53 protein-coding genes and 1 riboswitch (2 of these 54 running past the window's edge) are annotated in these 57,671 nt (G+C 47.6%); of the genes, 9 read left to right on the top strand and 44 right to left on the bottom strand.

What is annotated here, in order from left to right:
* The 5 genes from tuf to rpsO form a co-directional block, all read right to left on the bottom strand.
* Positions 1–42: the 5' end (the start) of an elongation factor Tu gene (gene tuf / locus OCU21_RS01800; RefSeq protein ID WP_261805785.1), read on the bottom strand. The gene continues 1,149 nt to the left of window position 1, outside the view; 42 of the gene's 1,191 nt are visible here — the first part of the coding sequence; it begins with the start codon at positions 40–42; its stop codon lies beyond the left edge, outside the window.
* Positions 43–312: 270 nt separating this feature from the next.
* Positions 313–1,251 carry a hypothetical protein gene (locus OCU21_RS01795; protein WP_261805784.1) on the bottom strand — a complete coding sequence of 313 codons (939 nt, stop codon included), beginning with the start codon at positions 1,249–1,251 and terminating at the stop codon, positions 313–315.
* 59 nt (positions 1,252–1,310) lie between these two features.
* Positions 1,311–2,990, bottom strand: a complete 1,680-nt coding sequence (locus OCU21_RS01790; RefSeq protein ID WP_261805783.1) for a ribonuclease J — start codon at positions 2,988–2,990, stop codon at positions 1,311–1,313.
* A gap of 20 nt (positions 2,991–3,010) precedes the next feature.
* The gene (pnp, locus tag OCU21_RS01785; protein ID WP_261805782.1) at positions 3,011–5,119 is read right to left on the bottom strand and encodes a polyribonucleotide nucleotidyltransferase; all 2,109 of its coding nucleotides are present in this window, start codon (positions 5,117–5,119) and stop codon (positions 3,011–3,013) included.
* A gap of 72 nt (positions 5,120–5,191) precedes the next feature.
* Positions 5,192–5,461 (bottom strand): 30S ribosomal protein S15, encoded by a 270-nt coding sequence (rpsO, locus tag OCU21_RS01780; RefSeq protein WP_125601727.1) that lies wholly within the window; start codon positions 5,459–5,461, stop codon positions 5,192–5,194.
* A 255-nt stretch (positions 5,462–5,716) separates the two neighbouring features.
* Here rpsO and rpsT point away from each other — a divergent pair, with 255 nt between their 5' ends.
* Complete coding sequence (gene rpsT, locus OCU21_RS01775) at positions 5,717–5,974, top strand: 30S ribosomal protein S20 (RefSeq protein ID WP_261805781.1); 258 nt, start codon at positions 5,717–5,719, stop codon at positions 5,972–5,974.
* A gap of 118 nt (positions 5,975–6,092) precedes the next feature.
* On the opposite strand, the gene holA is transcribed toward rpsT, so the two are convergent.
* The 16 genes from holA to mgtA form a co-directional block, all read right to left on the bottom strand.
* Positions 6,093–7,133 carry a DNA polymerase III subunit delta gene (gene holA / locus OCU21_RS01770; RefSeq protein ID WP_261805780.1) on the bottom strand — a complete coding sequence of 347 codons (1,041 nt, stop codon included), beginning with the start codon at positions 7,131–7,133 and terminating at the stop codon, positions 6,093–6,095.
* The gene (locus OCU21_RS01765; RefSeq protein ID WP_261805779.1) at positions 7,105–9,423 is read right to left on the bottom strand and encodes a DNA internalization-related competence protein ComEC/Rec2; all 2,319 of its coding nucleotides are present in this window, start codon (positions 9,421–9,423) and stop codon (positions 7,105–7,107) included. Before OCU21_RS01765 ends, holA begins: the two co-directional genes overlap by 29 nt.
* A 14-nt stretch (positions 9,424–9,437) precedes the next feature.
* A complete protein-coding gene (locus OCU21_RS01760) occupies positions 9,438–10,151 on the bottom strand; it encodes a helix-hairpin-helix domain-containing protein (RefSeq protein ID WP_261805778.1) in 714 nt (237 codons plus the stop codon).
* Positions 10,152–10,329: 178 nt separating this feature from the next.
* On the bottom strand, positions 10,330–11,367 hold the full coding sequence (locus OCU21_RS01755) for a SepM family pheromone-processing serine protease (protein WP_261805777.1): 1,038 nt from the start codon (positions 11,365–11,367) through the stop codon (positions 10,330–10,332).
* Positions 11,368–11,417: 50 nt separating this feature from the next.
* Positions 11,418–11,921: a pantetheine-phosphate adenylyltransferase gene (gene coaD, locus OCU21_RS01750; protein WP_261805776.1), complete on the bottom strand. Its 504-nt coding sequence runs from the start codon at positions 11,919–11,921 to the stop codon at positions 11,418–11,420.
* 6 nt (positions 11,922–11,927) lie between these two features.
* Positions 11,928–12,485, bottom strand: a complete 558-nt coding sequence (gene rsmD / locus OCU21_RS01745) for a 16S rRNA (guanine(966)-N(2))-methyltransferase RsmD (protein WP_261805775.1) — start codon at positions 12,483–12,485, stop codon at positions 11,928–11,930.
* Positions 12,486–12,487: 2 nt separating this feature from the next.
* Positions 12,488–12,763, bottom strand: coding sequence for a YlbG family protein (locus OCU21_RS01740; RefSeq protein WP_261805774.1), 276 nt, complete (start codon positions 12,761–12,763; stop codon positions 12,488–12,490).
* Positions 12,756–13,952, bottom strand: coding sequence for an FtsW/RodA/SpoVE family cell cycle protein (locus tag OCU21_RS01735; protein WP_261805773.1), 1,197 nt, complete (start codon positions 13,950–13,952; stop codon positions 12,756–12,758). Before OCU21_RS01735 ends, OCU21_RS01740 begins: the two co-directional genes overlap by 8 nt.
* A 218-nt stretch (positions 13,953–14,170) precedes the next feature.
* A complete protein-coding gene (gene typA / locus OCU21_RS01730; RefSeq protein ID WP_261805772.1) occupies positions 14,171–16,018 on the bottom strand; it encodes a translational GTPase TypA in 1,848 nt (615 codons plus the stop codon).
* 110 nt (positions 16,019–16,128) lie between these two features.
* Entirely contained in the window at positions 16,129–16,902 is a 774-nt protein-coding gene (locus tag OCU21_RS01725; RefSeq protein ID WP_261805771.1) for an inositol monophosphatase family protein, read from the bottom strand.
* A gap of 9 nt (positions 16,903–16,911) precedes the next feature.
* Positions 16,912–17,193, bottom strand: coding sequence for a UPF0223 family protein (locus OCU21_RS01720; RefSeq protein ID WP_261805770.1), 282 nt, complete (start codon positions 17,191–17,193; stop codon positions 16,912–16,914).
* A gap of 174 nt (positions 17,194–17,367) precedes the next feature.
* Positions 17,368–18,774: a dihydrolipoyl dehydrogenase gene (gene lpdA, locus OCU21_RS01715; RefSeq protein WP_261805769.1), complete on the bottom strand. Its 1,407-nt coding sequence runs from the start codon at positions 18,772–18,774 to the stop codon at positions 17,368–17,370.
* A gap of 6 nt (positions 18,775–18,780) precedes the next feature.
* Positions 18,781–20,394, bottom strand: coding sequence for a dihydrolipoyllysine-residue acetyltransferase (locus OCU21_RS01710; protein WP_261805768.1), 1,614 nt, complete (start codon positions 20,392–20,394; stop codon positions 18,781–18,783).
* A 23-nt stretch (positions 20,395–20,417) separates the two neighbouring features.
* On the bottom strand, positions 20,418–21,395 hold the full coding sequence (locus tag OCU21_RS01705) for an alpha-ketoacid dehydrogenase subunit beta (RefSeq protein WP_261805767.1): 978 nt from the start codon (positions 21,393–21,395) through the stop codon (positions 20,418–20,420).
* A 1-nt stretch (position 21,396) separates the two neighbouring features.
* The gene (pdhA, locus tag OCU21_RS01700; protein WP_261805766.1) at positions 21,397–22,500 is read right to left on the bottom strand and encodes a pyruvate dehydrogenase (acetyl-transferring) E1 component subunit alpha; all 1,104 of its coding nucleotides are present in this window, start codon (positions 22,498–22,500) and stop codon (positions 21,397–21,399) included.
* 246 nt (positions 22,501–22,746) lie between these two features.
* Positions 22,747–25,374 (bottom strand): magnesium-translocating P-type ATPase, encoded by a 2,628-nt coding sequence (gene mgtA, locus OCU21_RS01695; RefSeq protein ID WP_261805765.1) that lies wholly within the window; start codon positions 25,372–25,374, stop codon positions 22,747–22,749.
* A 154-nt stretch (positions 25,375–25,528) separates the two neighbouring features.
* Positions 25,529–25,687, bottom strand: a riboswitch (M-box (ykoK) riboswitch).
* A 467-nt stretch (positions 25,688–26,154) separates the two neighbouring features.
* Between mgtA and def the strand changes: the two genes are divergently transcribed.
* Positions 26,155–26,718 carry a peptide deformylase gene (gene def, locus OCU21_RS01690; RefSeq protein ID WP_261805764.1) on the top strand — a complete coding sequence of 188 codons (564 nt, stop codon included), beginning with the start codon at positions 26,155–26,157 and terminating at the stop codon, positions 26,716–26,718.
* Between the two features lie 47 nt (positions 26,719–26,765).
* Here the strand turns inward: def and OCU21_RS01685 are convergent, their stop codons facing one another.
* Positions 26,766–27,257: a hypothetical protein gene (locus tag OCU21_RS01685; RefSeq protein WP_261805763.1), complete on the bottom strand. Its 492-nt coding sequence runs from the start codon at positions 27,255–27,257 to the stop codon at positions 26,766–26,768.
* 256 nt (positions 27,258–27,513) lie between these two features.
* On the opposite strand from OCU21_RS01685, the gene OCU21_RS01680 reads away from it, so the two are divergent.
* The 5 genes from OCU21_RS01680 to OCU21_RS01660 all read left to right on the top strand — a co-directional run bounded on the left by OCU21_RS01680 (position 27,514) and on the right by OCU21_RS01660 (position 31,326).
* Complete coding sequence (locus tag OCU21_RS01680) at positions 27,514–27,729, top strand: DNA-directed RNA polymerase subunit epsilon (RefSeq protein ID WP_261805762.1); 216 nt, start codon at positions 27,514–27,516, stop codon at positions 27,727–27,729.
* Positions 27,729–29,420, top strand: coding sequence for a ribonuclease J1 (gene rnjA / locus OCU21_RS01675; RefSeq protein ID WP_261805761.1), 1,692 nt, complete (start codon positions 27,729–27,731; stop codon positions 29,418–29,420). The genes OCU21_RS01680 and rnjA overlap by 1 nt, the downstream gene beginning before the upstream one ends.
* A 155-nt stretch (positions 29,421–29,575) precedes the next feature.
* The gene (locus OCU21_RS01670; RefSeq protein WP_261805760.1) at positions 29,576–30,568 is read left to right on the top strand and encodes a diacylglycerol/lipid kinase family protein; all 993 of its coding nucleotides are present in this window, start codon (positions 29,576–29,578) and stop codon (positions 30,566–30,568) included.
* Between the two features lie 227 nt (positions 30,569–30,795).
* Positions 30,796–31,110, top strand: a complete 315-nt coding sequence (locus OCU21_RS01665) for a DUF6442 family protein (protein ID WP_261805759.1) — start codon at positions 30,796–30,798, stop codon at positions 31,108–31,110.
* Between the two features lie 3 nt (positions 31,111–31,113).
* Positions 31,114–31,326 carry a helix-turn-helix transcriptional regulator gene (locus tag OCU21_RS01660; protein WP_261805758.1) on the top strand — a complete coding sequence of 71 codons (213 nt, stop codon included), beginning with the start codon at positions 31,114–31,116 and terminating at the stop codon, positions 31,324–31,326.
* Between the two features lie 164 nt (positions 31,327–31,490).
* On the opposite strand, the gene recD2 is transcribed toward OCU21_RS01660, so the two are convergent.
* The 9 genes from recD2 to OCU21_RS01615 all read right to left on the bottom strand — a co-directional run bounded on the left by recD2 (position 31,491) and on the right by OCU21_RS01615 (position 40,875).
* The gene (recD2, locus tag OCU21_RS01655; protein ID WP_261805757.1) at positions 31,491–34,034 is read right to left on the bottom strand and encodes an SF1B family DNA helicase RecD2; all 2,544 of its coding nucleotides are present in this window, start codon (positions 34,032–34,034) and stop codon (positions 31,491–31,493) included.
* Between the two features lie 85 nt (positions 34,035–34,119).
* On the bottom strand, positions 34,120–34,776 hold the full coding sequence (locus OCU21_RS01650; protein ID WP_261805756.1) for a tetratricopeptide repeat protein: 657 nt from the start codon (positions 34,774–34,776) through the stop codon (positions 34,120–34,122).
* Positions 34,777–35,599: 823 nt separating this feature from the next.
* Entirely contained in the window at positions 35,600–36,271 is a 672-nt protein-coding gene (locus tag OCU21_RS01645; RefSeq protein WP_261805755.1) for a histidine phosphatase family protein, read from the bottom strand.
* A gap of 105 nt (positions 36,272–36,376) precedes the next feature.
* Positions 36,377–37,501, bottom strand: coding sequence for a tRNA 2-thiouridine(34) synthase MnmA (gene mnmA / locus OCU21_RS01640; protein ID WP_261805754.1), 1,125 nt, complete (start codon positions 37,499–37,501; stop codon positions 36,377–36,379).
* A gap of 19 nt (positions 37,502–37,520) precedes the next feature.
* Complete coding sequence (locus OCU21_RS01635; RefSeq protein ID WP_261805753.1) at positions 37,521–37,862, bottom strand: DUF1831 domain-containing protein; 342 nt, start codon at positions 37,860–37,862, stop codon at positions 37,521–37,523.
* A 75-nt stretch (positions 37,863–37,937) separates the two neighbouring features.
* Entirely contained in the window at positions 37,938–39,092 is a 1,155-nt protein-coding gene (locus tag OCU21_RS01630) for a cysteine desulfurase family protein (RefSeq protein ID WP_261805752.1), read from the bottom strand.
* A 70-nt stretch (positions 39,093–39,162) separates the two neighbouring features.
* Positions 39,163–39,864, bottom strand: coding sequence for a 5'-methylthioadenosine/adenosylhomocysteine nucleosidase (locus OCU21_RS01625; protein ID WP_261805751.1), 702 nt, complete (start codon positions 39,862–39,864; stop codon positions 39,163–39,165).
* Between the two features lie 170 nt (positions 39,865–40,034).
* A complete protein-coding gene (locus tag OCU21_RS01620; protein ID WP_261805750.1) occupies positions 40,035–40,328 on the bottom strand; it encodes a hypothetical protein in 294 nt (97 codons plus the stop codon).
* Positions 40,315–40,875: an NUDIX hydrolase gene (locus OCU21_RS01615; protein ID WP_261805749.1), complete on the bottom strand. Its 561-nt coding sequence runs from the start codon at positions 40,873–40,875 to the stop codon at positions 40,315–40,317. The genes OCU21_RS01620 and OCU21_RS01615 overlap by 14 nt, the downstream gene beginning before the upstream one ends.
* A 297-nt stretch (positions 40,876–41,172) precedes the next feature.
* On the opposite strand from OCU21_RS01615, the gene OCU21_RS01610 reads away from it, so the two are divergent.
* Both OCU21_RS01610 and OCU21_RS01605 read left to right on the top strand, forming a co-directional pair.
* On the top strand, positions 41,173–42,012 hold the full coding sequence (locus OCU21_RS01610) for a 5-bromo-4-chloroindolyl phosphate hydrolysis family protein (RefSeq protein ID WP_261805748.1): 840 nt from the start codon (positions 41,173–41,175) through the stop codon (positions 42,010–42,012).
* Positions 42,002–43,261 (top strand): toxic anion resistance protein, encoded by a 1,260-nt coding sequence (locus OCU21_RS01605; RefSeq protein ID WP_373875447.1) that lies wholly within the window; start codon positions 42,002–42,004, stop codon positions 43,259–43,261. Before OCU21_RS01610 ends, OCU21_RS01605 begins: the two co-directional genes overlap by 11 nt.
* Positions 43,262–43,384: 123 nt before the next feature.
* Here the strand turns inward: OCU21_RS01605 and OCU21_RS01600 are convergent, their stop codons facing one another.
* The 13 genes from OCU21_RS01600 to mraY all read right to left on the bottom strand — a co-directional run.
* Complete coding sequence (locus OCU21_RS01600; protein WP_261805746.1) at positions 43,385–44,821, bottom strand: MFS transporter; 1,437 nt, start codon at positions 44,819–44,821, stop codon at positions 43,385–43,387.
* 304 nt (positions 44,822–45,125) lie between these two features.
* Positions 45,126–47,924: an isoleucine--tRNA ligase gene (gene ileS / locus OCU21_RS01595; protein WP_261805745.1), complete on the bottom strand. Its 2,799-nt coding sequence runs from the start codon at positions 47,922–47,924 to the stop codon at positions 45,126–45,128.
* 225 nt (positions 47,925–48,149) lie between these two features.
* Complete coding sequence (locus OCU21_RS01590) at positions 48,150–49,085, bottom strand: DivIVA domain-containing protein (RefSeq protein WP_261805744.1); 936 nt, start codon at positions 49,083–49,085, stop codon at positions 48,150–48,152.
* A gap of 12 nt (positions 49,086–49,097) precedes the next feature.
* Positions 49,098–49,904, bottom strand: a complete 807-nt coding sequence (locus OCU21_RS01585) for a YlmH family RNA-binding protein (RefSeq protein WP_261805743.1) — start codon at positions 49,902–49,904, stop codon at positions 49,098–49,100.
* 59 nt (positions 49,905–49,963) lie between these two features.
* A complete protein-coding gene (locus OCU21_RS01580; protein WP_261805742.1) occupies positions 49,964–50,248 on the bottom strand; it encodes a YggT family protein in 285 nt (94 codons plus the stop codon).
* A 4-nt stretch (positions 50,249–50,252) separates the two neighbouring features.
* Positions 50,253–50,711 (bottom strand): cell division protein SepF, encoded by a 459-nt coding sequence (locus tag OCU21_RS01575; protein ID WP_261805741.1) that lies wholly within the window; start codon positions 50,709–50,711, stop codon positions 50,253–50,255.
* A gap of 20 nt (positions 50,712–50,731) precedes the next feature.
* Complete coding sequence (ftsZ, locus tag OCU21_RS01570; protein WP_261805740.1) at positions 50,732–51,973, bottom strand: cell division protein FtsZ; 1,242 nt, start codon at positions 51,971–51,973, stop codon at positions 50,732–50,734.
* Positions 51,974–52,059: 86 nt separating this feature from the next.
* The gene (ftsA, locus tag OCU21_RS01565) at positions 52,060–53,394 is read right to left on the bottom strand and encodes a cell division protein FtsA (RefSeq protein WP_261805739.1); all 1,335 of its coding nucleotides are present in this window, start codon (positions 53,392–53,394) and stop codon (positions 52,060–52,062) included.
* A 120-nt stretch (positions 53,395–53,514) separates the two neighbouring features.
* On the bottom strand, positions 53,515–53,652 hold the full coding sequence (locus OCU21_RS01560) for a hypothetical protein (RefSeq protein WP_261805738.1): 138 nt from the start codon (positions 53,650–53,652) through the stop codon (positions 53,515–53,517).
* 13 nt (positions 53,653–53,665) lie between these two features.
* On the bottom strand, positions 53,666–54,520 hold the full coding sequence (locus tag OCU21_RS01555) for a cell division protein FtsQ/DivIB (RefSeq protein WP_261805737.1): 855 nt from the start codon (positions 54,518–54,520) through the stop codon (positions 53,666–53,668).
* 50 nt (positions 54,521–54,570) lie between these two features.
* A complete protein-coding gene (gene murG / locus OCU21_RS01550) occupies positions 54,571–55,674 on the bottom strand; it encodes an undecaprenyldiphospho-muramoylpentapeptide beta-N-acetylglucosaminyltransferase (protein ID WP_261805736.1) in 1,104 nt (367 codons plus the stop codon).
* Positions 55,671–57,056 (bottom strand): UDP-N-acetylmuramoyl-L-alanine--D-glutamate ligase, encoded by a 1,386-nt coding sequence (murD, locus tag OCU21_RS01545; protein WP_261805735.1) that lies wholly within the window; start codon positions 57,054–57,056, stop codon positions 55,671–55,673. Before murD ends, murG begins: the two co-directional genes overlap by 4 nt.
* Before the next feature lie 72 nt (positions 57,057–57,128).
* Positions 57,129–57,671, bottom strand: partial view of a phospho-N-acetylmuramoyl-pentapeptide-transferase gene (gene mraY, locus OCU21_RS01540; RefSeq protein ID WP_261805734.1) — the 3' portion only. The gene runs 423 nt beyond the window's last position; the window shows 543 of its 966 coding nt (coding positions 424–966); the start codon falls outside the window, past its right edge — the gene reads right to left on this strand; it ends in the stop codon at positions 57,129–57,131.

Raw genomic sequence — 57,671 nt, 5'->3', positions numbered from 1 at the left:
TACATGGGGCTTAGTTCGTTCGTAATGCTCTTTTTCTGCCATTATTAAATGAACCTCCTGTAAAATTGCAAGAAGAATCGGCGTATCAATTGCGCCGAAAATTCTCTATGTTTAATTATACTACTTCAGCCGCGGAAATACCATGCTGCTAAAGGAATATCCTTTAATGATTATACGGAGAGTTGAGCGAATTGTAAATACCTAAAACTCGCAAAATACGAAAATTTCGAATTAAATCTTACTTAAAGGACGAAATGAGCCAACTCCGCATAAAAACGAGGCCAAAAACCTCGTTGGAACTAAGATACCAGACTATTGTAAACTGCGCAATAATTTGCGCTCTTCTTGTTGCCAAAAGTTCAAGCGCGCGCCCACCGTGGGGTCGACCTCAGCTGGTGCCGTGCCAGTCAAGATCAATTGTTGCCAGTCAGTCAGCGGTCGTAACTCCTCACTGCTAAAGGGAGTGGTCAGCATTAAATAAGTGAGCAAATTGCTTTGGGCCAAGGCCCGTTCTGAATCCGGCAAACCACCTTGAGCAACTGCTTGACCGATCCCCTCCTTCAATGCTAGATAGGGATCACGCTGCTCAAAATCACGCAGGACTTGACTAGAAAACTGACGCACCTTACCTTGCCAAGCAATCGTTAAGTCATGAGCGGCACTCATTGCGGCTGCTTCAAGCAACAACTGAAAGCGGATCACAGGTGATAACAACTCATTCAATAAGAGTGTTTGACTCAACCGATAAAAGCTTTGTGGCGGCACAGTGGCCAAGTCCACAAAAAAGTCCGCCACCGCACCATTGAGTTGAGTCACCGTTAGTTGAGCCAGCCGCTGTTGCCAGTGCGCAAACTCAGCAGACGTCAATTGTAAGGGGGCCACCTGCGCGACCCAATCTTGCCAAGTCGCGCGCTCTGCTACCGACATTTCGATCTGATTTTGATCAAGATCATACCCTGATTGATCTAAAGTCAGATAAAGACCCGCCGACCATAAGGCTTGCCAATAATCAGGCAGTCGTCCGGCTTGCGCAAAAGCGCGGACCGTCTCCGGCGCGCGCAATAATTGACGCAAGGCCGGTTTACTATCTGCCGCTTGCGCCGTTTCCAAATAGGCTTGAATGATCGTAAAATCAGGCTCGATCGCCAATGCTTGATTGAGGTATCGTAAAGCGCGTTCATAATCTGTTTGTTCGGCCGCTTGTGCCGCCAGTTTTAACAAACTTTGCACTGATTCTGGGTATTGACTCACTTTATCCCCTCCATGCCGACTTGCCCTAAATCAAAAAAGGGCCTTCGCCCTTTTTTAAATCAACGATGTCGATTCTGATTGACTTCCATGATCACTGGTAAAATCACTGGATGCCGCTTGGTTTGATCAAATAGATATTTACTCAGATCTTCGCGAACGTCTTGTTTTAGATTATTCCAATCAAATTCCTTATGGGCAAGATTATTCTCGATCGCCTTCACGATGATCGAAGAACTCTCCGCCATTAGGTCCCGATTGGCTTTGACATAAACGAACCCTCGTGAGGTCAATTTGGGCTTAGCGACGATTTTCTTCTTACGCCGATCGATCGTAACGACTGCGATAAAAATCCCATCATCCGCCAGCAAACGCCGATCGCGCAAAACGATATTACCGATATCGCCCACGCCCTTACCATCGATCATCGTGTCACCAGCGTTGACTGCCGCACCAAGATGAAATTCGCCTTGATCATATTTGAGGACATCACCACTTTTAGTGATAAAGATATGATCAAGCGCTAATCCTGTCTCCTCGGCGATATGGGTATGCGCCTCTAACAAACGATATTCGCCTTGAACGGGCATTAGATTATCAGGATGCAATAAATTGATCATCAATTGCAGATCCGCCTTATTAGCATGACCAGAAGAATGCAGATCATCACTGATTGCCTTGACTGTGCCACCAGCGCGGTAGATCAAATCCCGTGTTTTTGCGACTGTTGTTTCCATCGCGTGCGAAGGTGTGGTGGTGATGAAGACCAGATCACCATCTTTGATATGCAAAGTACGATGATTATTGGTCGCCATGCGTTCTAGCGACTTCAAAGGTTCGCCCATCCGACCAGTCTCCAAAATGATCGTCTGCTCTGGTCGCAAATTCTTGAGGTCCTTCAACTGTGCCAAGAGCTCTGGTTCAGGTAAGGTCAAGTATTTAAGATTTAACGCTGTTTTCACGATTTTTTCCAGATCTTGACCGGTCAAGATCACACGGCGCCCGGTTTTAGCCGCGGCGTCAAAAATCTGTTGCATCCGCTCGATATTGCTAGCAACGGAAGCGACGATGATCCGACCCGGGTGATATTTGAATGTTTCGGTGATGTAACTGGCAATATCTCGTTGACTACTGTTCACATATGGTGATTCGGCGTTTGCGGAATCACTGAGCAACATGATCGTATGGTCACGACCGATATCAGCTAAACGGCCATAATCAGTCTGAAACATCGGTTTGGCCGCTTGATCGAACTTAAAGTCACCAGTATAAACGATATGACCAGCTTCGGTTTTAAGGTCGACACCTAAAGATCCAGGGATCGAATGCGTCGTTTTGAAGAATGAAACGGTCGCATGATCAAAATCGATCGCCGTTTTCTCATCGATCACATGAAAATCTTTGAATTTCTTGGTTTTCTTTTCGCCAGCCACCGTGATCTTCGCCAAAGCGATCGTCAATTCTGAACCAAAAACTGGCACAGGATGATCTGCCAAGAAATAAGGCAAAGCGCCGATCGCATCAGCGTGTCCGTGGGTCAAAAAGATCCCAACTACTTTATCGATGTTCTCAGTCAAATAACTATAATCAGGAATGACCACGTCGATCCCTAATAATTCATTTTCCGGATACATCAAACCGCAATCAAAAATATAGATCTCATTTTCGACTTCAACGGCGTACATATTCTTTCCGTTTTCGCGAACACCGCCAAACGGAATCACTTTTAAATTCTGTAACATTATTGCTCCTTACTTGTTCTTTATTCAGCTTCAGTAGCGAGCAATGCCTTACGAGAAGCATTGATCCGCCCTTTACCATCGATACTAACAACTTTGACTAATAATTGATCGCCTAATTTGACCGCATCTTCGACTTTGTTCAAACGACCTGGGGTCAATTGCGAAATGTGGATCAGAGCGTTTTTACCCTTAGCCAATTCCACAAAGGCGCCAAACGGTTCGATTCGATTGACTGTACCCATATAAACCCCACCGACCTCGATCTCGCGAGTTAGATCGGTAATGATTTGCTTCGCCTGTTCGATCGCATCACGATCATTCGAACTGATCGTCACTTGTCCAGTTTGCTCTATATCGATTTTAACACCTGTTTGGTCAATAATCTCGTTAATTGTTTCGCCACCGCGACCGATCACATCTTTGATCTGTTCTGGCTTGATCATCATTTGTTCGATTTTCGGCGCGTACTGACTCAATTCAGCTCGTGGCGCTGCCAAAGTAGTCGTCATTACTTTCAAGATCTGTAGGCGAGCTTGTTTGGCCTGTGCCAGCGCCTCCGCTAAGATTGCATTGGTGACGCCTTCTGCCTTGATATCCATTTGCAAGGCTGTGATCCCCGCCGTTGTTCCGGCCACCTTAAAGTCCATATCACCCAAATGATCTTCGATTCCTTGGATGTCTGTTAAAATCGCGTAGTCAGGTCCTTCCTTGACCATCCCCATCGCGATCCCCGCAACTGGTGCCTTGATCGGTACGCCACCATCCATCAACGCTAAAACACTGGCGCAAATACTCGCTTGAGAAGAGGAACCATTCGATTCAAGAACATTAGAAACCAAGCGGATCGCATAAGGAAAGCGTTCTGTGTCTGGAATGATCGGCAACATCGCGCGTTCACCTAAAGCGCCATGGCCGATCTCCCGCCGCCCTGGTGCGCCATAGCGCCCGGTTTCACCGACAGAGAATTGTGGAAAATTATAGTGGTGTACAAAATTTTTATGGTATTCCGGCAAAAGACCATCGATCGTCTGCGCCTCAGATAATGGCGCTAAGGTCAATGCGGAAAGCACTTGTGTTTGACCACGCGTAAACAGCCCAGACCCATGTGCTCGTGGTAATAGGCCGGCTTCGGCCGACAATGACCGGAGCTCGTCTAAGGCACGACCATCTGGACGTTGGTGTTGCTGAATGATCATCTGCCGAACTTCCTGACGTTCTAGATCATCTAACAGTTGATCGACCAGTGGCAGGATCGAATCAGCGCCATCTGCGGCCGCTAAGCCGGCATAATGGTCATGAGCCAATTCCTTGACCGCTGCGATATTGTCTTCGCGAGCCAATTTATCTTCGGTCAAAATTGCTTGACGCATCGTCGTTTGATAATGATCTTGGATCTCAGCGACCAGATCTGCAGGCGCGCTCGGACTAACAAAATCAAGCTTTGGTGCGCCGATCGCCGTGATGATTTCTTGTTGAAAAGCACATAATTCTTGGACCCGTTCGAAACCGAACTGCAACGCTGCTAACATGTCGGCTTCGGCGATCACATCGCCGCCAGCCTCGACCATATTGATCGCAGTTGCTGAACCAGCCACAGTCAGATCTAAATCAGAAGTTGACAAAGGCTCACTGGTCGGATTCAATTGCAGTTCGCCAGCGACTCGGGCGACCTTGACCCCAGCGATCGGACCAGCAAAGGGGATCGGTGAGATGCCTAAGGCCAATGATGAACCTAACATTGCCATTAACTCGGGTCCTGCTTCGGGATCCGCGCTGAAAACGATATTCGTGATCTGGACTTCATCGTTATAGCCGTCAGGGAAAAGTGGCCGGATCGGCCGATCGATCAGGCGCGCAGTCAAGGTCGCGTGCGTACTAGGCTTGCCTTCACGCTTATTAAAGCCACCAGGGATTTTACCAGCGGCGAACATCTTTTCATCATAGTTGATCGTCAAAGGGAAAAAATCTTGATTTTCTCGGGCCGCCTTATGAACGACCGCGCTTAATACCGCTGAATCACCATAGCGCACAAAAACAGCGCCATCAGCTTGTTTTGCCATTTGACCGATCTCGACTTGGAGATTCTTGCCAGCCCACTGCCGCCGAAAAATACGTTTATCTTGTTCCATGTTCTTCTTCCTTTACAATAGATTTTTATGTATAAAGAAAGCGAGATCGAATCGACCTCGCTGGTAAGGCTATTAACGACGCAAGCCCAAGCTCTTGATAAGTTCACGGTAACGAACAACGTCATTGTTCCGCAGATATGCTAATAAGTTACGGCGATGACCGATCTTCTTCAACAAACCAACGTATGAATGATGATCCTTCTTGTGGACCTTCAAGTGCGCGTTCAGTGTGTTGATCTCTTCAGTTAAAACTGCGATCTGCACCTCAGGAGAACCAGTATCCCCTTCGTGACGCGCATATTTGGTAATGAGTTCGTTCTTTTTTTCCTTAGAAATTGCCATTTCTTTCACCTCTTTGAAATTGTCCAAAAACAAGGTAAAACGTCGGTGAGTCGTTGAACCTAGTAATTGGTATAACAACAATACTTTAGCGAATATTAGCAAAAAAAGCAAGCAGATATTTAGGTTTCCCCCTAGTAAGTGAGAAAAAATTCAGTCGAAAGCGGTTAAATTCGCTGGAACGCTTGCATATCTAGCCTGTTCTGATATAATATTTTTTGGCAAGTTTTTATTTTTCTATAGTTGGAGGTGACCTCAATGCCACAAATCAAATCTGCAATCAAGCGTGTTGGTACGAACAATAAAGCTCGGACTCAAAACGCTAGCCAAAAAGCAGCAATGCGGACCGCAGTGAAGAAATTCGAAACTGCTCATGCAGAAAGCGCTGAAAATGCTGGTGCATTATACACTGACGCAATTCGCGCGATCGATATGGCCGCTTCCAAAGGCTTGATCCATGCCAATAAAGCTGCGCGTGACAAATCACGCTTAACTCGTTTAAACCAAGCTAACTAATTTAAATGACTCAGTTTTGACGAAAGCACTTGAGAAAATCCTCAAGTGCTTTTTTTGCATGCTTTTTAGAAAGTTTACATCCAGACATTGGCAAAATCAGGTGACCTCGACATCTTTTTCACTGCGTCGCAAATCTGGTGATCAATAATTCTAAGCCATTGGTTTTATCCACTTGCCCTGTTTTGATCTGATAATCCAATTTGACCAAACGCAAATACATTTCTTGCAGTCGCGCGGAACGATAATTCCGCGCTTGTCCTAAGGCCAGCTTGATGCGATATGGATGGACGCTCAATTGCTGTGCGATCGTGCCCTGAGTATACCCGGCCTGCTGCATGATCTTGACTTGCAGTAATAAGCGGACCTGTGTCAGTAAAAGTGCTAAAAGACCGATCGGTTCCTGACCATTGATGATCAATTTTCGGTAGATCAAGAGCGCACTTTGTAAATGACCGTTCAAGGTCGCTGCTACCAGCTCGAAGGCATTATCATCGATCACCTGCTCCACGGTCCGCGCAACTATCTCTGGGGTGATCGCGCCTGTGGGCCCCACGTAAAGCGCCAATTTCTCCATTTGCTGTAGCGCCGCAGAATAATCATCTCGGGTCCGCTGCAACAACAAATTCAATGCTGGTGCCGTGATCGTCGCGCCTAAACGTTGACAGTCTCGTTGTAAACGTCGGTTCAACTCCGTTCCTTGAACCTTTCCCGCGTTAACAAATAAAGCGACTTTTTTTAGCTGCTTCGTCACTTTTTTTCGTTCATCCAATTTTTCATAATCCGCCCAGATCACTAACTTCGTGGTAGGCTGTGGTTGCTGTAGATAGCCCAGCAGTAGCGCTGGATCTTGTTCTACTTTATTTTTATTAGTGGCCCCAGTCAGGAAAAAAGGTGTCGTTAAAATGACCAGTCGCCAATCACCAAAAAAAGGAACTGAGGCTGCATCATCCAAAGCCACTGCTAAACTAGTTTCTTGGAGATCATAGCGGCCCAGATTCATTTGGCGTTCATCTGGCGTCAATAACCGGTCAAAATAGGTCTGGATCTGAGTCAATAGCGCCTGCTCCTGCCCCAAGACAACGATCACCGGCGGTAATTCCGTCAGTGACGTTTGTTGTAATTGCTCTAAACTAATTATTTTCGTTGCCGTCTTGACCACGAATCCCTTCACTCCCCGTCAGTTTTGTCCGTATTTTCTGGTGCTTCGTCAGCAGATTTTCGCTCCATTCAATCATACCATAACGGGCCGTGTTCAGAAACGGGATTTTCGCGTTCCGTAAGCTTGTCAGTGTTGTCACTGCGGGATGATGATAGCGATTGGCGCGACCTGCAGAGATAAAAGCGCCACGTAAGCCTAATCGCCGCAAGAACTCAGGATGGCTGGCCGTTTGACTACCATGATGACCGATTTTAAGATAATCAGCACTCAAGTTAGGGTAGCGTTGCAACAACGCCAACTCATTTGCTTGGTCCAAGTCACCGGTGAACAACCAGCGGCTTGAACCCAATTGCAACAGCAAAACTAAAGAATCTTCATTTGTCCCCGCCCCTGGTTTAGTCGGTGCCAGAAACTGTCCCTGCAACCGACCATCGGCCAATTTTTGATCTGCCAAGCACGGGCGGATCCGCGTCGATCTAGCCAAACGGTCTAATTTTGCGCGAACTTGCGGATTTTCACTCATCCCTGCAGGGAGTATGATCTCATCGATCGGTATCTGCTGGGCCAACGCAACTAGGTCACCCACATGGTCCGCATCTTGATGAGTCAAGAGTACGTGATCCAAGTGATCGATCCCAGCTGCAGCTAAATAAGGTAATGTGGTCTGAGTCACACCAGCAGTAGTTTGCCGCGCTTGCCACTGCGCCTGTGGGAAGGTTAACCGCCCACCTGTATCGATCAACAAAGTTCGGCGTGGCCAAGCAGTCTGGACCAAAATACTATCTCCCTGCCCCACATCGATCAAAGTGACCCGCTGGACCAAAGGAACTTTGATGAACAAGCAATGTCCACATAACAAAATAATCAAAGGTCCACAAAACTGCGCTGAGAGTCGTGGCGCTTCATTTTGTAAGAGCATCAGGACCAGCGCGATCAAAATGACACTACCTAACGGTTTGCCAATGACCAATCGTCCTGGATGGTGATCAGTCAACCCTGATAGCAAGGTATACCATCGTTGCCAAAACGGTTCCCAGAACGCACAACTAGAAGCGCAAAGCCCCGTCGAAAAAATACTTGCTAAAAGGATCAGCGCAAATATCGGGGCGAGACTCCCACCCACCAAAAGCCAAAGCGACCAAACGCCAGTTTGCCCTAGTAAGATTAGTCCAGTCAAAGCTGATAATCGTAATTGTAGACGCCAATGAGCGAGCTCTGGTGGCGCTGAATAAAACAGCAGGGTCAAGCCGAAACTCAATTGAGCGCCCAACTCAAATAAAGCGGCCGGCTGTAAAAATAAACAAATCAACAAGGTTAAAGCGTAACGGTCAAGTGGTGACCAGTGTCGATGTCGCCAATGTTGCCATCGACTAAGCAAGAAACTGACGACCGCGCGCCAGATCCCGATCTGCCCACCAACAAAGATCGCGTAACCAGGTAACACAAGACTTAACACCCCACAAATGATCTCATCCGGGCAGTGTAGGCGGGCGCCCAACCAGCGACTGCTTTTAACGATCAAACTAACATGGAAGCCTGATAGTGCCAACAGATGGACCAGTCCCCAAGTGCTCAATAAGTCTCGTAATGGTTGATCGACTCGTTCTTGAACACCAGTGATCAACGCCCGCAAATGAAAACGACAACAGCGTGGATAGTGATCCCAGCGATGGCATAAACGACTACGCCAATATCCGAGCCACTCAAAAATCGTTTGTGGGGATCGAGTCGACCACCCGGCGATTTGAGCCTTGACTTGCCAAGTCACCTCCCGATGACTGGCCCAGTTTGCAAAATCAAATTGAGCCTGATTCGGGGCTGGACTGATTTTTTCACACTGCGACTGTTTGATCGTGAGCAACAAGGGACGGCAATTGCGTTGTAGTGCTTGCTTAGTCGCATTATCAGGGATCGTTATCAACGCAAAGACGCGACCACCATCTTCTGTTCGCGCGATCCCCGTCAGCAGATCGCCATTGAACTTGATTTGATCAGCACCAACGCTAAGCTGAGTGAGTTGTGTCGGTAAATACTGCCGCTGATATTTTGACCAAAGTTGCCGACCACCGAATAAGCCACAGCAGCAACATGTCACGCCTAGCAACGACCATTGCCGTCGCCAAATAAGCCGTAACAATGCCAGCCCCAACAATAACAAAAATAACCACGGTTGTTGACTCCAAAAAACACCTAGAAATAAGGCAACGCTCACCGCCGACCATAATAATTTGCCTTGGACCCCTTGATCGAGGCCCCAATTCCCCTTAAACGAGTCAAACGTCTCGCTCATCCGCGCTTTAAAGTTTAGCGCACACACAATTGATCACGGATCTTCGCTAAAGTTTTCTCCCCAATACCACTGACTTGGGTCAAGTCTTCCACCGATTTGAAACCACCATTTTGTTGCCGATAAGCAATGATGTCATCAGCTTTTTTTGGACCGATCCCACTGACCGTTTGCAGTTCAGTCGCGTCAGCGTGATTCAAGTCCACTAATCGTTGTTGCGCCGCTGGGCCGCCCCCAACAGTCGGCGCAGTCGGCGGTGTTACCGCCAAGTCTGTATCACCGCTATTCGCCGTTTCTTCTTTTGTGGGCACGTAAAGACTTAAGCCATCGGTCAAGGCACTAGCCAAGTTTATTTGCCGATCGTCAGCAGCCGCCGTCAAGCCCCCCGCCTTTTTCACCAAATCGATCACATGTTGATCGGCCGTAAGTCGATAAACATCTGGCCGAACGACTGCCCCTTTGATCTCAACATAGATCTTGGACGAGCGCGCGACTTCGCTGCTTTGACTATCTTTGGTCACGGTCGCTGAGGCTTTTTCCTGATCAGGATCTGTTTTTACGGGAAGCTCAGCACTTGTTTCTTGATTCGGCGCGAGTAACGGCGCGGTCAGCTGTGTTTGTGACCAACGATGACCAAGTAAGCCAATACTGATCAGTAAAACAACGACCAGCGCCAGTCCGATCAAAATAGGCCAACGATGGTTTTGATAAAATTCACGGGCTTTCACCATAATCTTCACCTCGACTTTAAATACGCAAAGTCCAGCAAAAAAGCCCGTCATGATTTAAAAAAATCAGGACGGACTTTTCGAATTTTCTCGATTCAGCGCTAAACTGATCTTAACTGCACCAGCTCGTGCTACTTAAACTGACGCTACTTTGCTGATACCCACCAGCTAGTTCACTGCTTTAGTTATCGGCTAAATAAGTCAAAACATCATTAAATTTCTTTACCGGAACGATCTTCATTTTGGTACCGATTTTTTTGGCCGCCTTTTTGGCTGTTTGATAATTGTTCAAATAATCAGGGTCAGCACGTTTGATCGCCTTGGTGACAGGATCATCGGGCGCGAAAAAGATCGTAGCGCCGGCTCGATCTGCCGCAACGACTTTTTTATCGATCCCGCCGATAGCACCGACCGTACCATCAGCGGCGATTGTTCCCGTCCCGGCGATCTTCCGGCCCCGCCGTAACTGATTACCAGTCAGCTGTTCATAGACCTGCAAAGAAAACATCATTCCTGCTGAGGGGCCGCCAATGTCGCCGGCATCGATCTTGACTGGGATCTTCGTGGTGACCCGCGTACGATCAGTTAAAGTGATCCCCAAGCCATGACGTTTTGTTCCCGGTAAAGCGATGATTTTTGCTGTGGTCGTCGCTGATTTCTTGGCGCGCAAATAATCGATGGTCACTTGCGCACCGATTTTCTTATTTTTCAAGTAATCGATAAAACCTTGGTTGTTCTTGAAGTGATGACCATCAACGGCAGTGATCGTATCTCCGACCTGGATCTTACCAGCAAGTGACGAGGTCGGGATCACTTCCATCACATAAATACCCAAGAAATCGACTTGGTACGTTTTCTTGGCTGCACGATAGGCTTGCGTGATTGCGTTATTGATCGAATTGGTCATGTAATATTCTTGGACCCGGTCATAAGTCGCACTATCAGCCGTACCCATCAGATCCTGACGACTGACCGTTTCTTGAAAATCATTGGTCTGAGCCATCAGCCAGCTGAAAGCCGTGGCTTGACGGATCCCCACTGTCACCAGCATGTAGTCGCCTTTTTTTTGATCATGCTGACCATCGACAGTAACAAATGGTTTCAATGATTCTGCCGATCCCGGTTGTTCGATATATTGAGGTAACGGCAATAAAAAGAATGCGGCAACCAACAAGATCCCGAGAACTGTTAAAAATGGACGTAACCATTTCTTTTTCAAATTTTTCGCCTTCTTTTTATCTGCCTAAGCAGCCCGATCTTCGCTGACGGTCAACAAGTTTGATCCGGCGTGGGCAACAATTTTTGACGCAACAATTTGATGGCTAATGGCGTCAAATAAGTCGAAACATCCCCGCCAAATGTTAAAACTTCTTTGATCATACTGGAAGAAACATAAGCCAACTTAGGATCGGTCAGCAAGAAAATCGTTTGGATCTCTGGCGCCAAACTAGCGTTCATCGCCGCTATCCCTGATTCATAAGTGAAATCATCGCTATTGCGCAGGCCACGCACTAAGAATTGCGCGCCGAGCTCGCGCGCCAAGCTGGTGGTCAAACCAGCTGGCCGAGCAATAACCTGCACGCGAGGATCATCCTTGACGGCCGCGCGAATGATCGCGACCCGTTCATCGACCGACAATAGATAATGTTTACTGCCATTAGTCATCACGCCGACCACGACCTCATCAAAAAGATCGAGCGCTTTTTCTAGCGTCACTAAATGACCCTGAGTCAAAGGGTCGAAACTACCCGCGAACAATGCCACTCGCTTCATATCTGATCACTCCTTTAAATAGCGATAGACCGTGATCTGCGTCAAGCCATAATCATGATGTTTCAGTTGGGTAAACCCAACTGGCGGTTCAGGCAACGCTTCACTATGATCGGTCTCCGCAATGATCAACGCCTGTGGGGCCAAGGATCCGGCCGCCGCTAACTTACTCATCAATGTGGGGATGATTTTAAAACGATAAGGTGGATCCAAGAAAACTAGATCGACTTTGATTTGTTGTTGACCCAAATAAGCCAAGGCCGACTGCGCTGGCATCTTCAATAATTGAAAACGTTCTGGCTCTTTGGTCACAACGATATTGTGCTGGATCGTTTCCTGAGCCTGCCGCTGCTTATCAACTAAAATAGCTTGGTCACAACCGCGAGAGACCGCTTCGATCCCTAAGCCACCAGTCCCAGCAAATAGGTCCAAAGCTATCCCACCATCGAAGTAAGGACCGATCATGCTGAATAGTGCTTCTTTGACTTTATCAGTCGTCGGTCGGGTCTGCGTTCCTGGGACCGCTAATAATCGACGGCCACCATAACGCCCGGAGATCACCCGCATCGCTACTCACCACGACTTTCTGCAGCCGCTTCTTGATCGAGCTTTTCGCCAAGATTCAGATCCAGTGAGCGCCGATATGAAGGCTCGACTTTACGGACGAAGCGCAAATGTTCCAAGGATTTTGTGACTCGCTCGGCTTGGTCTTGATCTACGTAAATGATCACATATTTCATTCGTTTCGATACATAATAAACTAGGCCATAGTGGCGCAATTGCCGAATTTGTTTCAAGGAATAGACCCAAACCGCTAGCGAAGTTCTTGCTTTGATTTTAAACATTTTTTTCAGCTTCCTTTAGGGCTTTTTTCTTTGTGTAAGCACTGATATTCAAGAGGATCCCAATACTGGTCAAGGAAATGATCAAACTGGCCCCCCCATAACTAATAAAGGGCAAGGTCACCCCGGTGATCGGTAAAAGGCCCAAAAGACCACCGACATTGAATAAGATCTGCACGAAAAACATGGTGCCGATACCAAAACAGATCAAAGACAGCGACGGTTGGTTTACTCGTAATCCGATCAAAAAACTCCGCAAAATAATGATTGCCAGTAAAATCAGGATCACGGTCACACCCACGACACCCAATTCTTCAGCCGTGATCGAGAGAATAAAATCAGTATAAGGTTCAGGCAGATAGCCAGTCTTTTGAATACTGTTCCCGACCCCCCGACCGAACCAACCCCCATTACTGATTGCGTAATAAGAATTGACCAATTGGATCCCGCCATGTTGCTCCAACTGAAATGGATGGGCAAACGCTTGAAATCGCTCTAATTGATAGTTCAAATGGAAAAGCTTCATGATCGGCGCATTGGCATCAGCATTGCCCAAGTAGCGGACTCCGGCGGTAAAGGTCGCGACCAAAAATCCCACGATCCCCAAGGAGAAGATCCAAGGGATCCCGCTAGCAGCAACCAACACTAACGTGATCAACAGCAGAATACTGGCCCCGCCAATATCCGGTTGTAAGGCCGCCATCACCATTAAGATAAAGGCCAAAAAAAACGGCGCAAGCAGATTTTTTAGATAATGGCCCCGATACATCGACCGTTGTTTGCGACCAAAAATAAAGGCTAGATAGAGGATCAGCGCTAATTTGGCTAGCTCCACGGGTTGGATCGTAAAACCACCGATACTGATCCAGCCCACGGCCCCATTGACCGCGGAACTGGGGTGAAAGATCCGCAAGCCCAAAAGGATCAACATCAAAATAAAAGTAAGCGCTAGCCAAAATAGAACGAATTTTTTTTCATAGAGGATCTCGACACGCAAAAGAAACGCGACCAAACCAGTGAAAACGCCCACGGCCGCCAGCACCAATTGACGCTTCAGATAATACGTCGCCGGCGCGCCCACATTAGCCAGCATGCTCGAACTGGCCGAATAGACCATGATCGCACCCAAGGCAACCAATAAGGTAACTGGTACCAAGAGCCAATAGTCGATCAATTTGAATTTCTGTCGCAAATCAGCGTCCTCCTTTCTCAAGTAAAATAGTCGTGAGTCGACCTGCTATTGCTCCTGACTGCCTGAGCAGATGCACCCTCAGCTCGGAAACAACTTGATTCGATTAAACACTATTCATTTTAGCATAGCCGTGGCAAAAATAAAAAAACAGATCGCTGATTTTGCTAAAATCTAGCCAAATCTCCGATCTGTTTCTAAAATCAGTTGATCATTATCACTTAGTTGTCTTGGGCAGCCATCTTGCGACGCTTGTCTGACTTACGCCGTTCGTTGGTGTTCAAGATCTTCTTACGTAAACGAGTCTTCGTTGGCGTAACTTCGCAGTATTCATCTTCGTTCAGGAATTCGATCGATTCTTCCAAAGACAATGACCGCGGTGTCCGGATCGCTGCCGCGTGATCTTTACCAGCCGCCCGGGTATTGGTCAGGTTCTTACCCTTGGTGACGTTGACTGCAATATCTTGATCCCGATTACTTTGACCAACGATCATGCCTTCATAGACATCGATCCCAGCAGCGATAAACAATTCGCCGCGGTCTTCAACTGACTGCAAACTATAAGTCGTTGACGGCCCTTGGTTGATCGAAACCAAGGCGCCGCTACGACGACCAGGTTCCCAGTTGCGGATCACTGGCATGTATTTTTCATATGAGTGGCTCATGATGCCGTAGCCACCAGTCTGTGACATGAATTCAGTCGAATAACCGATCAAGCCCCGTGAAGGAGCGAGGAAGGTCAAACGAGTCTGACCATTGCCCATGGATTCCATGTTCTGCATATCGCCTTTACGTTGCGCCATCGAATCGATCACAGAACCAACATATTGGTCGGGTGTATCGATCTGAACCAATTCAAATGGCTCAGACAATTGACCATCGATTTCGCGATAGATAACTTCTGGACGTGAAAGTTGCAATTCAAAGCCTTCCCGACGCATTTCTTCAACTAAAATCGACAAATGCAATTCGCCCCGACCGGAAACGACCCAAGCGCCTGGCAAATCAGTATCATCGACCCGCAAGGAAACATCGGTATGCAATTGAGATTTCAAGCGATCTTCGATTTTCCGTGGGGTCACGAATTTACCTTCGCGACCAGCGAATGGAGAATCATTGACCGCAAATGTCATTTGCAGGGTTGGCGCGTCGATCCGTAAGATCGGTAAGCGGTCTTGGTGGTCAACTGGCGTAACCGTTTCCCCAACGAAAATATCTTCCATCCCGGAAACCGCGATCAAATCGCCAGCTTTAGCCTCAGTGACTTCGATCCGTTTCAAGCCGAAAAAGCCAAATAACTTGGTGACCCGAAAATTCTTAGTTGAACCGTCTAATTTCAAGACAGAAACGCTATCGCCGATCTTGATTTTACCACGGAAGATCCGACCAACGCCGATCCGGCCAACATAATCGTTGTAATCCAGCATCGCAACTTGGAACTGCAAAGGTTCGTCGCTATTGTCGATCGGGGCTGGGATCGTATCCAAGATCGTGTCGAAAACAGGATCCATCGTATGCTTTTGCGTATCCAATTCAGCATCCATACTTGAGGTCCCATTGACCGCGCTTGTATAAACAACCGGGAATTCCAATTGGTCTTCATCAGCGCCTAATTCAATGAACAATTCCAACACTTCGTCCACAACTTCTTCAGGACGAGCGCCAGGACGGTCGATCTTGTTGATAACCACGATTGGAGTCAAGTGTTGATCCAGCGCTTTTTTCAAAACAAACCGCGTCTGTGGCATTGTGCCTTCAAAAGCGTCGACAACCAAGACCACACCGTCGACCATGCGCATGATCCGTTCCACTTCGCCACCGAAGTCCGCATGTCCCGGTGTGTCCAAAATGTTGATCTTGTGGTTGTGATAATCAACGGCCGTGACCTTAGATAAGATCGTGATGCCCCGTTCCCGTTCGATCGGATTGGAGTCCATCGCCCGATCTTCCAAGTTGATATGTTCGTCCAAAGTATCAGATTGTTTCAGTAATTCGTTAACTAACGTTGTTTTACCATGATCGACGTGGGCAATAATGGCAATATTTCGAATGTCTTCACGTGTTTTCAATGATTTTCTTCCTTCCAAAATGCATAAGTACGCTCTTGTTGTGACACAGTCAAATAAGATAATAACACAAAAAACCAGTCGCTTACAGAAAATTATTCATAAAACCGGTTTCAGTTTTGCAACTTTTTAAACGCAGGCCAGATCGCCGGGATCCCAGCGACGATCACCTCACGTTGACGTAAGGCGGGCATGGCCCCAGACAAATTACGGACTTCTAGTCCCAAAGCGCTACTGATCGCCCATCCAGCCGCCACATCCCAAGGAGATAAGGCGGAAATATAGCCGATCTGCTGATCGGTGATCAAACTCATGAACTCTAGTCCGGCGCTCCCAATTACTCGCACACCTGAAGTTTGCGCAGCCAAGGCCTGAAGATGATAGCGGTCATGGGCATACATCAACGCATTAACGCCTAAGAGGCCCTCTGCCAGCGGTTGTCGTTCTGGTAGTGTGATCGGTCGACCATTGAATTGTACGCCGGTCTGCGGCCCACCAACGATCAATTCGGACCGCATCACATCTGCGATCGCGCCGACCACTGGTTGCCCGTCCAAAAAAACGCCGATCATCGTGGCGAAATTTTGTCGTTGCCGCACGAAATTCATCGTCCCATCAATGGGATCCACAAAGAAAACTAGGCCCTGGAGATCGGTGATTTTATCACCGAACCCCTCTTCACCACAAATCTTAGCTTCTGGATAAGCCGCCCGGATCTGTTGCACATAAAATTGTTCGATCTGACGATCAATATTGGTGACTAAATCGTTTGGCCCTGATTTGGTACTGACTTGGATCGGTCCCAGCATGCTTTGCCTGATCCGATCACCGGCCAGTGACAGCCAGCTCACTAGATCATATTGGATTTTTAATGGCTCGAAAATCATGCTGCTCCCTCATTTCATTGTGATCGTTTTCTGATTAGGTGCTGCTTTTTGTACCGCTTGTTGGACGCGATAGATCGAATAGCCACTGACCGCATTGAACTCGTGATCCAACCGGCGTTGATCCATCTTTGCCGGATAAAAATAGGTGTATTCATGCCAAACATTGCGAAATTCTGCGACATTGACTTGATGCTCATAAGCTACCTCGACCAAGTTATAAAGATGCATCACCAATAAAATCTCAGCGGTGGACCAGTCCGGGTCTAAGGGGTAACTGTAATTATGTTCCATATGCGCTCCTAAATCGTCTTTTAGACGTTATCTTCTCATATTCTACTCGTTCTGGACCACTTTCGCCACCAAAAAGTCAATCACGCGCCAAATATTCGGCCAAATACGATCGTCAAACTAGGCCAACATAGAAAAAGATCCTTGGTTTTTTGACCAAGGACCTTTGAGAACCACTTAAATATTCGTTGGGAAACCTTCAGCAACATCTGCCGCATCCATGATTGCTTCACTTAGCGTCGGATGTGGATGGATCGTTAAGGCAATATCTGTGATATTCATGCCGCCTTCAACAGCTAAAGTCAGCTCAGAGATCAAATCACTCGCTCCAGAACCGGCGATCTGAGCACCTAGCAAAGTACCATCAGCCTTGTTGGAGATCAACTTGACAAAACCTTCTGTGGCATTCAGTGAGATCGCGCGACCATTAGCCATGAAGGGGAATTTATCAGACTTGGCATCGTAACCAGCCGCTTTTGCCTCTTTTAAGGTCAAGCCAGTGGAAGCCAATTCTGGATCGGTATAACAAACGGCAGGCATCGCCCGATAATCGACCGCTGCAGCCTTGCCACTGATCGCTTCTGCCGCGACTTTACCTTCATAAGAAGCCTTATGTGCTAAAGCAGCACCAGCAACGATATCCCCGATCGCGTAAATATTTGATTTATTAGTCCGACCTTGATTATCCACTGGCAATAGACCCCGTTCACCAACAGTGACGCCTGCTTGCTCTAGGCCCATATCATTGGTATTCGGTCGCCGACCAACCGTGACCATCACATAATCAGCCGAGATCGTTTCTGTTTTACCAGCGACTTCATACTTGACTTCGACATGATCAGCAAAATTCGTTGCCGCTTGGGCCATTGCTTTGGTGATCACCGTCACGCCACGTTTTTTGAAGCTATCCAAAACAAGTTTGACCATATCTTGATCGAAGTTCGGCAAAATTGAAGGCGTGCCTTCCAAGATCGTTACGTGAGCCCCTAGATTGGCATAAGCGCCGGCCAATTCAGAACCGATATAACCGCCACCGATCACGACTAATTCTTTAGGGACTTCAGGTAGATTCAAGCCGCCCGTCGAATCTACGACCCGTTTTTCAAACTTAAAGCCCTTGATCTCCACAGGACGCGAGCCAGTGGCGATGATCAAGTTCTTGAACGTATAAGTTTGGGCGCTGTCAGACTTGATCACACGTAGGCTGTGATCGTCTTTCAAGAAAGCGTCCCCTTCGATCAAATCGATCTTATGTTTTTTGAACAACATCCGGACACCGCCAGTCAAGCGCTCCACTACCTGATGTTGTTTCCAATCTTGAGTCTGAGCAAAATCGATCGTCGCATCTGTTTTACTAACACCAAACGAACTGGAATCACGCACCTCTTGGAGACGATGACCAGCATTGATCAGGGCCTTAGATGGGATACAGCCAACGTTTAAACAAACGCCGCCCACATATTCTCGCTCGATCACGGTCACTTTTTGGCCCAGTTCAGCGGCGTGGATCGCGGCCACATAACCACCAGGGCCAGCGCCGATCACCACTGTGTCTAAATCAATCGCAAAATCACCAACAACCATCTTTAACTATCCCTCCATCAACAATAATTCTGGATCCGCCAACAATTGTTTTAATTCATTAAGTGCTTTTTGAGCCGTCGCGCCATCGATCAACCGATGATCGAATGATAAGGACAGTTTCAACATATTGCCCACCACGATCTCACCGTCAGCGTTGACAGTTGGCTCCTTGGCGATCTTGCCGATACCTAAGATCGCATCTTCCGGATAATTGATCACCGGTGTGAACCAACCACCACCTAGAGAACCAATATTACTGATCGTCATTGAACCATGAGCCATTTCAGCAGGCTTCAATTTATTGTCCTGTGCCTTCTGGGCATTTTCTGAGATCTCCTTAGCGATCTCAAAAATACTCTTACGATCTGCATCTTTGATGTTCGGCACGTACAGACCGTGTGGCGTGTCCGTAGCGATACCCACATTAAAGTAATGCTTGTAAACGATCTCTTGAGTCGCATCGTCTAAAGACGCGTTCAAAATCGGGAAGTCGCGCAATACGATCACTAATGCTTTGACCACATAAGGCAAGAAGGTCAACTTGATCCCCTTATCAGCAGCAACTTGTTTAAAGCGTTTCCGATGAGCCATCAATGCCGAAACTTCAACCTCGTCAAAATGAGTCACATGTGGTGCAGTGTGCTTGCTTGTCACCATCGCCTTGGCGATTGCTTTACGCATTGGCGACATTTTCTCGCGCGTTTCATTTTCAAAAACTGGTAATGGTTCTACCGGAGCAGCCGCGGTTGCAGCGGATGCTGCTGGACTAGCGGTTGTTGCTGCCGTTGATGCTGCAACAACTGGTACCGGCCCGCCAACACTACTACGATCAATATCGGCTTTTGTGATCCGACCATGGTCACCGGTCGCCTGTACGGTCGCCAAATCGATTCCTTTTTCCCGAGCGTAGAGCCGAACGGATGGTAATGCTAAGATCGGTTGTCCCGGAGTGCTAGTAGCCACGATCGGTGTTGCCACTGCAGCCGGCGCTGACGGAACTGGTGCCGTTGGGGCCACCGGACTTGGCGCCGGGCTAACTAGCGCCGCAGTAACACTAGCCCCGGTCGGATTAGCCTCAGGCGCGTCAATCTCGACTAAAGGCTGACCGACTGTTACGGTCTCACCTTCATTGGTCAAGATCTGGATCACTTTACCAGTGACCGGCGCTGGGATCTCTTCGACAGATTTGTCATTTTGAACTTCTAATAAAGTGTCGTCTTCGTTGACCATTTCGCCTGGTGCGACATGCCACTTAACGATCTCGCCTTCCGCGATCCCTTCACCTAATTCCGGAAGTTTGAACTGGTAATAGCTAGCTGGCGTCGCTGCTGCCGGTGCCGCAGTCGTTGTTGGACTTGCCGCTGCCGGAGCACTATTGTTGCCATCGCCATCAAACTCGATCAAAGGCTGGCCAACCGTTACCGTGTCGCCTTCATTGGCTAAGATCTGGGTCACTTTGCCATCTGTTGGTGAGGGGATCTCTTCGACAGATTTATCATTTTGAACTTCAAGGATGATGTCATCTTCCTTGACTTGATCGCCTGGAGCAACGTGCCACTTGACGATCTCGCCTTCTGCGATGCCTTCACCCAATTCAGGTAACTTAAATACATAACTCATTGATTATCTGACCTCCACCTTAACTAGAAATTGACAGTTTTTTTAACTTCCGCGATGATATCATTGGCATTTGGTAACCAGGCTGTTTCCGCTTGGCCAAATGGGAATGGGGTATCTGGCGCCGCGACGAAACCGATCGGCGCTTGCAGATTGAGGATCGCACGTTGCGAGATCTCGGAGATCACTTGATTACCAACTCCGGCCTGCCGCTGCGCTTCTTGAACGACGACGACCCGACCTGTTTTTTCAACCGATGCAATGATCGTCTTCATATCTAAAGGTGCGATCGTCCGCAGATCGATCACTTCGGCCTCAATATTTGCCTTGGCCAATTCATCCGCTGCTTTTGTGGCCTCACGAACCATTGCGCCGTAAGTGACGATGGTCACATCACGACCAGAACGAGTTACGTTGGCTTGATCGAGAGGGACCGTATATTCACCATCTGGCACCTCATCACGGAAAGACCGATAAAGTTTCATATGTTCCAGATACATCACCGGATCATTGCTACGGATCGCGCTGATCAAAAGTCCTTTGGCATCATAAGGGTTGCTTGGGACCACGACCCGAATACCTGGAAATGAAGTGATCAGACCTTCGAAATTATCGGAGTGCATCTCCGGGGTATGGACACCACCACCGAAAGGCGCACGGATCGTGATCGGCATCTGGCGGGTATTGCCCATTCGATAACGCATCCGTGCCATTTGACCGCCGATCGAATCCATCGTCTCCAAAATAAAACCAAAGAACTGGATCTCAGGAACAGGCCGAAAACCTTCCAGTGCTAAACCGATCGAAAGACCACCGATCCCTGATTCTGCTAAAGGGGTATCAAAAACACGGTCTTCGCCGAACTTCGCTTGGAGACCTTCCGTCGCGCGGAAGACCCCACCGTTTTTACCAACGTCCTCGCCGAAAACTAAGACATTGTCATCATTGGCCAATTCAACTGCCATGGCATCAGTGATTGCTTGGATCATTGTTTTTTGAGCCATCTTAGTTTGCCTCCCGTTGTTCGAATTTCTGTAACTGTTCCTGAATATTTTGTGGTTGAACGTCATAGGTATTCTTCAAGAAATCGCTGACTTGTTGTTTCGGTGCTTGATCGGCCTCATCGATCGCAGCCTTGATCTCAGCCTTGTATTGATCGATCAACTGATTTTCTTTTTCTTCACTCCAGAGACCCTTTGCCGTCAGATATTTCCGCATCCGGATCAATGGGTCACGGCTCAGCCAAAGCTGATCCATTTCTGGCGTCCGATAGCGTTTCGGATCATCCCCTGATAAAGTATGGGGACCATAACGATAAGTCAAAGTCTCGATCAAAACTGGGCCATTTCCAGCTATCGCCCATTCCCGCGCGGAAGCCATGACTTGATAAACTGCTAAAGCGTCCATCCCATCAACGACGACACCAGGGATCCCAGCTGCCACTGCCTTTTGCGCTAAAGTTTTCGCGGCAGTCTGTTCCGCTCGCGGTACAGAGATGGCGAAGCCATTATTCTCGATCACGAAGATCGCTGGCGCTTTGAAATGACCGGCAAAGTTGATTCCTTCATAAAAGTCCCCTTGCGAAGTCCCACCATCACCAGTGTACGCATAAGCCACTTGTTTGCGACCACGTTTTTTCAAGCCTAACGCGATCCCAGCAGCCTGAACATATTGTGCCCCGATAATGATCTGTGGCGGTAACGCCCGAAATTCATCGGGATATTCGTTACCCATTTGATGGCCCCGTGACCATAAGAACGCTTTTGCTAAAGGTAAGCCATGTAAAACCAGCTCCGGCACATCCCGGTAGCGGGGCAAGATGAAATCACCTGGATCCATCGCATACTCACTAGCGACTTGAGATGCCTCGTGACCAGCGGTTGGCGCGTAAAAGCCTAGCCGACCTTGGCGGTTCAATGCTGTGGAGCGTTGATCTAAAGTGCGCGCAAAAACCATCTTTGAGAGCAAAGCCACCAATTGCTCATCAGTCAACTGGGGATCCAGCTCAGGCGCGATGATCTCGCCGGCTTCATTGAGTACCTTGATCTCCGGGAACTCTTGAGACTCTGTATCAACGATTTTTGCAAAATCGATTTTTCCGTTAATCATTTCTCTTGCCTCACTTTTCTGTAATACTAAATTAATTCAAACTGTATTATTATCTAGCATTTAATTTTAAGATATCATGTTCAAAACGAAGTTGCAAGCGATTTATCTCCATTCCTTAAAAAAGCGTTGCCATTATTAAAATCTGTGAATGGAAGCACAGAAAAACAAGCCGATCTTTTTGTGAACGTTTGAGCTCACAAACAAATCGACTTGCTGTTTTAAAACTGTCTTAATTTTCTTAATCATTTAATCTAGACCGACATTTAAGCGGGCTTTAAGAAAGTCGGAAAGCACCAAATAAGCTAAAACAACTAACGGGAGGAACAGCCAATATTGGGCCGGTAGACCGACAAAACCAAATGTGTGCTGTAGCGGACCAAAAACCACAAGGAACCCAACCAAGATCGCGGCCACGGTGGCAACGATCACCGGTTTGCCAGCCCGACTTTTGAAGAACGGGACCTGGGTTGTCCGATAAACGAAAATAATCAAACTTTGGGTGATCAAGCCAACTAGGAACCAGCCGGTCTGGAAAAGTCCAGCTTGGGCAACTGTGTTGGCCTGCAAAGCGAACCACATAAAGGCAAAGGTGATCAAATCAAAGATCGAGCTGACCGGGCCAAAGATCAAGGCGAATTTAAGCAAGCCTTTTGTCCGCCAAGGTGTGGGCGCCCGCAACGAATCATCATCGACATGATCCCAAGGCAATGACATTTGCGCCAGATCATAAATCAGGTTCTGGACTAAGATCTGTAGTGATAACATCGGCAAAAATGGTAATACGATACTAGCCAACAACACGCTCAAGGCATTGCCGAAATTGGAAGCGATCGTCATGCGGATATACTTCATCGTATTTCGATAAACGACCCGACCTTCGATGATACCATCTTCGAGCACCAGCAAACTCTTTTCCAACAAGATGACTTGACTTGCTTCTTTAGTCACATCAGCCGCGTTCTCCACAGAGATCCCCACATCGGCCTGACGCAGGGCCGGAGCATCATTGATCCCGTCTCCCATGAAGGCGACTGTATGTTTTTGTTGCAATATTTTAATGATCCGCGCCTTTTGGACGGGGTTGAGTTTGACAAATAAGTCATGTTCTTCGACCACGGCGGCCAATTCTTGATCATTGAGCTCCGCGAGTGCTTGGCCTTCTAAGTAACTGGTTTCCTTGATCCCCACTTTACCAGCAACATGTTGCGTGATCGCGCCATTATCGCCAGTCAAGATCTTCACTGTAACGCCATGAGCCTGCAACAATTGGATCGCTTGCTTGGCCGTGGCTTTCTCTGGATCCAAGAAACCCATCAAGCCAGCAAAAACCATTTTTTGTTCATCATTGATCTGATAAGTCGCTTGTTGATGGACATCCATCCGGTAAGCGATCCCCAAGATCCGCATTCCTTCATTGTTGAGTCGTTGATTCAGCGCCACTAATTGATCACGGATCGTTGCGGTCATTGGCTGGACTCGACCATTCCATTCGACCCGGTCACAGATCTTCAGGATCTCTTCAAAGGCGCCCTTGGTCACCATCCACTGATGTTGCTGATTCTTCACGACCACAGTCAACCGCCGCCGATTGAAGTCAAAGGGGATCTCATCGACCTTTTGGAGATTATCGGGCAGGTCCGTCATCAAAGTGGCATGTTGGATTGCCTGACCATAATCGATCACTGCCTGATCCAAAAGATTTCGCCAACCAGTTTGATAGTAAGAATTCATGAATGCATATTGTAACACCCTCGCGTCACTGTTTCCTTGAGGATCCAAGTGCGACATCAAGGTGATCTGATCTTGCGTCAAAGTCCCTGTTTTATCCGTACAGAGGACATCGACTGCGCCCAGGTTTTGCACCGCGCGCAACTCTTTGACGATCACTTTTTTCTTGGCCAAGGTCGTCGCGCCTTTGGCTAAATTACTATTGACGACCATCGGTAACATTTCTGGCGTCAGCCCGACCGCTACTGCCACTGCGAAAAAGAAGGCCTGCGTCCAATCTCCCTTAGTAAAGGCGTTGATCAGAAAAACGATCGGAACGAGGACGATCATCATGGTGATCAGCAAGCGTGAGATCCGCCGTAACCCACGATCGAACTGAGTCGCGCCACGTTTTTGGGTCGCTAATTTAGCTAAGTCACCAAAAAGCGTTTGACTACCCGTCCGTAAAATCACAGCCTGACCACTACCGCTGAGAACATCAGTCCCCATAAAGACCAGATTATGTTGATCAAAAACTTGATTTTCACTGGCGCTATCCACCGCCGTAGCCGCTTCATCAGCCAGAGTGGCGAATTTCTCGACTGGCATCGCCTCGCCAGTGATCGAAGATTGATTCAAAAAAAGGTCTTTTGTTTTGAGCAAATAGGCATCGGCAGGGATCAGATCCCCCGTCCGTAATTCAATAATATCGCCGGGGACTACGACCGTCATGGGCAATTCTTTCGTTAGATCCTGCCGAGTAATGGCGCAGGTGTTCTCGATCATTTTTTGTAAAGCGGCACTGGCCTTTTCGGAACGTAACTCTTGGACGAACCGCAAAACTACTGATAATAAGATCATCATCGTCATGACGATTGCCCCATCATAGTCTGCTGTTAACGCCGATAAGATCGCTAAAAAAATCAATACGATCACAAAAGGATCTAAAAAAGCTTGACCTAATAATTTCAATTTACTATTTTTTTCATGGGTGATCACTTGATTGGGGCCATACTGTTCCAACCGTTGTTCTGCCTCAGCAGTCGTCAAACCAGTTGGCCGAGTCGCCAAAGTCGCCAGCAATTCTGCTGGACTTTGTTGGCTTTCCTTGATCAGCGCCGCAGCTTTGCTGTGTGCGATCGCGGTCTTCTTATTTGTAAACAACATGGTATTATACCTCCAGGTTCGGTTTCTTGATTACTCTGTGTTTGATTTGCATTCGGACCAGCAGACACGCGATCACCTCCAGTTTAAGTACGATTATTTGATCAGCAACAGCCACGAAAAAAGGCCCACTCGTCAGTGAGTGTGCCAATATAAGCAGGATCACTGTCGAGTTTTAGCACTATGCAACGTAGAATCCAATTCAGCTACATTAGAAAAAGCCTTGAAGGCAATTCCAGCTGACTCATGGGCATCTCTCGATGTTTCTGAGCAGTAGCGTTTGTTTGCATAGGAGCCTCACCTAACAGGTGTCTATTCTGATTTCTCTCAATCCCTATCATAACGTTTTTTGGGTCAAATGCAACTGATCACGATTGCTTTTTTTCAAAAAAAGTTAAACAAAATCAATCGCAGCAGCGATTTAGTCTTGCTTAATTTTTTTATTTGTTCTTTCAAATCATTTTGATCAGTATGATGTTGGCAGTTGCTCCTAGCGCCCAGTCCCTCGGCGCGAACTGATCGAACTCCGCTCAGCTCAAATGATCATCTGAAAGCCGGCATGACCATCTTTTCGGACCGGTCTGATTGACCAGAAGCCCATGATCGCCTGCACATTCAAAAACCCGATCACTGAAAACACGTTGTTTACCCTTGACCGTGATCCCTCTACTTCCCTCTACTTCAATGAAGAATCTGGTTTGTTTCTTCCAAGAGCTTTAATTATCAGTTTTTTTTTGCTAAACTAGACTCAATGTGAATTTATTGAGAGTGGGAGGAACTATTTTGATTTTAATGAATGACATCGTTCGCGATGGCGATCCCGTACTGCGACAAGTCGGCGCCCAAGTTGAATTTCCCTTAAGTGCGACGGATCAAGAACTTGCGCAAACGATGATGGCCTACTTGGAAAACAGTCAAGATCCTAAATTAGCCGAAAAATATGGTCTACGCCCCGGCGTTGGCCTAGCCGCACCTCAAGTTGGTGTTTCTAAAATGATGGCGGCAGTTTTAGTACCCGGTGCGGAGGATGATCCTAAACCACTTTTTAAAGAAGTGATCATCAATCCTGTGATCGTCAGCCACTCAGTCCAACCTGCTGCCTTGTCAGAAGGTGAAGGTTGCTTATCCGTTGATCACGATGTTGAAGGTTATGTCGTGCGCCACGATCGGATCACGTTACGCTACCAAGACGTTAGCGGTCAGACTCACAAGATCCGCTTGCGCGATTACCCCGCGATCGTTTGTCAACATGAGATCGATCATCTAAACGGTCATTTATACTATGATTTGATCAACAAACAAGCACCTTATCAGTTAGCCGATCAAAGTACGGTGCTGATCGACTAAAACAGCGCGCTCAGGATCCGGCCGAAGTAGCACCGAAGCTGATAGGATCACGATTTTTTCGGCGTAGTTGGTTTTGCCGGCCCAGGAGGTGCAGACTGATCCGCAACTTTGATTCGATCCATATCATGCATATAGCGTATCGTTGCCTGATTGGCCAAATAAGCAACATCGAAATGAAAACTCTGTTGTAGCTGCCAGCATTCTGTCACATGGACAGGTGCTGGCAGTTTTAAGATTTGATTCAATAATGCGGTCAGTTCTGCGGCAGTGATCGTTAATGAATGGGTCGGTGTCACCGCGACTTGATACTCAAATAATAAGACGTCACGATGCCAGATCGAAACTGGCACGGTGCTACTCAAGCTGGCGAATTTGATAAAAGGATACTTGGCTTGCCAAGGCAGCAAAGCCGCTCGCAATTGCTGATCCAATAATTGTTGTTGTTGACGCTGTCGATGGATCAGCCAATAATGGTGCCCGATCCCTCCGCCGATCCCCAAAAGCAGGATCGCGGCTAAAACCCCAATAACGATCTGCATCTTCTGACCTCCTTTTGGTTCCAGTATACCCTACTCCTAGTCAAAACTGGGTTCTAGCGGCTTCAAGTCTAGCCAACAAAATCGTTTGATAGAACCTGATTTTACTAGCCCTATCAGTATACAATGACCCGAAATTATGATAATATCAGAATAACTGTGAGTGAGACAGCTGGTTTTGCGTCGCCTTTTTTCCAAGGAATAAACCAGTCTGATCACTGACCAAACGTTCGGAAATAAAAAATAAGGAGTTCTTAATTTGATCTATAAAGTTTTGTACCAACCAACCGAGATTCGCAACCCACAACGCGAATTGACTCGCTCTCTCTACCTGGAAGCTGACTCACTAGTCGCTGCCCGTGCCTTGGTCGAGAAGAATACGGCCTATAATGTGGAATTGATCCAAGAATTGACTGGCAATTTCTTGGCTTATGAGCAAAAGAGTCCTGACTTTAAGCTCACGGAGTTTAATTAATGGTTAAAAAGTTAAAAATTCAAAATAATGAAACTGCGGTCTACGCGATCGGTGGCTTAGGCGAGATCGGTAAGAACATGTATGGGGTCCAATTCCAAGATGAGATCATTGTGATCGATGCTGGGATCAAATTCCCTGAAGATGATCTGTTGGGGATCGACTATGTCATTTCTGATTATAGTTACATTGCCGAAAATATCGATAAAGTCAAAGCCTTAGTGATCACCCACGGCCATGAAGACCATATCGGTGGGATCCCCTTCTTGTTGAAACAGATTCCTAGTATTCCGATCTATGCAGGTCCCTTAGCCTTAGCTTTGATCAAGGGCAAGCTTGAGGAACACGGTCTCTTAAGTACCACTGAACTGCATGTGATCAATGAAAACACCGTGCTCAAATTTGCTAAGATGAGTGTGACTTTCTTTAGAACGACACACTCGATCCCTGATACGTTAGGTGTGGCCGTGCATACACCTCAAGGCGTTGTCGTTGAGACCGGCGATTTTAAATTCGACTTGACGCCAGTTGGCGATCAACCCTCCCCTAACCTGCAACGAATGGCTCGTTTAGGTGAAGAAGGCGTCTTATTATTGATGTCTGATTCAACTAACGCCGAAGTTCCGAATTTCACCAAATCCGAACGTTTTGTCGGAAATTCGATTCGCCATATTTTTGAAGGTATTGAAGGTCGGATCATTTTCGCCTCATTCGCCTCAAATATTTCGCGGGTGGCTCAAGCTATTGCAGCGGCGATCGAGCATGATCGTAAAGTAGCGGTCTTTGGCCGTAGTATGGAGACCGCGATCGTTAACGGTCAAGAATTAGGCTACTTGAAGATTCCAGATGGTGTCTTAGTTGACGCCCATGAGATCAATCGCCTGCCCGCGAACAAAGTCATGATCCTTTGTACCGGTTCCCAAGGTGAGCCAATGGCTGCCCTAAGTCGGATCGCCAATGGCACCCATCGTCAGATCTCGATCAATCCTGGCGATACTGTGATTTTCTCCAGTAATCCGATCCCCGGCAATACGATCAGTGTCAATCACTTGATCAACCAACTCTCCGAAGCCGGCGCAGATGTGATCCATGGTAAAGTCAATAATATCCATACATCTGGTCACGGTGGTCAAGAAGAACAGAAGTTGATGCTGCGTTTGATGAAGCCGAAGTTCTTTATGCCGATCCACGGTGAGTATCGGATGCTCAAGATCCATACAGAATTGGCGGAACTCTGCGGCGTTCCCTTGGATCATAGTTTTATTCTGGAAAATGGCGACGTTTTGGCACTCACAGATAAACGGGCGCGAGTCGCGGGTCATTTCCCTGCAGATGATGTTTATGTTGATGGCTCTGGTATCGGAGATATCGGTAACGTGGTCCTCCATGATCGCCGGCTTCTTTCTGAAGAAGGACTTGTCGTCGTAGTCGCTACGATCGATTATAAGAAGAAATTAGTCCTTGCTGGTCCTGATATTCTTTCTCGCGGATTTGTTTATATGCGCGAGTCAGGTTCACTGATCGAGGCTGCGCAAAAGCGGATCTACAATTTGATCCGTAAAATGTTTGCCGACGAAGAAAAAGTCACTGAATCGATGTTGCGTGACGCGATCATCGACGCGCTTCAAGAATTTCTCTTCACGCGAACCGAACGTCATCCTCTGATCCTACCCATGTTGATTGCAACAAACTGATCAAGTACGACCTAGTGTGGTAAGAAAGTGTCCATCACTTTTTTACCACACTTCATTTTTTAGCTTGGCTTAGTAGCCTGACCTGATCCTTCAGTTTCCGCTGGATCAAAACAGCGCTGAGCACTAAGCCAATTGTTGTCCAGGAGGAATCAGTCATGAAGTATGTTGTCGTTATCAATCCGAAGGCCGGCAGCGGTGCCGCCGCGAAAGTTTGGCCCCAACTTGCCGCCGGCTTAAAGAAGGCAACGCTAGATTATCAAGCGATTTTTACAGAATATGATGGTCACGGTGTCTTATTAGGCGAACAGCTGGCTCAAAGAGCTTTGACCAGCGAGGCCGCCGCAACCGCGGCCCAAAAGCCGATCAATGGCCCCGCCTTTGTGATCATCATCGTTGGCGGTGATGGCACCGTCAATCAAATCCTCAATGGACTTCAGCATCAGCAACGACCCCAGCAACAGATCCCGATCGCTTACTTTCCAGCCGGTTCTGGTAATGATTTTGCGCGTAGCCTTCATCTCACCCATAACGTTGATCGTTTCATCCAACGCTTACAACAAACAACGACGACGACCGCGTTGAATATTTTTACATTGGCGTTGCAGACCGAGGCAGAAACACCGAGCCAAACTTATTATTTGATCAATAATTTCGGAATGGGCTTCGATGCTCATGTGGTTCACTTGACCGAGCACTCCCCTTGGAAAAGCAAGTTAAACCGTTGGCATTTAGGTAATCTAGCCTACGTGATCAATTTGATCTCTGTTTTGAAGCACCAGAAACCCTATGAGCTGACGTTGACCTTAGGTGATCAAACGCATCATTTTGAGCATGCTTATTTAAGCACGCTGACCAATATCGCCTATTTTGGTGGCGGCGTTCCGATCGTCCCGGCCGCTGATCCCCATATCCAAGAACTTAATTTGATTATTTTAGAAAAGCCAAGCTTGGCAAAATTCATTTGGTTGTTTATGTTAATGCTGACCAACGGCAAACATTTGAACAGCCCCGCAGTCCATCTCTTTAAAGGGCAAGAACTGCATCTCGCGATCAGCCCACCGCAATATGGGCAAATGGACGGCGAAGACATGGGCAAACATGCCTTTCAATTGACCGCCCATAATCAACAATATCCATTCTGGATCTAATCCTAAACAGTTACCACAAGCGACCCCTGCCTACATTGACACAATGGCATGGGTCGCTTGTTTTATCGGCTTGGAAAACCAGCGGGGCTAATGCGCTATCACTTTTCTTGTCGAAAACTCCTCGCTAAAGGGCGGATCACTCACTGAAAATCGATGGACAAGTTTATTTGACATCACTAAAATGAGCCATGTTCCTAAGTCAAAAAAGAAAAGGAAGCGTTAGTAACATGGACAAGAAAAGATTATTGCAACAAGCTCAGGCAGAACAACAAGATGAAGGTCGCATCAAAACGATCACACAACTTAGTCTGATCCACTACATCATGTTGATGGTCGCTTGGTTGATTATTTTTGTGCTACGCCTGCTAGCTCAGCAACCGACCACCGATTTATTTTTTATGCTTCTGATCGTGGGGCTCGGTCATGAGGTTTTCACTTGGCACCAACAAAAATCTTGGTGGACGGCACTCTTCGTATTGGTCCTGCTCGTTGCAGTGGCTACAACGGGTTGGTCATTGGTATTGCCACTTCTTGGTCGCTAAGCTTTGAGCCGGCCCAAATTGACTTTGCAAAATCACCTAAAAAAAGCGCGGGCGACCGCGGGACTCACCCAAACAGCCTTGGCAAAACTTGTCGGGGTCTCGCGCCAAACCATCAGTAACATCGAAACCAACCAATTCGTACCCTCGGCTAGATTGGCTTTACTGTTATGCTTGGCTTTAGATCAAGATTTTGCCAGTCTCTTCTACTTTGATTGAGCTCCTGATTTGATTGCCCCTGACTCAATGGCGGATCTGGTAACGTTATCAGCTCATGTGCCGTGGCTTTAGCGCAATCAAAAAAGACGTCGGAAATCGCCATTTTCCGATGTCTTTTTGATTATTTGAGTCCGTGGTTTTATGATCCGAAAATAAAGCGACCTTCAGCAATTTTCTGGACGCAATTCAGCCATCCCGATCAATGGATCGATGGTGTTTGCGGCCACCAACTGCGGCGTTAAGACATACGAGACTTTATCAGTAGAAGTGGTGCTATTCGTGGCTCGCGCAATTTCTGACTGCTTACTCTTTTGAGCGTCAACTGAGGTCATAGCTGCTGATTGCTCCGGCTGATCAAGTGTGACTGTCACTTGATCGGCCGCAACAGGAGGCGTCTTTTTATAGTCTGCCGCCGCTTCTTGAACGCTTTCGCCCAAATGAGTCAGCAATGTTTTTCCAGACGTAAAAATTTCACGGATCCGCGCCGCCAGTGTCGTTTGTCGCTCACTTCCCTGATTCCTGATTGCCTGAGCGAAGGCGGCTGGTTCTCCGACCATCACCAATTTGTTTTTCGAACGAGTCACTGCGGTATACAATAACTTTCGTTGCAACATCATGCGATTGTTCATCGTCAAGGGTAAAATAACCAATTGATATTCGCTCCCCTGAGATTTATGGATCGAGATACAATAGGCCAAACTCAAGTTATGCCACGAGGACTGGGGGATCTCTACTTCAAGACCAGAAAAATCAATGATCAACAACGGCTCAGCATCATCGTCGCCCTGTGCCTCACGAATGCCAGTGATCTGACCGATATCACCATTGTAGATCCCCAGCTGCCCTTCGTTTTGTAGTTGGATCACCTTATCGCCGATCCGAAAAACACCATTATTGGCTTGGACTTCTTTTGTTCGGGCAGTTTTCTTGGGATTGACAAGGGCTTGGACCGCCGTATTGATCTGATCGATACCGCCGTCATAACGATACATTGGCGCTAAGATCTGCGTTTCGTTCAACGTGAAGTTCCGCCTCAGCGATTTCTGGATCACTTGTTCGACCACATGCGCGACTTGCGCCGGCCCGCAACTGATAAAGGAACGATCAGGCAGATTAGCAGTCAAATCGGCGGGCACTTGGCCATCACGGATCGCGCGAGCAAGATTGATGATCGTCGAATCATCTGATTGACGATAGATCGCGGTCAGCTCAGTCACAGGTAAATGATCACTAGCGATCAGATCCGCAAAAACACGGCCAGGACCAACTGAAGGCAATTGATCCTGATCCCCGACCAGAAGAAGCTGCATGCCTTCAGGAATCGCCTGGATCAGTGTCTGGAACAAACGCTGATCGACCATCGACATCTCATCGACGATCAACAATTGTCCCTGAAGGTCATTGCCGATCATCTCACTAAACTGATCATCATTGGGGGCCAATCCCAAAAGACTATGTAGCGTTCGTGCCGGAAGATCCGTCAACTCATTTAAACGTTTGGCCGCGCGTCCAGTTGGCGCCGCTAGTTTGATCGGAGCATCCTCTTGATCTTGATCCTGATGGCTTAATTTGAAATCATTCTTTTGGGCAAAAAGTTGGACCACCGCCAATAAAATCGTGGTTTTTCCCGTACCCGGGCCCCCAGTAAGGACAGATAGCGGTTGATCTAGAGCCGCACGGATCGCTTTGACCTGCTGTTCATTGTAACTGACTTGATAACGCCGTTCTAATTGCCGCAATGCTTTTTGAAAAGTCGTATCATCCCAAGCCTTGATCTTCGTTTTTTGGATCCGGCGTAATTCCTGCGCGATCTTGACCTCACTGAGATAAGTCGCACCCAAATAGAGGCGGTGTTCTTCCGCTACGATCAAGCCTTGACCCGCTAAAGTCACAAGCTCATTTGCAATTTGCTCATCTGTTGGGACTTGCCGCCGCGTTGGTCGTAATAACGTCAAGGCGCCCTCCAGAACCAGGTCGACATCAACGAACGCGTCACCAGTCTCTAAAAGATCATTACGCAGAAATTGGATCAAAGCACCTTGGATCCGCACTGGTGCATCAAAAGCGATCGCCAAATTCTCTGCCAATTGATCAACACGTTTAAAGCCGATCTGGGGAACTTTTAGCGCTAATTGGTAGGGATCCTCTTGTAAAACAGCTAAAGTCTGCCCGCCAAAGTTCTTCATGGCCTGACTGATCATCCATGGCGTCAGACCCAACTGCGTCAAGGATAAAATCATTTTCTCAGTACCATATGATTCGCGCAACTGAGTCAAGATCGTGGTTACCTGCTTCGGTTTGAGACCGATCTCCGCTAATTGATCAGGATCTGCCATGATCTCATCAATGGCTTCAACGCCAAAATGACTCACGATTTTTTTTGCGGCGACCTTCCCTATTCCGGGAAAACGGTCACCAGAAAAATATTGGACCAAACTATCAGAAGTCGAAGGCGCGATATGCTGGGCACTGGTCACTTGGATCTGCGTACCATACTTGCTATGGACAACTAATTTACCTTTAAACTCATACGGCTGATCAAGATCCAGCTCGCCGAAATCGCCTTTAACAGTGATCGTTGGATCAGGCCAATTAAAATCCGCCTGTTTGATTTTAACGATGACGATCTTAAAATAACTTTTTGGATCCTCATAACGAATATCCAAAACCGTGCCGATCAACGTCACTGCTTCATTGATTTTTGACATCCTGATCACTTCCCTTTTGTCACTCATCCATTATTCTTGCAATCACCGTCACACATTGGGCCGACCCAAAAATACGACAGCAAAATTATTGTTTCGTACCAAAAATCGCGTTGACTGCTTGTTGATACTTTTTCGGTGCCTGTTGGGCCGCCTGTTTCAATAATGCCTCACCACGAGCAGCTTGCTGCTGATTCAAAAGACAGCCACCCAAAACAAAAGCCGCATCGGCATCATCAGGCGCCAATTTGTAAGCTTTCTGTGCATATGGTCGCGCCGCTGACCAAAGTTGTTGCTTGGTCAAGATCTGTGCCAATAACAAATTTTCGGCAAACCCTTGGGGCCTGCGTTCAAGAGCTGTTAGGGCAAACGCGCTGGCTAATTGTAATTGCTGTTGTTCAAAGTAGATCACAGCTAACAAATAGTTCGCCGCCGCAGCCAAGGTCGAGGTCATCAAGGGGCGCAATAAAGTGATCGCCTGCTGATCATCATGTAACTGATGCGCGATCACCGCCTGATTGTAAGGGATCGCCGGATCTTCAGGGGCCAACACTGCCGCATGAGCTAAGAGCTGCTGCGCCTGAGTCAAATCGGCCACGGCCATCAGGTGCGTCGCTAATTTGATCAACCTGGTAACATCATTTGGGTCTTGTTGTAATTCCTTGGTTAATTTGAGAATTTCTTTTTGTTGTTCAGCCACAGAGAATTGGGCACTGGCCGAATCATTCGAATGATCTTTGCTCATGAGAACTCCTTTTAAAATTAGCCGCGGTCTGCGCTGCGTATGGTGGGTGAGCTTGCTGTGTGTCTCTGCCGTTTCAACGTTGGCCGCGGTCTGCGTTGCGCGTGGCGGGCAAGCTCGCTGTGGGCACTGTTTTAAGCCTCGCTTTGCGAGTCTTAAAATCAGGCCTTGGTCTAAGTGGCCCAGCCACTAAGACCAATTTCACGGCGATCTTACCCGCCACACTCCACTCCGCCCGCTCAACCGTTTTAAGCAAATTAAGCTACCACGCCATTCTACTTGCTCGTGTAAACTGACGGATTCCCACGCAATTGATGACCATGGCTAGTCGTCACAAGTTCGCACTGATCGTTACACCGTAACAATTAGCTTGATGAACATTTGAAACTAACCAACTGCATACCACAGAACTTGGATCGCGCTAGTCTGGGCAATCAGTTGGGACAACTAGTTAGAGACTTTTATCAATCGAAATGGTCTCATTTTGTCCGCCACACTAGCAAAAGCACTTCGTAACCTACTCCGCCTAGATTGCAGATAGGCGCAATTCTGCCTAGCAACCGCCTCAGGGCGTGTGGCTCAGCAGTGAAGTTTGTCTTAGTGATTTATCACTTAGACAAAGGCTCGATTTGAAGACAAGCCGCTGGTTTTGCGGATTGGCTTCAAACGATGCCCACTGCGTTCCAGCCACCACAAACGCCCTGAGGCGGTTGCGTCCACACCCCAACCCGGCCATACCTGCAATCAAGCAAGTCAGTAAATATAGAAACCGCACTTTTCAAATCGGTTCAAAACAGCGTCCACTGCGTTCCAACCACGCTGATAATCAAACTGAATCGCTGGCACCTAATTTCTTGCCGAGATAAGAAGTCTCATTCCAACGGATCTTCTGGAAGGTTTTGCCCTGATCATGGGTGGCCAATTCCGTTAAACTGGTATTGGCTAAACCACCATCCTTGCGCAGATCTTTCAAAGGTGTCCCAAGGAGTGACTGCATCAGGGCCGTTAACGCCGCGCCATGACTGACGATCAAAATATTCGCGGAATCCTGAGGATAACGTTGGGCGATCGCCACGATCACCCGGCGCATCCGCAAAATCAACTGGGTAAAGCTTTCCGCTTGGATCCGCTCAGCTTGAAATTTATCGGGGCGATGCCGAAAAGCGTTGACCTCGTGGGGATACTTGACCTCGACCTCTTGAAAAGTTTTACCTTCCATGACCCCCAGATTGAACTCTCGTAGATCTTTCTCCAAATAGATCGGCAAATTCTGCTGATTCAGATTCTCGCTGATAAAAACGGCCGTAGTTTGCGCCCGTAACAAGGGGCTGGTATAAATGGCCTGAAAATGGATCCGCTCATGCTTCAAATAATTTGCTAGTCGGGTAATATCTCGATAACTAGCCGGCAAAAGTGGCGAGTCACCATGCGCACCTTGTAGGCGTCCCTCAAGATTCCATTTTGTTTTACCATGTCGTACGAAGAAAAAATTTGTCATAACTACCCCTACCTATCAAGCTTTGTTAAACGACCCAGCATAAATCAGCGGTAATGAAAAAGGCTGGGCGATTTTCATCGTCAACAGCCCGATTTTCATTTGGACTTACACATATTGTAAGACTTTTGTATGGTCATAGGCAACATCAATCGTTCCGCCACCCAAACATTCCTCATTATTGTAAAAAACGACGGCTTGACCTGGTGTGATCGCCCGCACCGGCTCGTCAAAGATCACTTCCGCATTCGTTGGCTCAGTTGGATCCAGCTTAACTGTGACGCCAACGTCTTTTTGTCGATAGCGAAACTTAGCGGTCGCGTGGAACTCAGTAGCTGGCGCTGCCCCAGCAACGAAGGAAAGCTTGACTGCTGACAGGCTAGTCGCAAATAAGCGGGGATTATTGAAGCCTTGGTCGACGATCAACGTGTTGCTAGCCATATCTTTACCCACCACGAACCAAGGCTCGCTGGAATCACTAGAACCACCGATGCCTAAGCCTGAACGCTGGCCAATGGTATAATACATCAAGCCATCATGCTGACCCTTCAGCTCACCGGCTGGTGTCCGCATCGCCCCCGGTTGTGCTGGTAAAAACTCCTTCAGAAACTTTTTGAAATCACGCTCACCAATGAAGCAGACCCCGGTAGAATCCTTTTTACGGGCGGTATATAGGCCAGCCTTCTCAGCGATCGCGCGTACTTCTGGCTTGCGCAAATGTCCGATCGGGAACATGACCTTTTGTAATTGTGCTTGCGACAAGGTATTCAAGAAATAAGTCTGATCTTTATTGTCATCGGCGCCCCGTAGTAGATGGACCGTCCCATCTTGATCCCGTCGCAACTGAGCGTAGTGGCCCATGGCGATATAATCCGCATTCAAGGCCAACGCATAATCTAAGAACGACTTGAATTTGATTTCTTTATTACACATCACATCAGGATTAGGTGTCCGATTGTGACGATACTCATCTAGAAAATATTCAAAGACCCGGTTCCAATATTCTTTCTCAAAGTCGATCGAATAATAAGGGATCCCGATTTGATTAGCGACCCGTGCCACATCTTCATAATCTTCCGTGGCGGTACAAACGCCAGAGTCCGTGGTGTCATCCCAATTTTTCATGAAAACACCGATCACGTCATAACCTTGTTCTTTAAGCAGCAGCGCCGTCACTGAAGAGTCAACGCCACCGCTCATCCCGACAACTACTCGGGTCTTTGAATTATCCATTACTTCATTCGCTCCTTGATTAGGAGACAACGACCAAAATGTCGCGCTCCATAAAATTCTCGATCAAGTAGTTGAACTGCTCAACTTCCTTGACATTCTTCTCATCTTTAAAAATATTGATTGCCTTCAAGCCACTGCGATCCGTCACGCTCATCTTTAAAGTATCCAGATCAGCGCTGACCGTCATCTTCAATTGAAAAACCGCCACGTAAGGTGATTCCCCATAAAGTGGCCGTACCAGATTAAAATTACCATTTTTCCCTTTGGTAAAGCCAACATCACGTAAGGTGTAAGCCTTGATCTGTGGACTTAATTTAAAAACCCGTTCATCGCCCAATAATTTAACTTCATCTTTTGCCATTTAACTCGCTCCTTATTTAAGATCATGAGTTCATTATAACAAAAACATTGCCTGACGGGGCACTTCCATCAAAGTCTAGTGGCCTAAATAATCGGAAACCACTGTGACGAGGGCTTGCCCTAACGCCTGTGCCTGCGCCAATGTATTTTCACTGCCAAAGGAGATCCGCAAAGATTCGCTGATCTCAGCTGCATTCGCGCCATAAAGAGCCGTCAAAACATGAGAAGGCTCTAAGCTTCCTGCGGTACATGCGGAACCGCCAGAGACCGCGAACCCACGAAGATCCAAATTCGTCAAGGCTAGGTTCGTGGGCAATCCGGGAAACCACAAATTCAAAACATGGGGAAGACTGTCCATCGGTTCCGGTCCATTGATGTGATAATCGACTTGAGCTTGAGCTAACTCTTTAAGTACTGCCTGTTTCAACGCCAGCAAGTTTGCTTGTTTGGTGGCCTTATTAGGCCCATCAAGATCGCGAACTGCTTGAGCTAGGCCAACGATCCCAGGAATATTCTCAGTGCCTGCGCGCCGTTTATGCTCCTGCTCGCCGCCATTCATGAACGGTACCAACTTGACCCCATTTTTCGCGTATAAAAAACCGACGCCCTTGGGCCCATGCAATTTATGTCCTGAAACGGACAAAAAATCAACATTCAAGGCTTGAACATCAATCGGCAAGACCCCATAAGCTTGGACCGCATCTGTATGAAAAACCACGGGTCTATCCGCAAGTAAGGCGCCGATCTCCTTGATCGGTTCGATCGTGCCGATCTCATTGTTGCCCATCATGATCGAAACCAAGATCGTATCTGGCCGTAACGCTTGCGCGACCTGCGCCGCTGTCACATAGCCAAGTTGATCGACCGGCAGATAAGTGACCTCGAATCCTTGCTTCTCCAAACGAGCCATTGTTTGAAGCACTGCCGGATGTTCGATCGCGGTCGTGATGATGTGATGACCACGATCACCATACGCCGCAGCCGTGCTCATAATCGCTGTATTGTCACTTTCTGTCCCACCGCTAGTGAAAATCACTTCGTCGACGCTCGCCGCGTTGATGCTTTGCGCGATCGTTCGCCGACTTTGATCTAAGAGATCATGGGCGCGGCGGCCAAAGGAATGAGTACTGGAGGCATTCCCAAAGTCATTTGCCAAGACCGCTGTCATCGCTTGAACAACACTGGCGCTGACTGGTGTTGTCGCCGCGTTATCAAAATAATAATGTTCCATTTTTCGCCTCCGAAAAAGATCAAGCCAACTCCTAAACAGTCAAGCATCGCCGCTTGACCAACTGGTTCACTTAAGCTTCTGCAAACTCTGGGATCGCCGTCAACAGTAGTTTGGCCGCATTCCGACCAGCGGTGACGACAAATTCATCAAAGCTGACCGTGGCCGCATCATCACCGTTATCACTGATCGCGCGGATGATCAGAAATGGTTTTTCAAAACTAGTCGCGACTTGAGCCACCGCTGCGCCTTCCATTTCGACCGCTTGAACGCCAACAAAATCATGTTTGATGGTCGCGACCCGTTCAGGATCAGCGATAAATTGATCACCGGTCGCGATCAGCCCGGTCACACTATTTAAGGTCAACTGATCCGCCGCTTTTTGGATGATCCGCAATAATTTGGCATCTGCCGTGAAGTAGACGTCATGGTCAGGGACCTGACCCAAAACATAATCGCCGCCGCCAGTGACGTCAACATCGTGATAAACCAAGCGATCGCCGATCACCAAGTCGCCAACTTTCAAACCAGCGCCGACTCCCGCCGCCGAGCCAGAATTGATCACACAATCAACCGCAAAATGATCGAATAAAATCGTGGCTGTCAAAGCCGCCTGGACCTTACCGATCCCCGATTGCGCTAAAACCAGATCGACATTTTTATAGTGACCAACAGTAAACCGCACTTGACCGATCACAACTTCACTGACCGCACGCAAATGTTTTCGGTAACGACCGATCTCTTCTGCCATGGGAACTAAAATACCAACCTTCATTATTGACTCCTCCAAAATTTCTATTGATTGCTTCTTTTCTACTATTGATGATTCTATTACGGATCGCGATACTATTTTAACTTGTTAAGCTGTATAATGACCGCGTTCAAAACGACCTGAGCCGGTATGGCCAAACTACTGATCTGGCCTTCGGTTCGACTGAGACAAACTTACAAGAAGAACAAAGCCAAATAAGTCAACACGATCAATAAGCTGACGATCACTAAGGCCCAATTGAGACGCCGGCGCATTTTAGGATGGGCATGACCGCCATTGTGAACTGAATTTGACTCTTGCTGTGCTTCACGCCGAGTTACTCGCGACAACGGTTCCGCTGCCGGTCGTTGCGCCTGTCGTAACCGTTCACTGCGACGACCGACCGTCGCGTCAGCCGCTGTTGATCGCTCAAGATCGATGATCAAGTCAGGCTCCCGCGCCGCGGTCTTGGTTTTACGCCTTGCCATGATCGGCCTCATGCAATCGTTGCCAATACTGGAGCGCGACTAATGTTTTGCCATCGAGAAACTCGGAATCAAGCAAAAGTTGTTGCGCCTCAGCCAAGGTGAACAGGCGCACCTCCAAAAATTCATCCGGATCCAAAGGACGCTTGTGGGCAAGCGGCGCCAACTGTTGGGCTTGGTAGAGATACATCCGTTCTGTCGCAAACCCTGGTGATGTATAGAATTTGGCCAGCAAGTGCCAATCAATAGCGGTCTGTCCGATCTCCTCGTTCAATTCGCGCTGGGCAGTTTTAAGTGGATCGGTCTCAAGAGGATCGATCTTTCCTGCTGGGATCTCCCAAGTTTCATGAGCCAGAGGCGCCCGCCATTGGCGAACCAAGTAAGCATGGTCTAGATCCGCCAACGCAAGGATCGCCACAGCGCCATGATGCTCAACGATCTCACGTTCTGCTGGTCGACCATTAGGCAAGGTAACCACCTGTTGATGCAACCGCAAAATATGCCCATCATATAATAATCGATCACTTTGAACCTTTTCAGTAAAATCCATGACTATCCCACTTTCCACAAGTTATTATGATACCGAATTTTTTGATGATTGTAAATTCATTTAGCTTATTTTTTGTACGTAAAAAAACATAAAACCACTTTTGCATAATCTGAACTATCAGAAGTTATTATACCAGCCCTGTTGCATTAAATGAAAAGAATTCTGATTTCTTTGCGAAAATTTAGCCAACTCGGCGACCCTGTTCAAATGACGGAAAGGAAAATCAACCCTTAGCCTTATTCAGATTGGCGCAAATTATGATAGAATTTAGACAGTAAGTATTATAGGAGGTTAATCATGAAATTCAAAAGTATCTTATCTGGTCTATTAACAGCTTGGGTCATCGTCTTTTGCGGTCTGACCATTATCTCAGCTTTATATGGTGCCATGAATATTCCGGTTTTCAGCTTCGCCATCATCGCCTTGGCTGGCTTGGTCCTATTAGTTGTGACTCGACGTTCGATGCGCCGCGACAACAAGGCCACAGATGGCTTCAACGAACCCATTAGCAAGAAAATGTTGGCTCATTACCAACAAGCCGGTTTGTCTGACGCTGAGATCGACGTTTTCCGCGAAACGATGAGTGATGCGAAGAAAGAAATCGTTGCATTGGAACAAACCATGCAAGCCGTGCCAAAATTGCGGGCCATCAATCTTAATCATGATACGATCGGTCTGACCAAAGCAATGTTCTCAGCTTTAGTCAATGAACCGGCGCGGCTTCAAGAAGCGGCTGACTTCCTTTATAAGCACCTGCCGACTAGTTTGGCTATCGCCAAGAAGTATCAAGAAATCAGCAAACATGAGATGAAAACCAGTGATACCTATGCGGTTCTCGATCGCAGCGTCGAGATGCTGGCTTCATTGAGCGAACAGATCAAGCAGGATTATCTGGATTATGTCCACGATGACGTCAGTGAGTTAGAATCAACTTTGGATGGGGTCGACAAAGAACCGGCACACCCAGATTTCAACATCACCAACGACCGTTCGATCGCCCAGATGCAAGATCAGCTCAACCAGATCCAAGCGGACTATCTCGAGGATCAACAAACTAAGGCCACCGATCAAAGCGATCATGACCCCGATCAAGCTACCCAAGACAATAAAGATGGTGAAGATAACAATGACAGATAAGCAAACCAGCGGCCAAAATCAAGATCTTTACAACGATCTACTCGCAACACCCTTCGACGCAACCGCTACTACGCCAGCGGCCAAGACACAAGCCAGCACTGATGAAGAAACGGCTTTAGCCCGGCTGACCCCTGAACAAAAAAACCAGGCCACCGCGCTGGTCAACCAAATCGACACGAAGAATCAAGCGGCCGTCCTTAATTATGGCGCCAATGCTCAGAAGCAACTCTCCGCTTTTTCGCAAACCATGCTGGATCAAGTTTCCAGTCAACAAACTGGTGAGATCGGCAATGTCTTGACGGATTTGATGTATCGCCTTAACGAGGCCAATCCCAGCGAATTGGAAGCGGAGAACAACAATGTCTTCCGTAAACTATTCGGCAAAGTTCGCCGCTCGGTCTATGAACTGACCGCAAAATATCAAAAAATCGGCGCGCAGATCGATACGATCGGCGTAAAACTAGACCATCAGAAAAATGATCTCCTCGTCGATAACAAAATGCTGGACGGTCTTTATCAACAGAACAAGGCTTACTTTGACGCCTTGAACGTTTACATCGCCGCCGGTAAGGTCAAACTCAATCAGCTTGAGCAAGAAGAGATCCCCACCCTTTTGGCCAAGGCCGAGGCTTCAGGTGATCAGATGACGGTTCAAGAGGCCAATGACCTTAAACAATTTGCCGATCGCTTGGAGAAGCGGACCCATGATCTAGAATTGGCGCGCCAGATCACCATCCAGCAGGCCCCACAGATTCGGTTGATCCAAGGGACCAACCAAGCGCTAGCGGAAAAGATCCAGGCCTCGATCAATACCGCGATCCCATTATGGAAGAACCAAGTCGCGATCGCCCTCACCCTCTTGCGTCAAAAAGATGCCGTGACCGCGCAACGCCAAGTCTCGCAAACGACCAACGATCTTTTGACCAAGAACTCAGAGATGTTGAAGATCTCCGCGATCGAGACCGCCAAGGAGAACGAGCGTGGTGTCGTCGATATCGAAACGCTGCAGAAGACTCAAAACGATCTGATCGAGACCTTGCAACAAACCCTGAAGATCCAACAAGATGGTCGCAAGAAACGTCAGGCGGCCGAAGTCGAATTGGGCAAAATGGAAGAAGAACTCAAACAACATTTATTGGCTTATAGTCATGGTGAGACCACCAGTGATTATCGGACGCGCAAAACCGTTGATCCGCTGGCCGATCTAAAGATCGACCATCAAAATAACGACGATTCGAAGACGAATTAGCGTCAGTCATCTCTTGATAATTCAGAATAGAAAGGCGACGTCACTGTCAAAAGCGACGCCGCTTTTTTGATCTAATTTCTAGCGGTAAGATCACACCGGCTCAGTTCTCCAAGGTTGCTGATTTTACACTGTTTGGCGGCGGTGCTTCAACCAACGATACCCCGTTAAGATCGTGGCCACCAAACTCAGAACGATCGAAATGATAAAAGTGACCTTCATGCCGTAAATAAAGGTTGCAGGATGCTGCGGCAAATAAGTGGTGACGTGGCGCCCCAACTGTTGGCTCATTGCCGAAAACAGGATCGTCGTCGCAAAAGTGATCCCGATCACCATTCCCAACTCCCGCGCCAACCCATTGATCCCGCCGGCCATGCCCAGATCTTTGGTGGCGACAGAACTCATCACGATCGTATTATTTGGCGCCTGAAAAAGGCCATTGCCGAAACCGACCAAACCGACAAACGCGGTGAACAGCCATAACGGGCTTTGCAGATCCGTCAAGAAATAGCCGATCTGACTGACCGTGATCAAAACCAGCCCCCAGAAGGTCAAACTTTCCGGTCCGATCCGATCCGAGATCGAACCAGCGATCGGCGCGACCAATACTTGGATGATCGGGAAAACCATCAATAAGTAACCAGAAGTATTGGCCGCTAACCCCCGCGCGTTTTGTAAGTAGAACGGCGCGATCACGTTGAAAATAAAGTTGACCACAAAAATCATCAAAGCAGTCAATAAGCTCAGTGAGAAATCAATATTTTTGAAGATCGTCAGACGTAGCATGGGTTCCGGCGTCCGACGCTCATGATGAAAGAAAATAATCAACGCGAGCACGGCCAATAATAACAGACCGATCACGGCCCAATGACTGTAACCAATGTCTTGACCGATAAAGATCCCGCCAAAGAGTCCTAGGATCGCCACCGCAAAAGAAATCGTCCCTAACCAATCGATCCGCGCCGGTGTTTTAGATAGATCCGCTGGCAAAACAAAGATGCCTAAGATAAACGTCAAGATGCCCACAGGAACATTGATCCAGAAAATATTGCCCCAATACCATTTTGCTAAGATCAGCCCACCGATGCCTGGCCCGGCAATGCTCCCCAAAGAGACGAAACTGCCGATCCAACCCAGCGCCTTGCCCCGTTCGTTCAGGGGAAATACTTCTGTAATAATGCCATTGTTCGTACTCATGGTCATCGCCGCGCCCAAAGCCTGGATCACCCGACCGACCAAGAGTAAGCTCAGCCCTTGATTGAAACCTGAAAGCAATGAACCGCCGATAAATAAGATCGTGCCCAAACGAAAAATACGGATCTTTCCGAAAATATCGCCTAATTTTCCGAAAAACAGCAATAAGGCGCAGATCATCATCAAGTAGACCGAAACGATCCATTCCGCCTGATTCATCGGAATAGCCAGATCTTTGCTAATGGTCGGCAACGCGATATTCACAATACTGGCATCCAAGGTCGCCATAAAGGTAAACATCCCGACCGCCGTTAAAATCAACCAACGCTTGGCTTGGACCCGCGGATCATTTAAATAATTCTTGTTCATTGATCGTTCACTCCACTATTCTTTCTAAATTTACACGAACCGGCCATTTTGACTGGTGACCAGCCGCGAAACGGCTGTCCTGAAGTCGACCTAAAGTGGCCATCTAGCCATGAGCGTCTACTACTTACCGCTAGACTCCCTAGTTAAGACAAAATAAAAGGCTGTGTCAATCAATCTGCTTTGACTCAGCCTTTTACAATATTTATCTTTTCGTTGGTTATAGTTTAAACCCAGAAAAGCAAAATTGCAAAAGCAATTTTGTTTTTTCAATAAGAGTTCAAAATTCTGAAATCTTTTCTGAAAATCAATTCGTCTTCCGCTCAAAACCTGCAGTTATGGCCTCAGGAAATTCGTGACGAACAATCTGGGCACAATCCGCACAAAATGTTGGTAATTCAGCATCTTGGCCGACGCTGGTCAGCGTCTTGCGACAGCGTTCGCAAACATCGCCGGTCGCATGGGCAACGACGATCGCAAAGTCAGTGAACGCAGTAGCAGTATCTGGCGCCGCTGCCTTGTCACTACTGCTGATCGTCAACTGTGAAACGATCAATAGTTCGGCTAAATCATCAGCCAGATCGGTCAAAACGGGACGAAAGGCAGCTGTGGGATAAAGCGTCACGTGCGCTTCTAAAGACTTGCCGATCAGTTTTTCGTTCCGGGCAACTTCCAATGCACGATGGACCCCATCACGGAAAGTCATGATCACCGTCCACTTATCCAATAAGGTCTGTTCGGCTGCGCTGACGGTCGCCACTGGCATCTCTGCCAATTGAACGTATTGCTCCGGTTCCGCCAAATAAGACCAGATCTCTTCGCTGGTGTGTGGCAAAATCGGTGTCAATAACTTCGTCAGCGTCACTAACGCCTGATAGATCACAGTTTGCATCGCCCGACGACTAGGATCGTTCGCCGCTTTGATATAAACCACATCTTTAGCGAAATCTAAGTAGAACGCGGACAGATCGTTGACTAAGAAATTATTGATCTGTTTGAAGACTGTCGCAAAGTCAAGCTCATCATAAGCGTTGATCGCTTGGGCATTGACTTGGTGCAAACGAGCCAGCAAGAAACGATCGACTTCCCGCATCGCCGCCGTCGGCACTGAATCCTTCTGCACATCAAAATCCGCGACATTAGCTAGCATAAAGCGGAAAGTATTTCTGATCTTCCGATAAACTTCAGACATCTGCCGCAGGATCTCCATTGAGACTGCCACATCAGAACTACTGTCCACTGAAGCCACCCAGAGCCGGATGATCTCTGCACCCATTTGTCTGAAAATATCATTAGGATCGATCACATTGCCCAATGACTTGCTCATTTTATGACCTTTATCATCTAAAACGAAGCCTTGTGACATGATCTGACGATAAGGTGCTTGTCCGGTTGTCGCCATACTGGTGATCAAACTGGAGTTGAACCAACCGCGATACTGATCGGAACCTTCAATGATCAAATCAGCAGGGAAACTCAATTCTGGCCGCGTCTGTAAAACCGCACGATGAGACGACCCTGAATCGAACCAAACATCTAAAATATCTTTTTCCTTGGTGAATTCACCATTTGGTGAGCCTGGATGGGTAAAGCCGGCTGGTAAAAGTTCCTTGGCTGTTTTTTCAAACCAAATGATCGATCCGTGCTTTTCAAAAAGATCAGCGACATGGGCGATCGTTTCTGGCGTAATGATCGCTGTGCCATCTTCCGCGTAAAAGATCGGTAGTGGTAAACCCCAGGCCCGTTGTCGAGAAATGACCCAATCGCCGCGATCACGGATCATATTATAAAGTCGTGTCTGGCCCCAATCCGGCTTGAACTTCACATCTTTGATCGCCGCTAAGATCTGATCACGGAACGCGTCGATCGACGCAAACCATTGGCTGGTCGCTCGGAAAATAACTGGCTTTTTCGTCCGCCAATCATGAGGGTAACTATGAGTAAAGAAACTTAATTTCAGTAAGGCACCTTTTTTAGTTAGTGCTTCCGTGACTAATTTATTGGCATCATCATAAAAAACACCAGTGAATCCAGGCGCGTCAGCTGTCATTTTCCCTTGCGCGTCAACCACGGAAAGAACCGGCAAATGATACTTCGAGCCGGCGTTAAAGTCGTCTGCCCCATGTCCTGGTGCAGTATGGACAAGGCCAGTCCCATCATCGAGAGTAACATGGTTGCCCAAGATGACCAGTGATGTCCGCTCATACAGGGGATGCTGCACTGTAATAAATTCTAAGTCGGCGCCTTTGACGGTCTTGAGCGTTTCAACATTCTCAAAACCTAATGCTGCTTGAACGGCCGCTAAACGTTCCGTTGCAAAAACGTATTTGTGCCCATCTGCCAAAACAACGCTGTAATCAAAACGTGGATTGACACAGATCGCCTCATTGGCCGGGATCGTCCACGGCGTTGTCGTCCAAATGACCAGCGACGTGTCATCAGTCAGGACGCCCTTGCCATCAACCACTTTGAAAGCCACATAGATCGACGGCGATTTGATATCATGATACTCGATCTCCGCCTCAGCAAGTGTTGATTCAGAAGAAGGTGACCAATAAACAGGCTTTTTCCCCTTGTAGATGTAGCCTTTCGCGGCCATTTCCCCAAACAAGCGGATTTCTTCCGCTTCAAATTTTGGTTGCAACGTGATGTAAGGATGGTCCCAATCGCCAGCCACCCCTAGCCGCTTGAAACCAACGCGTTGCTTATCGATCTCCTCTAAGGCAAACTTGCGACATAATTCCAAGTAATCGACCAAAGGCATTTTGCGGCGATCGATCCCCTTTTTAGTCAATTGTTGTTCGATCGGCAAACCATGAGTATCCCAACCTGGTACATAAGGCGCGCGAAACCCGTGCATTGATTTGTAACGCACGACGATATCTTTACTGATCTTATTCAAGGCATGACCTAAATGGATATTACCATTGGCAAATGGCGGTCCATCATGAAGAATAAAGGTCGGCTTGCCTGCGTTTAATTTCTGGCGTTGCTGGTAGACCTGATTTTCTTCCCATTCATTTTGCCATTCTGGTTCTCGTTTTGGTAAATTGCCCCGCATTGGAAAAGCAGTTTTTCCTAAATGTAAGGTATCTTTGACTCGCATTCCAGTTCCTCCTTAAAACAATAAAAAAATCCCGCCTAAAATAGGACGAGATTCCCGTGGTACCACCTAAATTGAAAAGTTACCTTTTCCACTTTATTGTTGTTTTTAATTGTTCTTCCAAAGTGATGCACCATCGATCAGGGCCTGCTGAACTTGCACTGTCATCAGCTCGCTAATAAGGATCAAAGATAGTTTGGCTTTAGAATTTCACATAATAGCTATATCTTACTCGTTTTCATCAGGAAAAACAATCGTTACGCCACCATAATTTTGGTTATCTGGGATCTGATCACCAGTCGCCGTTGTTTCGGAATCACCAGTACCTTGGTTGCCATGGTTGCGGTAATGAAAAACTGGTGTATCCGTCGCTGTTTCTGGTACATCTGGCATCTCTGGAACGATTGCTTCTGGTTGTGATTTCTCAGCAAATTCTGCGGCCGGATCAACAGGACGGTTGCTTGGCGTTGTCTCTGGTGCAGGATCAGGATCAGTCGACCCAGTAGTAGGATCAGCAGGTTGCTCTGCTGACTCCGCATCCACTGATCCGCCAGCCGTTGTTCCAGTTGGTTCAGTCCGATCCGGAGGCGTTACTGGTTTAAGGGCATGATGGTCACGATCGATCGGCTGGTCTAATAACGCCCCGACCCGATTACTACTTTCCGTGCTTTTACCTAATAAAGCTTGCCATTCTGGGGTCTTGATCATTGCTAATTGGGACTCCAGCAGAACTTGCAAGCGTTGATGGAAGACCCGCGTGTCTTTCTTCAAATCATCGGTTTCGATCGTCAAATGACGAGCCCGTTCCGAAGCATCTTGTAAGATCTGATTGGAACGTTCGGTCGCTTCGGTCAGCATTTGCTTGGACTGCTTCTCAGCGTCAGTCTTGATCATATCCGCCTCATGTTGCGCGTTGTTCTTGACCCGATCCGCCGCATTCTGGGCCACGATGATCGATTGATTCAAAGCATCTTTCAAGTCAGTAAAGTAGCTGACTCTTTCTTGGCTTTCTTTCAATGATTGGGTCAATTGCTGGTTCTGTTCTTGCAAAGCTCCCAATTCTGTGGCGATCTGGGCCAAGAAAGGTTTGACTTGCTCAGGATCGAGGCCACGAAATTTGGTTTCAAAATCCTTATTTCGAATATCATCTGGTTTCAATGCCATGAAAATTCCTCCTTATCCTTGCCCCTTCAAGGGATGACGACGCAAGGTACCGATTTCCAATTTATAATGCGCTTTGCGCGTTTGACCAAGAACATTTTTCACCTGAACTCGACCAAACTTACGAACACTCAACATATCTAACAGATCAACTTGAAAATCAGGTTGACCAACGATCGTCCAATTGACTTGGACCTGCTGCGCTTCGATCAAATTCTTAGCTCGTTGTCGAGAGATATTGAATGTATCTGCAACGATCGTATCTAGACGCATCGAACTGACCACTAATGACTCTGCGACCCAATCATTGGCCGGGACCAACGTTTCAATACTGGTCAAAGGCAGGACCCGGACATTGATCGATCCGATCTTCGTGATCTGTTCCGTAAAGAAATCAGCCATGCTTGCCACACCAAAAAATTGCCAACGCTCACCATCTGTGATGATATCGCCAAACTGACTACGATCGATCCCAGAATTGATCAACGTCCCTAGGATCTTACCATGTGATAACTCCGCAAACTTCACCGGGTATTTGATCTCAAACAATCGGATCTGGTAATCCTCATTTTGCGGTTGATAATATCCTGGTGCAAAAATAACGCGTTTACGCTCGGCCTGATTATAGCCGCCCGCCTGCCAATAGCGAAAACTTTCATCAAGCTTCCCGATCACCGTTTCGATCAGGAACATCTGACGCGGATCGAGGAAATTGGTGAGAATAGGTCGATACTCATCCAACGCCTGATTCTGCCATTCGCCGATCCGCTCGATAAATGGACGCTCTTCTGGTCTAAAATGTTGAAAAACGGCACTATCCATGGCCAACACCTCCTTATTAGTGATTCCTGATCCTGATCAAGGAAGAGCAATGATCCCTGCTAAAACAAGCCTAAAAGCAACATTTCTAATTGGCCGAACGCCCATTGTACCCCAGTCACGATCAAAAGCGCGATGATCGGCGAAAAGCTCAAACCAAAAATCGAGGGTAAGATACGTTCGATCGCCTCAAATAAAGGACCGACCAACCGAGCCAAAATTTGGCCGAAACGCGAACCACGCGCGTTGGGGACCCATGACATCAGCGCGTAGATCACAATACCAGCACTATAAACACTCAGGAGAATCTCGATCAGTCTAAATAATCCAATAATAAAAGTCGTCATTCAATCAGAGTCCTTGTTCGTTTTTAAGTGTATCAGTAATGGCGCCTTCGATCTCAAACTTAGGTGGTGTACACAGGAAAATCTGTTCGCCGACCCTTTGGATCTCGCCTTTCATGGCAAAAACCGTGCCAGTCAGAAAATCAACGATCCGGCGGGCCTGGCTATCCTCGAGCTGACTAAAGTTGACGATCACGGCCTGATTTTCCAGTAGATTAGTCGCGATCTCTTTGGCATCAGCGTAGATCCGGGGCTCAAAAATCACGATTTTACGATCTAGATTGCGTCCTGCTTGATTCATCGGGACCACCTTGGCGTTACGACCTGCAGGCACGCCACTAGGTTTGAAATCGGGTACGGCCTGTTCCATTTTTTTTTCGTAATCTGTCTCATCATAGTCACCTTCGTTTGCATAATCATCATCATCTGTGATCCCGAAGAAGCGACTGAGTTTCTCAAATGCCATGATACTTCACCTCATTTTGCTTATTGACGCCGACGTTTAAAGAACGGCGGCACATCGTTATCTTCGTCCTTTTTCTCACTTTGACCCGAGTTTTGACGGGTTTGATAAACATCAAAGTCTTGCTTTTCAATATCAGCAAACTGCTGATCGACATCTTCACGCTTGCTGACGTTGGTATTCAAAATATTCCAATCCCCACCAAATTTGCCATCTTGCTGTTGGTTATCGCTATGATTGGCTGGAGCTGCCGCATTGTTGGTTTGTTGATGGTTAACTGGCGCTTGCGGACGCCGCCGCTTGCCATCCAATTCTTCGATCCCGGTTGCGATCACTGTTACCCGGACCTCATCGCCCAAGCTTTCATCGATCGCGGTCCCCCAAAGAATATTAACATCGGAGGACGCCGCGTCAGAAACGATCCCTGCGGCCGCTTCCATTTCATACAAGGATAAGTCGGGACCGCCAGTGATGTTCAGCAAAACCTTCTTAGCTCCTTGGATCGATACTTCCAGAAGCGGTGAAGAAATCGCCTTCTTCGTAGCCTCGGCGATCCGATTTTCACCATTGGCAGACCCAACTCCCATCAAGGCTGAACCTTGGTTTTTCATGACATTGGTCACATCAGCGAAGTCCAAGTTGACGATCCCTGGGGCTGTGATCAAATCAGAGATGCCTTGGACCCCTTGACGTAAAACATTATCAGCTTCATGGAAGGCTTCATTCAATGGCGTTTTCTTATCAATGATCTCCAATAGGCGGTTGTTCGAAATGATCACCAAGGTGTCCACATGCTGCTTCAGTTCAGCAATGCCTTCAGCGGCAAAACGGCTTCGATCTGGTCCTTCAAATGTGAAGGGCCGCGTAACGACACCAACGGTCAAGGCGCCGAGGTCTTTGGCGATCCGCGCGATCACTGGCGCCGCGCCGGTACCAGTACCGCCACCCATACCGCAAGTTACAAAGACCATATCTGAACCTTTTAAGGCTTCAGTCAGGACTTCTTCACTTTCTTCAGCCGCTTTCTCGCCAACCTCAGGAGTTGAGCCAGCACCAAGACCCCGAGTCAATTTAGGCCCGATCTGGATTTTGATATCCGCTTTTGATTTCGTCAAAACTTGCAGATCGGTATTGGCAGCAATAAATTGCACACCTTTGATACTTTCTTCGATCATGCGGTCAAGGGCGTTCCCACCAGCACCGCCGACACCAATGACCTTAATTACTGGTCCTGTACTTTGTTGGGGATCCATTGCAAAATCCATACGTTTTCCTCCTAAGTTTCCTATCTCATCTTAATCTTCTTAATCGCGTGACGCGTAACTCACTTACAGATCAGGCCTTGATCGGCTCAATCAAAGAAATTGCGGATAAAACTACGTAGCCCACCGCGTTTATGTTTCTTTTCCTGATGCTCCTCAGGTTCCGCCTGCGTTGCTGACGGTTGCGCTGTTTTTCGTTTTTGAGTTGGGGCAGCAAGCGGTTCTTCCGGTAAGTTCGCACTCATCGTGGCATCCAAAGCGCCGTGATTGATGACACTAGTCACCAATAGTTCGATCTCACTCAACCCTGTTGCATAGGCGATCAGGCCTAACCCGGTCGCGAAGCCGGCGTTACGTAACCCCATTTCTTGAGGTGAATAAAGTCGGACCGAAACGTTCAATAACCGTTCTACCAAAGGAACCAACGCCACGGTCTCGGCGACGCCACCGGTCAAAACGACTCCGCCAGGCAGTTCCAAAGCGCCGACCTTGGCTAAGTCATGGTCCAACCGTTCAAAGATCTGTTCAAAGCGCGCCTCAAGGATCTCTGCCAGATAGGTCTCTTCGACTAAGACCGGTTCATCTTTGCCGACTACTTCAACTGGAAACTTCTCATTAGCCGTTGTTTGGTCAGGATCCGCCACACCATAATCTCGTTTGATCTTTTCGGCATTATCAACAGACGTATTCAAAACGATCGACACGTCTTTGGTCAGATTGAGTCCACCCTCATCATCCACCGCAACATACTTCAGTTGATGATCATGGATCACATAAGCCGTTGACTGAGCACCACCCATGTCGATCAGGACTGTACCGAAATCTTGCTCACCATCATTCAGCGCCAATTGAGCCAAAGCTAATGGATTGAGCACAAAATGTTTGAGCCGCAATCCGACTTTTTCTAATACCTTACGGATATTATTGACGACGATCCGTGGGACTGAATAAACCAGTGCTTCCAACTCGATTCGCGTCGCCGACATCCCGCGCGGATCAGTCACCCCGCCTTGACCATCCACAATGAACTGTTCCGGCGTGATCGCCACGACTTCTCGTTCTGCGGGAACATTGCGTGATAAGGTCGCTGTGGCAACGTTAAAAACTTCGATCTCGCTGACTTCTTTAGGCTGCTCCGCAACAATGATCATCCCATGCGCCGGTTCGATCATCAGATCCTTTGCGGGCACACCAACAACAACTTGATCAAACTTTAAATTAGACTTGGTCTGAGCCTGTTGGACTGCGGTTCGCGTTGCGGTCACGACTTTATCGATATCCACGATCACACCGTCTTTTAGACCCTGTGACCGTTCGCTACCAACGCCGATAACATTCAATTGTCCGTTGACAGCCTCGCCAACGATCACCCGAATTGCAGTTGTCCCAATATCGAGGCCCACATATACTTGAGCTTTATCCATCCAATAAAGCCTCCTCGATTTCACATTTATTTATTATTCAAAAAATACTAGTACTCCTTAAAGTTTACCACATCAAGCCCTAGTTAATAAACTGATTTTCCTTGCCAGAACAAAGAACTTTCAACTTTTAGCAAGCGCACGACCGCTCGAGAAATAAATTCGCCTTTCACCACCAGAAAGATGAGAAAATAGTGGCATCTCGCCAGCCATTTCTGCCGTGATAATGGTCAGATCACTAAAGCGATCGGTTTTAGTCACCAGTCGCACTCACCTATTTACTGAAAGGGGTAAAAAAAGCGCCGACTTCTAGATCGACAATCCCCTTTTGTGTCGTTTGACTGACGATATTACCATAATACTTCAGCCGTTTGATCACCGTACGTGAATCGGCGATCACTTCATTACCATCATTCATATATAAATGGATCCGATAAGGATTGGCCTGGCTAGGGTCAGATTTGATCTCTGAGATCGCATTTTGGATCTGATCTGGGATCTGCGCATAAAGTTGAATGACATTGTTCAAGGCTGTCCCTGGTGTAAATCCGGCATAAACCGGAAAATTGCCGATTGGTTTATTCATTAGCTGCGAATCTAATTTCCCGTTGGCGAAGATGCGTTGATAGCCATCCTTCTTGGCAAAAAAACCAACCGTCGGCTCCTCTTTGACGCGAAGCTCGATTTTATTCCAATTGGTCAAAATCACCGTCACTGATCGCAAAGCTGGCAATTCTTGTTTCAACCGTTGTTCCAGCTTGCGCCGCGTGGCAACGGTCAGCAACACATTGCTCTCAGTATTCAACTGACTGGCATCGATCACATCTTGGGCGGCGGTGATCTCCACACCCTTCACTGAGACGGTCGCGATCCGCGCATAAGGTGAAATATAATAACCTAAACCAACCAAACCAGTCCCAAAAATCAAGAAAATCAGCAATAAGCGCCAGGCGATTCTCAAGGTTTGGTGACGGTGATATTGCGGTAATTTTTTCGTGACCGGCCGGGGCCGCTTTTTTTTCTGCCGCTGGGCGGTCTTGGTTTTGAAATCCTCCCAAGTCTTGATTGCAGAGTTGGGGTCCGTCTGTGCGATCCCTGATTTTCCATTGTTTGAAGCGATGGCCCCCACCTCCTTAATTTGCTTGAGTTGATCATCAATTTGACTTACTTATGATCGAATCAGCGTTTGGCGCTGATCAGATCTAGCATGACCTCGATCAAACGATCCGCCGCATCTGGCGTCGCCATTCTTAACGCAGCTTGATGCATTTGTTGCCACTCTTCCGAATCCAATAAAATATGGTCGGCCGTGGCGACCAAAGAGCGACCATTCAATTCGACCTCGGGCAATAATAACGCCGCCTGCTGGTCAACAAGATAGCTGGCATTATGATTTTGATGATCATGCGTGACATAGGGACTAGGTACTAAGATCGAAGGGATCCCTAAAGCGGTGACTTCAGCTAACGTCGTCGCGCCACTTCGCCCACATAAAACCGAGATCTCCGGTAAGATATCACTCAAATTGTCCAAGTAAGGTACGATCTTGATATTGGTTTTTTCAGTCAAGGGTCCCACTTGATCGTTGACGTCATTGAAAAGCGCACGCCCTGTCACAAAAAGGAGTTGATATGATTTTTCCGAGAACTCCGGGATCGCCGCCACAGCAGCCTTATTCAAAGGTTCCGCGCCGCGACTGCCGCCAACGATCAACAAGGTCTGCAGATCCGTCCGCAAGCCTAATCCGGCTAATAGTCCCTGCGGCTGTAAGTTGGCGACTGCCTGAGCGCGTGGATTGCCTGTTTTGACCAATTTCTTTTTCTCAGAGAACTGATGGGCCGCTTCTGGGAAAACATAGGCGATTCGATCGACATAATGACCTAAGAATTTATTGGATAAACCTGCAATCGAATTTTGTTCATGGATCACAGTCGGGATATGCATGCGACTGGCCACATAAACCACCGGCGCGCAAACATAGCCGCCGGTCCCGACAACGATATCTGGTTGAAACTCCTTGATCAATGCTTTCGCGCGACTTAAGCTGCGCCGAAACTTCGTGATCGTCTGAAAATTATCTAAAGTCAATTTGCGCCGAAAGCCTTGGATCTCGATCGTTTCAAAAGGGATCCCCGCTTTCGTCACGATGCTGGCTTCTAGACCATTGGCGGTGCCAACATAAAGGACTTCATCTAACAAATGTCGTTCCTGAAGCCGTTGGATCAAAGCCAGCGCTGGATAAATATGTCCACCAGTGCCACCACCGGAAATCATTAATCTCATGCTTCTGTCTCCTCTGTTTTTCCGGTAAGTTGCGTCACAGTCTTAATGAAAAGATCGCCGCGTTGCTCAAAAGTCTTGAACTGATCCCAGCTAGCTGCTGCTGGCGATAACAAAACCACTTCATTAGGTCGTGATAACGCCACAGCCTGTTTAGTGGCCGCGACCAGATCAGACACTTGCACGATCTCTTTGATCCCCGCTGCCGTACCAGCGGCCTTCATCAAATCAGACGTTTTTCCATAAAGAACCAACGCCCGCACATGCTGACGCATCAATGGCGCTAACGCTTCAAAGGTGAAACCACGATCCAGGCCGCCAGCGATCAAGACCAAGGGTTGGTCAAAGCTTTGTAAGGCCACCGTGGTCGCTTCGATATTAGTCGCCTTAGAATCATTATAGAAACGCCGACCTTGCCATTCCTCAACAAATTGGATCCGATGTCTAACGCCGGCGAAAGTACGTAACACCTCTCGGATCGCCTGATTGCTGACCCCTTTTAGTTTAGCGACTGCGACCGCCGCTAACGCGTTTTCAACATTGTGTTGTCCCGGGATCTTGATGATCGCTACTGGACAGATCACTTCCCCGCGGAAATAGATCTGCCCATCTTGAACATAGCTCCCGGCCTTGCTTTTACCTAACCGCGAGAAAGGAACCACTTGTCCCTTGGTCCGTTGGCTAAGTCGTTGCCATTCATTACTGTCCCAATTGACAACAAAATAATCAGTAGCAGTCTGATTTTTGATCAGATTCATTTTAGCTTCCACGTAATTATGCCGATTGCCATGATAATCTAAATGGGCCTCGTAAATATTAGTCAAGACAGCGATATGTGGGCGTAACGAGGTGATCCCTAAAAGTTGAAAGCTGGACAATTCTGTAACCATCGTCTGATCAGGTGTGATCTTCTGGGCCACTTCTGTCGCGGGGATCCCAATATTACCGGCGACAAAAGCCTTCGTTGTCGTCTGATCCTGATTCAACATCAATTCGATCAAAGTCGTTGTCGTCGTCTTCCCGTTTGAACCGGTGATCCCGATCAATTCACCTGACAAGATCTCATAAGCTAGTTCTGGCTCAGTAATGATCGGCAAATGTAATTCCTGAGCTCGTTGGACCATCGGGTTCGTATAAGGGATCCCGGGATTTTTGACCATCAAGCTGAAATCCTCATCCAAAAGTTCCACCGGATGAGAACCAGAAATGACCCGGATCCCAGCCTCGACCAACTGTTGGGCATGGGGACTTTCATCTAGAGGTTGCCGATCGTTCACTGTCACGAAGGCGCCTAATTTGTGGAGCAATAAAGCGGCGTGCAGTCCGCTTTTGGCCAGACCTAGAACAAGTATTTTCTTATTTTGATACGTGGTGATTTCTTTCATATTAATCGAGACCCTTCTCATTCCAACTCAATCATTACCTAAAACTAAACGGTCAAATCATACTTTGCCGTATTAAAAAACAAAAAACAATAAATAAGCACCGGCGCTTAATAAACCGACGGCCCAAAACACCAAAACGACCTTGCGCTCAGACCAGCCACTCATTTCAAAATGGTGATGGATCGGGGTCATCTTGAAGATCCGTTTGCCGCGTAGCTTAAAGGAACCGACTTGCAAGATCACCGAGGCCGTTTCCAAAACGAACACTAGCCCGATCAGCAATAATGACCAAGGTCGCTGTAACAGGATCGAGATCACGGCCAAGCCGCCGCCTAAGGCCAAGGAACCAACATCACCCATAAAGATCTGTGCCGGTAAGTGATTGAACAAAAGAAAACCAACTAACGCGCCCGCCACAGCGTAACAGATCACCCCAAGAGACATTTGGTTTTCATGGAAAGCAATCAGTCCATAAGTGAAATAAGCAATCACACCTAAGCCGCCGACCAAACCATCTAACCCATCAGTTAAGTTGACCGCATTGGAAAAGCCGACTAGCCAAACACCGACGAATAACGCAAAGACGATCACCGAGTGACTGACCCCGATCCCGGG

It is taken from the genome of Lapidilactobacillus luobeiensis (assembly GCF_024345205.1).
Classification (GTDB): Bacteria; Bacillota; Bacilli; order Lactobacillales; family Lactobacillaceae; genus Lapidilactobacillus; species Lapidilactobacillus luobeiensis.
Note: the sequence above shows the minus strand (reverse complement) of the source record. Positions and strands in the feature narration are given on the sequence as shown.

Bases quoted from the DNA above. Each gene is read 5' to 3' on its own strand.
- OCU21_RS01665 (WP_261805759.1), top strand. From the start codon at position 30,796: ATGGACAAGAAAAGATTATTGCAACAAGCTCAGGCAGAACAACAAGAT.
- recD2 (WP_261805757.1), bottom strand. From the start codon at position 34,034: ATGTCAAAAATCAATGAAGCAGTGACGTTGATCGGCACGGTTTTGGAT.
- OCU21_RS01725 (WP_261805771.1), bottom strand. From the start codon at position 16,902: ATGATTTTCGAGCCATTAAAAATCCAATATGATCTAGTGAGCTGGCTG.
- murG (WP_261805736.1), bottom strand. From the start codon at position 55,674: ATGAGATTAATGATTTCCGGTGGTGGCACTGGTGGACATATTTATCCA.
- ileS (WP_261805745.1), bottom strand. From the start codon at position 47,924: ATGCGAGTCAAAGATACCTTACATTTAGGAAAAACTGCTTTTCCAATG.
- rpsT (WP_261805781.1), top strand. From the start codon at position 5,717: ATGCCACAAATCAAATCTGCAATCAAGCGTGTTGGTACGAACAATAAA.
- OCU21_RS01620 (WP_261805750.1), bottom strand. From the start codon at position 40,328: ATGGCAAGGCGTAAAACCAAGACCGCGGCGCGGGAGCCTGACTTGATC.
- OCU21_RS01650 (WP_261805756.1), bottom strand. From the start codon at position 34,776: ATGAGCAAAGATCATTCGAATGATTCGGCCAGTGCCCAATTCTCTGTG.
- OCU21_RS01605 (WP_373875447.1), top strand. From the start codon at position 42,002: ATGACAGATAAGCAAACCAGCGGCCAAAATCAAGATCTTTACAACGAT.
- lpdA (WP_261805769.1), bottom strand. From the start codon at position 18,774: ATGGTTGTTGGTGATTTTGCGATTGATTTAGACACAGTGGTGATCGGC.
- OCU21_RS01575 (WP_261805741.1), bottom strand. From the start codon at position 50,711: ATGGCATTTGAGAAACTCAGTCGCTTCTTCGGGATCACAGATGATGAT.
- coaD (WP_261805776.1), bottom strand. From the start codon at position 11,921: ATGAAGCGAGTGGCATTGTTCGCGGGTAGTTTCGACCCTTTGACTCAG.
- OCU21_RS01685 (WP_261805763.1), bottom strand. From the start codon at position 27,257: ATGCAGATCGTTATTGGGGTTTTAGCCGCGATCCTGCTTTTGGGGATC.
- rsmD (WP_261805775.1), bottom strand. From the start codon at position 12,485: ATGCGGGTGATCTCCGGGCGTTATGGTGGCCGTCGATTATTAGCGGTC.
- murD (WP_261805735.1), bottom strand. From the start codon at position 57,056: ATGAAAGAAATCACCACGTATCAAAATAAGAAAATACTTGTTCTAGGT.
- rpsO (WP_125601727.1), bottom strand. From the start codon at position 5,461: ATGGCAATTTCTAAGGAAAAAAAGAACGAACTCATTACCAAATATGCG.
- OCU21_RS01740 (WP_261805774.1), bottom strand. From the start codon at position 12,763: ATGTTTAAAATCAAAGCAAGAACTTCGCTAGCGGTTTGGGTCTATTCC.
- pnp (WP_261805782.1), bottom strand. From the start codon at position 5,119: ATGGAACAAGATAAACGTATTTTTCGGCGGCAGTGGGCTGGCAAGAAT.
- OCU21_RS01600 (WP_261805746.1), bottom strand. From the start codon at position 44,821: ATGAACAAGAATTATTTAAATGATCCGCGGGTCCAAGCCAAGCGTTGG.
- OCU21_RS01615 (WP_261805749.1), bottom strand. From the start codon at position 40,875: ATGGATTTTACTGAAAAGGTTCAAAGTGATCGATTATTATATGATGGG.
- pdhA (WP_261805766.1), bottom strand. From the start codon at position 22,500: ATGATTAACGGAAAAATCGATTTTGCAAAAATCGTTGATACAGAGTCT.
- OCU21_RS01790 (WP_261805783.1), bottom strand. From the start codon at position 2,990: ATGTTACAGAATTTAAAAGTGATTCCGTTTGGCGGTGTTCGCGAAAAC.
- OCU21_RS01625 (WP_261805751.1), bottom strand. From the start codon at position 39,864: ATGAAGGTTGGTATTTTAGTTCCCATGGCAGAAGAGATCGGTCGTTAC.
- OCU21_RS01645 (WP_261805755.1), bottom strand. From the start codon at position 36,271: ATGACAAATTTTTTCTTCGTACGACATGGTAAAACAAAATGGAATCTT.
- OCU21_RS01580 (WP_261805742.1), bottom strand. From the start codon at position 50,248: ATGACGACTTTTATTATTGGATTATTTAGACTGATCGAGATTCTCCTG.
- ftsZ (WP_261805740.1), bottom strand. From the start codon at position 51,973: ATGGATTTTGCAATGGATCCCCAACAAAGTACAGGACCAGTAATTAAG.
- mnmA (WP_261805754.1), bottom strand. From the start codon at position 37,501: ATGGATAATTCAAAGACCCGAGTAGTTGTCGGGATGAGCGGTGGCGTT.
- mgtA (WP_261805765.1), bottom strand. From the start codon at position 25,374: ATGTTGTTTACAAATAAGAAGACCGCGATCGCACACAGCAAAGCTGCG.
- OCU21_RS01720 (WP_261805770.1), bottom strand. From the start codon at position 17,193: ATGGAACATAATTACAGTTACCCCTTAGACCCGGACTGGTCCACCGCT.
- OCU21_RS01670 (WP_261805760.1), top strand. From the start codon at position 29,576: ATGAAGTATGTTGTCGTTATCAATCCGAAGGCCGGCAGCGGTGCCGCC.
- OCU21_RS01635 (WP_261805753.1), bottom strand. From the start codon at position 37,862: ATGGCAAAAGATGAAGTTAAATTATTGGGCGATGAACGGGTTTTTAAA.
- OCU21_RS01760 (WP_261805778.1), bottom strand. From the start codon at position 10,151: ATGGTGAAAGCCCGTGAATTTTATCAAAACCATCGTTGGCCTATTTTG.
- OCU21_RS01710 (WP_261805768.1), bottom strand. From the start codon at position 20,394: ATGAGTTATGTATTTAAGTTACCTGAATTGGGTGAAGGCATCGCAGAA.
- OCU21_RS01610 (WP_261805748.1), top strand. From the start codon at position 41,173: ATGAAATTCAAAAGTATCTTATCTGGTCTATTAACAGCTTGGGTCATC.
- ftsA (WP_261805739.1), bottom strand. From the start codon at position 53,394: ATGGATAAAGCTCAAGTATATGTGGGCCTCGATATTGGGACAACTGCA.
- OCU21_RS01765 (WP_261805779.1), bottom strand. From the start codon at position 9,423: ATGAGCGAGACGTTTGACTCGTTTAAGGGGAATTGGGGCCTCGATCAA.
- OCU21_RS01585 (WP_261805743.1), bottom strand. From the start codon at position 49,904: ATGGATAGTGCCGTTTTTCAACATTTTAGACCAGAAGAGCGTCCATTT.
- OCU21_RS01630 (WP_261805752.1), bottom strand. From the start codon at position 39,092: ATGGAACATTATTATTTTGATAACGCGGCGACAACACCAGTCAGCGCC.
- rnjA (WP_261805761.1), top strand. From the start codon at position 27,729: ATGGTTAAAAAGTTAAAAATTCAAAATAATGAAACTGCGGTCTACGCG.
- OCU21_RS01705 (WP_261805767.1), bottom strand. From the start codon at position 21,395: ATGGCTCAAAAAACAATGATCCAAGCAATCACTGATGCCATGGCAGTT.
- OCU21_RS01590 (WP_261805744.1), bottom strand. From the start codon at position 49,085: ATGGCATTGAAACCAGATGATATTCGAAATAAGGATTTTGAAACCAAA.